This window comes from Kitasatospora sp. NPDC034023 (assembly GCF_055575795.1).
The window spans coordinates 111,681-169,079 of record NZ_JBVIRY010000020.1 but is presented as its reverse complement, the minus strand read 5'-3'; the positions used below and the strand labels follow the sequence as shown (position 1 = coordinate 169,079).

Here is a 57,399-nt window from a genome sequence, read left to right as displayed (position 1 = left end):
CGCGGGCGGGCAGTCGGGGTTCGGTGACGTACGGGTCGGGGCGGGCGTGGTCGAGGACGTGCAGCCAGTCGGGGCGGGTCGTGCCGGGGGCTTCGCCGTGGAACGGGTACAGCTGGTAGGAGGCGCGGTGGTCGGCGCGCAGCCGGTAGGTGATCGACCAGCCGCCGTCGGTCTGACGTTTCATCAGGTGCTGGGTGAGGTCGTCGGAGTGGCGGTCCTTGTCGGTGACGGTGTGCAGCAGGACGAGGACGCCGTCGCACTCCTCGTCCCGGTGGGTGAGGGTGACGAGGCGGTAGGTGGGGTCGTCGGGGTCGGGCGTGACGAGGGGAGGGGTTTTCATGGTCGCGGTCTCCTGAAGTGGCTTACGTCGTGCCGCTCTTGCGGCCGAGCAGGACCCAGAGCAGGAAGGGGCCGCCGAGGACGGTGGTGACGATGCCGACGGGGATCTCCACCCCACCGATCAGCACCCGTCCCAGGGTGTCCGCGAGGACGACGAGCAGGGCGCCGGTCAGCGCCGAGCCGAGGACCGGGACGCGGGCGGGCCCGGCGAGGCGTCCGGCGATGACGGGTGCGGCGAGGGCGACGAAGCCGACCGGCCCGCAGACGCCGACCGCCAGCCCGGCCAGGGCGACGGCCAGCAGCAGACAGGCGAGTCGGACCCGGCCGGGGTCGACGCCGAGTGCGGAGGCGACGTCGTCGTCGAAGCGCAGCACCGCCAGCCGCCGGGCCACCACCAGGGCGAGCGGCACCAGCACCGCGAGCCCGATCAGGACGGGTGCGGCGCCGGCGTAGTCGCGCCCGTTGAGGCTGCCGGAGGTCCAGATGTACAGCGAGCCAGCCGAGTTGAGCGAGCGGCGGGCGAGCGCGACCTGGATGACCGCCGAGGCGAGCGCGGACATCGCGAGCCCGACGATCAGCACCCGGTAGCCGCGCGCGCCGAGCCCGCCGGAGACCAGGGTGACGGCCAGGACGGCGGCGAGCGCGCCGAGCGGCCCGGCCCACCAGGCGCCGAAGGTGCCGGAGGCGGTGGCGGAGACCAGGACGGCCGCTGTCGCACCGTCGTTGACGCCGAGGAGTTCGGGGGTGGCGAGGCGGTTGCGGGCGAGGGTCTGGGTGAGGCACCCGGCCAGGCCGAGTGCGGCTCCCGCGGCGAGCCCGGCGACGATCCGGCCGAGCCGGAACTTCTGCACCAGCAGGACGTCGAGGCGGTCGCCGTAGCCGAACACGGCCTGGAAGGTGCGGCCGAGGCCGAGTTCGCTCTGCCCGGCGTGCGCGGAGACCACGACGGCGGCGAGCAGAGCGGCGGCGAGGCCGAGCGAGGCGGCGAGTGCCCGGCGGGGGAGCAGCAGCGACCGGCTGCCGTGCCGAAGGGCGAAGTCCGGTGTCGGGGAGGGTGGTTCGAGGTGCCGTGCGGGCGGGGCGGCGGTCTCGGCCGGGTCGGTGATGGCGAGGGCGGCGGAGTGCCGGGAGCGGACGATGGCGATCAGTACGGGGGCGCCGACGAGTGCGACGATCACCGACACCGGAGCCTCGAACGGCCGGGCGACCACCCGGGCGAGGATGTCGGCGCCGGTCAGCACGGCGGCGCCGAACAGTCCGGCGAGCAGGGTGAGCCGGCCGACCCGGGGTCCGGCGACGGCTCGGGCGAGGAATCCGGCGAGCAGGCCGAGGAAGGAGACCGGTCCGGCCAGCGCGACCGCGGAGGCGGTGAGCATGGTGACCGCGACGGCGACGGCGGCCCGGGTGGCGCCGGGCCGGTGGCCGAGGCCGCGGGCGAGGTCGTCGCCGAGTGCCAGCGCGGTGAGCGGGCGGGTGGCGAGGAGGGCGAGCAGGAAGCCGGCGCCGAGGACGGGGGCGAGCTGGCGCAGGGTGGCCCAGCCCTCCACGCCGGCGAGTGAGCCGAGCACCCAGGCTCGATAACGGTCGTACGATTCCGGCGAGTTGACGATCAGGACGCCGGTGAGTCCGCCGAAGGTCGCGCCGACGGCGGAGCCGCCCAGCACCAGCCGCATCGGCGAGCCGCCGCCCCGGCTGCCGGCGATCAGCAGCACCAGCGTGCTGGCGAGCACCGCGCCGCCGAAGGCGAGGGCGAGGTAGCCGTACGAGGTCTGGACGCCGAGGACGGCGATGCCGAGGACGACGCCGAGCGAGGCGCCGGCGTTGACACCGAGCAGGCCGGTCTCGGCGAGCGGGTTGCGGGTGACGGACTGCAGCTGCGCGCCGGCGACGCCGAGCGCGGCGCCGACCAGCAGGGCGGTGAGGGTACGGGGGAGTCGCAAGTCGCCGACGACCAGGGCGAGTCGGCCGTCGGCGCGGGCGCCGTCACGGTTCAGCAGGTAGTCCAGCACGCGCCCGGGTCCGACCTCGCCGGCGCCGACCGACAGCGAGAGCGCGGCCAGGGCGAGCAGGAGTGCCACGGTCCCGACGGCGACCGGCCAGGTGGGGCGGCCGTGCGCGGGTCGGTGGGGCTCCCGGGTCGGCGGCGGCGCGTCCGGCGCGGTGGCAGGGGGCGGTTCGTGGACGCCCGCTTGCGACAATGTCATAAGGTAAGGCTAACCTAATGAGCGAGCCGTCTGCAGGGCGCTCACGGGGTGCCTTGCAGGGTCTTCCGGGGGCACCTCGCAGGGTCCTCCCGGGGCACCTCGCGGGGCGCCGCCGTCCCGTCGAGCCGCCCGGACTCCGCTCAACTCCCTTACCGCCACTGCCCGGAGGCATCCATGCCGATCGCCCGTCGCCCGCTCAGCCCCGTCCGCCGCCGCGCGGCCCAGGCGCTGGCCGTCACCGGGGCGGCCGCCCTCCTGCTCACCGGCTGCGGCTCCTCGGGCTCCTCCGGCTTCTCCGCGCCCGCCACCTCGCCGGGAGCGGAAGCGGCGGGCGGCGGCAACGGCGGCAAGCGGACCGTCAAGGACGCCACCGGCAAGGCCGTCGAGGTCCCCGCCGAGCCCCAGCGGATCGTCACCCTCACCCAGGAGGACCTGGACGCGGTGCTCGCCCTCGGCGTCAAGCCGGCCGGCATCACCAACGGCCAGGGCCTCGACGAGCCGCCCGCGTACCTGAAGGACAAGGTCCAGGGCGTGCCGGTGGTCGGCAACCTGCTGCAGCCGGTGATGGACAAGGTGGTCGCCGCCAAGCCCGACCTCATCCTGGCCGGCGACATGCAGGACGAGCAGGTGCTCAAGCAGCTGCGCGCGATCACCCCCGCCACCCTGGTCACCATGGCACCCACCGACGACTGGAAGCTCGCCTTCCGGGGCATCGGCAACGCCGTCAACAAGCTCGACCAGGCCGACAAGGTGATCGGCGACTACGAGGCCAAGGCCGCCAAGGCGGGCAGCGGGCTCGGGAACAAGGGCGCCGCCGTCTCCATCGTCCGCTGGAACCCCACCGGCCCGAGCTGGATGGAGAGGAAGCAGTTCGCCGGTGGCGTCGCCCTCGACATGGGCCTCACCCGCCCGGCCGCGCAGGACAAGGACGGCAACGCGCACAGCCCGGCGCTCAGCCTCGAGAAGCTCTCCGAGATCGACGGCGACTGGCTGTTCCTGTCCACCCTCACCGACGACGGCAAGTCCGCGCTCAAGGAGGTCCAGTCCAAGCCCGCCTACCGGGAACTGAACGCGGTGAAGAACAACCACGCCGTCACGGTGGACGGCTCGGTCTGGTCCACCCGGGGCGGCCCGCTCGCCGCCGACGTCGTCATCGGCGACCTCACCAAGGCGCTCGGCGGCAGCTGAGCACGCGCCGGACCGGGGCCCGCCATGGAGTCGACGAGATGGATATGACGGTAGGGACATGACGGTATGGAGCTGACGATCGAGGGCCTCACCGCCGGCTACGGCCCGGGGCGCCCGGTGCTCGACGGGGTCGACCTCACCGTCCCGGCCGGGCAGGTGGTGGCGGTGGTCGGGCCGAACGGCTGCGGCAAGTCCACGCTGCTGCGGGCCGTGGCCCGGCTGCACCGGCCCGACGGCGGACGGGTCCTGGTCGGCGGCGAGGACGTCTGGCGGCTGCGCCCCCGTCAGGCCGCCCACCGGATCGCCCTGCTGCCGCAGAGCCCGCAGGCGCCGGAGGCGGTCACCGTCGCCGGACTCGTCCGCTACGGCCGCCACCCGCACCAGGGCCTGTTCCACCAGTGGTCGCCGGACGACGAGCGGCTCACCGCCGAGGCCCTGCGTGCCACCGGCGTCGAGGGCCTCGCCGACCGCCGCCTCGACCGACTCTCCGGCGGCCAGCGCCAGCGCTGCTGGCTCGCCATGGTGCTTGCCCAGGACACCCCGGTCGTCCTGCTCGACGAGCCGACCAGCGCGCTCGACCTCGGGCACGCGGTCGAGGTGCTGGAGCTCGTCCGCCAGGTCGCGGCGGGCGGGCGGACGGTGGTCATGGTGCTGCACGACCTCGCGGCGGCCGCCCGCTACGCGGACCTGCTGGTCGCCCTGCGCGACGGCGCGGTGGTGGCCTGCGGGCCGCCGCGCGAGGTGGTGGACGCGCCGCTGGTGCGGGCGCTGTACGACATCGACAGCCATGTGCTCGCGGCGCCGGGCGACGGCGCGCCGGTCATCGTGCCCCGGGCGCCGCTGGGTTGACGGCACTGCTTTTCGTCAACGGGCTCGTCCCCTTCGCCTGATCGATCACCCGTTCGAGCGGTTTCGAATCCCTGCGCCCCGGCCGTCTCCACCCCGCCCGTCCCGTTGTCAGTGGGCCTCGCTACGTTCCTCCCATCGCTGGTCAGCAGGGCGATCGAGACGTGGTTCCCGGGTGGTCCCCGGGTGGGAGGAGTACGGCCGTGGCATGGGTGGAGACGGGCGCGGGAGGGTACCGCGTCGCGCTCGACGGGGAGGGCCGGGTGGTGTGCCGCAACGCGGCGGGCCGCGATCTCAAGTCCGTTCCGTCGAAGCTCGGTGACGACCCGGTGGTCACCCAGCTCAAGCAGCTCGCCGAGTGGCTGTCCGCGCACGAGCGCAGCTGCCGGGACGACGTCGAGCGCTGGATGGTGCGCTCGCTGCCGGTGCCCGCCGCGGTGGTCACCGCCGTGTGGCCGGACGAGGCCTGGCAGGCCGTGCTGCGCGACCTGGTGGTCACCGGCGCGGACGGCACGGTCGCCGGCTTCCTGCGCGGCGCGGACGCCGAGCGCGGCCTCGGCCTGGTCGACCTGGACGGCGACACCGTCCGCCTCACCGACGGCGAGGTCCTGATACCCCACCCCGTCCTCCTCGAGGACCTCGACGAGCTGCGCGAGTTCGCCGTCGAGCTCGGCGTCTCCCAGCGCGTCCAGCAGCTCTACCGCGAGGTCTGGCACCGGCCGGCGGAGCTCCCGGGCGGCACCGAGGTCACCACCTACGCCGGCGGCCGCTACCGCGAGCTGCGCGAGCTGGCCGGCCGCTGCACCCGGCTCGGCTGCCGGATCCGTGGCGGCTCCGCCGTCCAGCCGGTCACCGAGGGCGGGCGCACCGTCGAGGCCCGGGTCTGGGTCGGCGACTACTACGAGTACGACGCCTGCGAGACCGGAGCGCTCAGCTGGGCGGGCCCCGACGGCCGGGCCCTGCCGCTCACCGAGGTCGGGCCGGTCGCCTGGTCCGAGGGCATGCGGATGGCCGCCGCCCTGTACGCCGGCCGCACGATCGAAGGGGAGGACGCCGCATGACCGCCACCGGCCCGAACACCACCACCGGCTCGGCCACGACCGCCTCGCACGAGGGACGTCCCGAAGCCCTGCTCGACGCCGGCGCCGTGCTGCCGCCCGGCACCCTGGCCGACGCCGGCCGCCCCGACAGCGCCGCCGACGTGCTCACCGCCCGCGCCTACACCCACCCCGCGCTCGACGGCCGCCGGATCGTCCGGCTGGTCCCCGGCGCGCTCGGGCAGGCCGAGGACCTCGCCCTCGACTTCCTCGGCCTGACGCCCGACGCCGAGCCCGCCGAGGTCGGCCAGGTCCGCCAGGAGGCGCTCGGCTTCCCCGCCTGGGCACTGGTCCACGACCCGGCCAACGGCCACCACGCGCTCGCCCTGGTCAAGGAGATGGAGCGGCTGGCCCGCCAGGCCACCTCCAAGCCCGGCGCCGCCAAGGACGGCTTCGACGAGCTCGCCACCCGCCTCGGCCGCGCCGTCCCGCACTTCCTGCCCACCTTCTGTGAGGAGGTCGGCCGGATCTTCCTCGGCCACGGCAACCAGACCTACGCCGCCGCCTGGTTCGGCAAGGCCCGCGACGCCGAGCGCACCCACGGCCTGACGGTGGACGAGGAGCGGCTGCGCGCCGTCTTCCTGGAGTTCGCGCTGGCCGGCGCGCTCACCGTCAAGTCCCTGCGCCAGTACGTCAAGGAGCTCGCCCGGCGGCTCGACCCGCTGACCGCCTGGCAGCGCTTCCGCCAGCTGTGTACCGAGCGCTCCGCGGCCGGCATGGCCCCGTACGCCGGGGTCGCCGAGGACGCCCGCGCGCTGATCCGGGCCGCCGGGCTCGACCGTGCCGAGCACGAACGGGCGCTGCTCGCCGAGCTGTTGGCCTCCCCGGCGGTCAACCGGGCGCCCGCCGCGTTCTGGAAGTCCTGGCACGGCGCGCTGGTCGAGCTGGGCAAGGCCGACGCGCGGATCCGGGTCCGCCTGCTGGAGCTGCTGCCCGACCCGGCCGCCGCCGACTCCGCCCCGCACGACACCGCCTGGCTGGCGGTCCTCGCCGCGACCGGCGCCGAGGAACAGCTCACCGGCCCCCGCCCCGAGGGCGCCGAGCCCGCCGCCGCCTGGCTCCAGCGCTGGTGCCACCACCTCGGCCGCGGCTGGCGCACCCGGCCCAGCTGCCCGGCCACCCTCGCCCTGGCCGGCCGGATGGTCGAGCGGCTGCGCGCCGACGCCGTCCCGGTCGACCTCTTCACCGGCGTCCAGGCGAGCCACACCCGACTCGACCTGCTGGACCTCCTGCTGGCCGCGGACGTCCCCGTGGCCGACCCGCCGGTCGACCGCGGCTTCGACCTGCGCGACTGGGTCGGGCAGGCCGGCCCCGACAGCGCCGGCCTCACCGCCCTCGCCGCCGACGCCCGCTACCGGCCGATGCTGCGCCGCGCCACCCCGGCCGCCTGGGAGACGGCCGTCAAGCTCCAGGCGGCCGTGCTGCCGCTGCTGAACGAGCTGTTCGCGGAGTGGGCCGAGGCTTGCGCCGAGGAGGTGACGGCCGCCCGCGGCCTGGCCGGCGCCGCCGACCTGGTCCGCTCGCTGAGCCAGCACCGCACCGCCATCCGCACGGTCGCCCCGGCCGCCGCCGAGAAGATCGCCGCACTCGACGTCACCGGCCTGCTCGCCCGGGCCCTCGGCGCCGGCATCCTGGACGAACTCGGCTGGCCCGCCCTGGAGGAGGCGCTCGCCAAGCTGGCCGACCCGCCCGCCGCCGACGCCCCGCCGACCACGGCCCCCGGCCTGCGCACCCGGGGCCTGAGCGGCCTGATCATCGAGGACGCCTGGCCGTACCTGATCCTTGCCCGCCTCGACCGCGCCGTCGTGGTCGGCCCGCAGGGCATCCTGCTGGACCACACCCTGCGCCTGCCCAAGCTGCCGGAGAACTGGAACCGCCCCCGGCTGCGCCTGGTCGACGGCGAACTCCTCGTCGTCTGGTACGAGGACGGAAAGCAGACGGCGTACTGGTCCGGCCGCCCGGAGCAGACCTTCGGACTCGAAGGCAGCACCATCGCCGGCTACCACTACGGCGAGCGGTTCCCGGAAGTGCCGTCCCTGCCGCTGCCCGGCGGCGGCCGCACCACCGGCGAGCGCCCGCTGCACCCCGGCGACACCCGGATGCCCAACGAACACCCCGTCCTCGGCGACGGCACCGGCTACTGGACGCTGCGCCACGGCGCCGACGGCCCCGTCCTGCGCGAACTCGACCCGGCCACCGGCACCCTGGGCCGCGCCGCCGAGCCGCCCGTGATCGCCGCCACCGCCGCGGCCGGCCGGCTCGCCGAAGGCAGTACCCGGCTGCTGCCGCTGCAGCCCGGCCTGGAGCAGACCCCGCTCGGCACCGACGGCACCGTGCTCGGCAGCTGGGTCCGCAGCGAGCCCGGCCGCGTCGTCACCACCTTCACGGCCGACGGGCAGCGCATCGTCCTGCCGCTGGACGGGCGGCGTGAGCCGGACATCGTCCCGGTCGGCCGGCTCGCCCTGCCCGGCGAGGGCCGCCCGGTGGTCAGCCGCCCGGGCGGCGAACACCTCTCCCTCAACCTGCCCGACCTCGCCGACCGCGCGGACCGCACTGCCGACCTGCGCAGCTGCCGGTCGGGCGAGCTCTCCGCCGCCGGCACCGTCCTCGTCCCGCCGTACGACCACTGGCACGCCCTGCGGCCCCGCGACGAGGCCGGATCCCGCACCCTGCGCGGCCTGACCACGGAGCAGGCCGCCCACCTGATCGACCTCGCCTGGCCCGTCGACGCCGAGCCCGTCCCGGCGGACGAACAGCGCTGGCTGACCGTCCAGGGCGTCCGGCGCCCGCTCGCCCAGCGGGGCGAGGCCCGCACCACCCTGCCGGTCGAGGCGGTCGGCGCCGCCCTGCCCGGGATCGCCCATCCGCTGCTGCTCGCCGGCGTCGCCGGATTCGCCCGCGCCGCCGCCGACCTGCTGGACCGGGTCGCCCGGTTCGTCCCGCAGCCGGAGGCCGAGCGCCCCGGCAAGGCGGAGGCCGCCGAATGGCGGCCCGAGCACGGCCGGGACGACGAACTGCGCGACGCCGTCCGCGCCGTCCTGCCCGAGATCGGCGGCTTCGGCAACGGCTGGGGCACCTCCGACCGCTGCTGGGTGCTCAACAACCTGCGCACCGTCAGCGCCGTCCTCGCCGCCCCGCCCGCCGCACCCGCCCCGCCCGCCCCGCCTGCCGCGAACGGCGCGAGTGGCGAGGGCTGGAGCACCCCGGCGAGCGTCACCCTGCACGGCGGCGACGCCAACCACGGCTGGCTGCACCTGCTCGGCCGGGTCGACGCCCTGGCCCACGCCGTGGCCGCCCCACTCACCAAGCCGGCCCACCGCTCCACGCTGGTCCTGCTGCTCGGCGAACTCACCAAGGGCCCGCTCGCCGACCGCGGCGCCACCCTGCGCGAGATCGTCCTCGCCGAGCCGGCGCAGCGCACCACGAGCGACCGGCCCACCAGCCACCGCCAGGGCGAGGTGCTACGGCACGGCGACCGCACCGTCGTCATCCTCGGCCACCGGCGCCAGTTCTCCGACGGCACGGTGCACTGGCTCGCCGTCGACCACGACCCGAGCGGGGAGTTCGGCCCCGTCGCGCACTTCACCACCGTCGAGGAGCGCGGCACCGAGGAACGGGTCTCCGCCGCCTGGACCGCCACGTTCCGGCGGGTCGCCGCCCTGGGCCGCAGCGTCCCCTGGGACGCCGCCCGCGCCACCGCCTTCTCCGAACTCACCGGCATCGGCACCACCCGCGCCACCCTGCTGCTCAGCCCGCCCCCGGGCCTGCTCCACTGGGGCAACGCCGAGGTGCCCGCCGAGTACGGCTTCAAGCCCGCCGAGGTCAGGGCCGCCCAGAGCTGGCTGCGCGGACACGACCACGCCGGCATCGCCGACGTGTGGAGCGCCCTGCTGCCCGCCGACCCGAAGACGCTGTGGACCGACGGCCCCGACCTCGCCGCCGGGGCCGAGGCCTGGATCCGCCGCTTCGGACGGCTCGTCACTCTCCCCGAGGAGGCCCAGGCCACCGTCCAGGGCGTGTCCATCGGCACCATCGAGGCGGTGCTCAACCCCGCCCACACCCCGTGGCTGACCCGCACCACCGGCTTCCGGCGCAACGACAACGACCAGGGCACCTCCCAGCTGGTCCCCGAGGACCCGTCCGCCGTGCCCGGATCCGGCGCGCTGGACTCCACCATCGACGCCGTCCGCTGGCTCGCCTACCACCTGCCCGCCGACAGCCCGCTGCGCGCGCTGCTGCCCCGGGCCGCCACCGCGCTGCGCGAGCGCCTGGCCGACCCCGAGCTGCTCCTCGACCTCGACCTCGTCCGCACCCCCAAGGGCACCTCGCTGGCCGCCGTCCTGCGCACCCATTTCGGCCTGCCCGCCGAGGGCGGCGCCGACCCGGACGGTCTGGTCCGCTGCGGCCCGGCGCTGGTCCTCACCCCGTACCACGAGGAGTACGAGCGGGTCTGGCTGCGCCCGGCCGCCCTGGCCGGCCCGGACGACCCGCTGCTCGAACTGCTCGACGGCCTCTCCAGCAGCTACTGGTTCGGCACCGAGCGGGCCGCCATCGCGGCCGTGCTGCGCGGCGAACCGGAGCGCCTGGCCGCCTCCGCCGCCGCCTGCTCCGCCGCCTGTGCTGATTCCGCCGCCTCCGCCGTGACGGCCGTCGGCGACGGCCCGGCCTGGCTGCAGAACCCGCAGCTGTCCGCCCCCGAGCTGGTCGCCGAGGTGTCCCGCACCCACGGCCTCGGCGAGGACGCAGCCGCGCTCTACCTCCAACTGCTCGCCCTGCCCGACCCGACCGACCGCAACGTCGCCCGCTGGACGGGCTGGAAGCCCGCCCGGCTGAAGCGGGCCCGCGCCGAACTCGCCGCCACCGACCTGGTGCTGGAGGCCAAGCGGTCCCGGGCCGGCCGCGGCCTCTTCCTGCCCGGCGGCTGGCAGGAGGCCAAGTCCCCGGCCCTGCCGGCCGAGACCTGGAAGGCCGCCCTGTACGAACTGCCCACCCACCGGCCCGTGCTGGCGCACCTGCCCGTCCCCGAGCTGTTCGCCCGGGCCTGGCAGCGCACCCTCGACGGCGACGCCCCCGGTTACGAAGAGCTCCAGACCAGCAAGCGCAGGAAGGCCCGCCGATGAGTACCACCACCTCCGTACCCATGCCCGCGGAGCGGCAGATCGTCCCGCCCGAGGAGAAGTACGCCGCCGAACTGGAGTTCCTCGCCGCACACGACAACGGCCCGCGCCCGCCCGGCTGGCACCTCACCCCGCGCGCCGTCGTCACCTTCGTGATGGGCAGCGACGGCGAGAAGCTCAAGGCCGGGCGCAGGAGCCTGGTCATCGAGCCCAAGTTCGTCGGCGAGCGCGCCCTGGTCGAACGCTGCGTCGTCACCCTCGCCGGGGAGCGCGGCCTGCTGCTCGTCGGCGAGCCCGGCACCGCCAAGTCGATGCTCTCCGAACTGCTCGCCGCCGCCGTCTGCGGCACCAGCGCGCTCACCGTCCAGGGCACCGCCGGCACCACCGAGGACCAGCTCAAGTACGGCTGGAACTACGCCCTGCTGCTCGCCCAGGGCCCCAGCCGCGAGGCCCTCGTCCCCTCCCCGGTGCTCACCGCGATGACCACCGGGGCGGTCGCCCGGGTCGAGGAGGTGACCCGCTGCCTGCCCGAGGTGCAGGACGCCCTGGTCTCCCTGCTCTCCGAACGGCGCGTCGCCGTACCCGAGTTGGCGGGCACCCCGGACGGGCAGCTGCACGCCGCCGCCGGCTTCACCCTGATCGCCACCGCCAACCTGCGGGACAAGGGCGTCAGCGAGATGTCCGCGGCCCTCAAACGGCGGTTCAACTTCGAGACGGTCGGCCCGATCGGCAGCCTCGCCGCCGAGGTCGACCTGGTCCGCCGCCAGTCCACCGTCGCCGTCGCCCGGGCCGGCGCCGCCTACGCGGTCGACGACGCCGTCCTGGAAGCCCTGATCACCGCCTTCCGTGACCTGCGCACCGGCCGCTCCACCGAGGGCTGGGACGTCGAACGCCCGTCCACCGTGATGAGCACCGCCGAGGCGGTCTCCGTCGCCACCGCGCTCGGCGTCACCGCCGCCTACCTGCCCGACGGCGGCGACCTGCTCGGCCGCCTCCCCGGCCAGCTCCTCGGCGTGGTCCGCAAGGACGATCCCGCCGACGCGGCCCGCCTGCTCGGCTACTGGGACGGCCCGGTCCGCCGCCGCGCCGAACAGGGTGCCGCCACCTGGCGCACCCTGTGGGACCTCCGCTCGGCGCTGGAGGCCTGAGCCGATGAGCAGCGCGGTGACCCCCGTCCCGGACGACGCGGACCGTACGGTCCGGACCGAGGCCGACCGGCTGGCCGCCTCCGGCGCCGGCCGCCCCGGGCCCTACCTGATCGGCGTGCGCCACCACGCGCCGTCCCTCAGCGCGGTCGTCCCCGCGCTGCTCGACGCCGCCCGACCGGAGGCGGTGCTGGTCGAACTGCCCGCCGAGTTCCAGCCCTGGCTCGGCCCGCTCGCGGACGAGGCGACCGAAGCCCCGGTCGCCCTCGCCGCCGCCCCGGCCGGACCCGACGAGGCGGGCGGCCCCGCCTTCTACCCGTTCGCCGACTTCTCCCCGGAGCTCGCCGCCCTGCGGTGGGCCCGGCGCAACGGCGTGGAGGCCATCGCCTGCGACCTCCCGCTCGCCCACCGCACCACCCGGGCCGGCGAAGGACGGCGCATCGGCGGGGCGCCGGACGCCCCCGGCGTCGCCGACGCGCTGCGCCACCGCCTCACCGGCCGGGACACCGACGAGGACCTGTGGGACCGGCTGGTCGAGACCGCCGCCCCCGGCTCCACCCCGGAAGCCGTCCGGCGCGCCGCCCTGCTCGTCGGCTGGGCACTGCGCCACGACGCCGAGACCGGCCCCGGCGTCGACCCGTACGACCTGCGCCGCGAGGCCTGGATGCGCGCCCGCATCCGGGCCGCCTCGGCCGGCGGGCGCCGGATCGCCGCCGTGGTCGGCGCCTTCCACGCCTCCGCCCTGCTGGACGGCCCGATCGCCACCGAGGAGCCGCCGCACCCGGACGACCCCGGCCATGTCCTCTCCCTGATCCCGTACACCTACCCGCTGCTCGACGCCCGCTCCGGCTACCCGGCGGGCATCCGCGACCCGGAGTGGCAGCACACCGTCCTCGATGCCGGCGGCGACCCCGAACGGCTCGCCGAGGCGCTCACCACCACCGCCGTCCGGATCTGCGCCGCCCTGCGCAGCCAGGACCACCCCAGCGGCCCGGCCGACGCCCGCGAGATCGTCCGCCTGGCCGGCGACCTCGCCCGGCTGCGCGGCCACGCCGTCCCCGGCCGCGGTGAACTGGTCGAAGCCGTCCAGACCGTCCTCGCCCAGGGCGAACCCCTCGGCCGCGGCCGGGCCGTCGCCCGCGCCCTCGAACAGGTCCTGATCGGCACCCGCACCGGCCGCCCCAGCTCCGCCGCCCCGCGCAGCGGACTCGCCCCGGCCGTCGAGACCCTCCTCGCCGACCTCGGCCTCCCCGGCCCCGCCGACCCCGGCCCCCGCGACCTGCGCCTCGACCCGCTGCGCAGCCCCCTCGACCGCCGCCGCGAGATCCTCCTCCACCGCCTCACCGCCTGCGACGTCCCCTACGCCGACCCCGTCCCCACCACCGGCGCCGGCGGCACCGAAACCCTCGGCACCCGCTGGCGCCTCCACTGGACACCCGCCACCGCCGCCATGCTCACGGTCGCCGGCACCCGAGGCGTCACCCCCGCCCAGGCCGCCGAGGGCGCCCTGCGCACCCGCCTCACCGCCGACCCCACCCCGCGCGAGATCATCGACGGCCTCACCGCCGCCGCCTCTTGCGCCCTCCCTGCCCTCACCGACATCCGCCTCGCCCAACTCACCACCACCCTCCCTGCCTCAGCCACCCTCCCCGACCTCCTCGACGCCCTCTCCCTTCTCGACCGCCTCGCCGCCGGCCACTTCCCGGGCTGCCCCCAGAGCGGGGAGAACACGGCGCCCAGCGAGGAGGGGGCGCCAGCCGCGCCCGGTGGTCAGGACATTGCCTCACCTGCCTCATCTGCCTCGCCTACCTCAGGCGCTCCGGCGTCCGGCTCCTCCTCCCCCTTCTCTTCTTCTCCCTCCTCCTCCGCCGGGCCGTTGGCGGCCGCCGGGGAGGTCCTGACGGTTGCCGCCGTGCGGCAGTTGGAGGGGCTGGGCGGGTCGGACGATCCGCAGGACGCCCGGGCGCTGGTGGAGTTGGCGCGGCGCGCGGATCGGCTGGGTGGGGTTCGGCCGTCATACGCGCTGGCCGAACTCGCCGAGCGGGGGAGTCCGTTGGTGCGGGGTGCGGCCGGGGCGGTGCGGGTGCTGCTCGGGCAGGAGGCGGCCGGGGTGCTGGGCGCTCGGGCGGCCTCGTGGGTGGACGGGGCGACCGGTCCGGAGGCGCGGCACGCGCTCGGGCGGGCGCTGGTCGGGTTGCTGACGGCGGCGGAGGGGCTGTTCGACTCCGCCCCGGAGGCGCTCGCGCCGGTGCTGGAGCGGGTCACCTCGCTGCCCGACGACGCCTTCCTGGACCGGCTGCCCGTGCTGCGCGGCGGCTTCGACACGCTCAGTCCGGCCGCCCGTGACCGATTGCTGGCCCTGGTCGAGGAACACCTGGGCACCCGGCTCACCGCGCTGCCCGAGGAGGCCGGCCCCGCCGTGCTCGCCGGCTGGGTGCGGGCGGACCTCGCGGCCCGCGCCGCGCTGGCCCGCCGCGGCCTGCTGCCACCGGCACCGGCACCGGCACCGGCAGCCCCCGATCCGGCCCCTGATCCGGCCCCCGATCCGGCCCCTGATCCGGCCCCTGATCCGGCCCCGGCGTCACAGCTTGCCCCCGAGCACGTCGCCGCGGCGGACCCGGCCCACCACACCCTCGCGCCCGCCGAGCGCTGGCGGCTGCTCCTCGGCCGCCCCGGCAACGGCGGCCTGAGCGGCCGCGGCGCCCGACTCGCCACCGCCCTGGACGAGTTGTACGGCAGCGGGCACGGCGAGGGCTCCGGTCCCGGCGTGGGGAGCCGGGGCAGCCGGGGCGGCCGCGAGGCCCCCTACCCCGGGGTGCGGGAGTGGGCCGAGGAGCTGGAGTCGCTGTTCGGCCCGGGCCTGCGGGAGGAGGTGCTGGCCGCCGCCGTCGCGCAGGGCCGCACCGACGTCCTGGCGGCGATCGACCCGTCCGCCGTCCGCCCGTCCGTCGACCTGCTGCGCACCGTCCTGGAGCACGCGGGCGGCCTGCCCGAGGCCCGGCTGGCGCGGCTGCGCCCGCTGGTGCGGCGCCTGGTGGACGAGCTGACCCGGGAGCTGGCGACCAGGCTGCGCCCGGCGCTGACCGGGATCGCGGTGCCGCGCCCGTCCCGCCGTCCGGGTGGCGGGCTGGACCTGGACCGGACCATCCGGGCCAACCTGGCCACCGCCCGTCCCGCGCCGGGGGGCGGCACCCTGATCGTGCCCGAGCGCCCGGTGTTCCGGACCAGGGCGCGGCAGGCCAACGACTGGCGGCTGATCCTGGTCGTGGACGTCTCCGGGTCGATGGAGGCCTCCACGGTCTGGGCGGCGCTCACAGCCTCGATCCTGGCCGGGGTGCCCTCGCTGAGCACCCACTTCGTCGCGTTCTCCACCGAGGTCGTCGACCTCACGGAGCGCGTGGAGGACCCGCTGAGCCTGCTGCTGGAAGTGCGGATCGGCGGCGGCACCAGCATCGCGAGCGGCCTGCGCTACGCGCGGGAGCTGGTGACGGTGCCGTCCCGCACGCTGGTCGCGGTGGTCAGCGACTTCGAGGAGGGCGGGCCGGTCTCCGGGCTGCTGGCCCAGACCCGGGCGTTGGTGGACTCCGGCGTGCACCTGCTGGGCTGCGCGGCGCTGGACGACACCGGGACGGCCCGCTACTCGAAGGCGGTCGCGGGCCGACTGGTCGCGGCCGGTATGCCCGTGGCGGCGTTGAGCCCGCTGGAACTGGCCCGCTGGGTGGGGGAGAAGGTGCGATGAGTGTGACGGTGCGGACGAACGAGTGGCCGGGCGTGCGGCCCGAGGTGGTCGCCGAGGTGGTGGCCGGGCTGAGCGCCCGGCTGCAGAAGCGGCTGGACGGCGCGGCTGCGAAGCTGGCGGAGCGTCCGGTGGCGCGCGCGGGTGACGAGTGGCGGGTGGAGGTGGACGAGGAGACGGTGCTCGTCCTGCACGCCCCGGGTGGGACGGTCGCCGACCAGACGGGCGTCCGCTGCGGCTGCCTCCTCGCCCCGGCCTGCGTGCACCGGGCGGCGGCCGTCAGCCTCTGCCCGCTCACCGAGGCCACGGAGCCGGAGCCGCCGGAGCCGACCGGCGCGACGGAGCCGGCCGAAACGGCATCGCGGGCGGCAGCGGCCGAGGCGCCGCCGGGGACACCCCAGGCGCCGACGGGACCGGCGGCCACCACGCCCGCCACCGGTCCCACACCCCCCACCGCCCCCACCGCTCTCACCGCCCCCGAACTCGATGCCGCCCGCCACCTCCACCGGGCCGCGGCCGCCGTCCTCGCCGCCGGGGTGAGCGGCGCGGGCGCCGTCTCCCAGGCCGAACTCCTGCGCGCCGCCCACCGGGCCCGGCTCGCGGGCCTGCACCGCCCGGCCGCGGTGGCCGTCGCCGTCGTGACCCGGGTCCGGTCGGCCCGGTCCGGTGCGCCCGACCACCGGCTGGCGGACCTGGTGGCCGGCCTGCGCGAGCTGCTCGGCCTCACCACCGCCCTGGCCGCCGGCACCGGCCCGGTCGCCGAGCTGCGCGGCACCGCGCGCCAGAGCTACCGGGAGGAGGGCGGCCTGCGGCTCTACGGGCTGTTCGCCGAACCGGTGCTGACGGCGACCCACGCGGGCGCGGTCAGCTGGGCGGTGGACGCCGACGGGCGTCTCAGCACGATCGCCGAGGTCATGCCGTACGACGACGCGGCGGCCGCCGCTCCGCAGGCGGTCGGGGCGGGCAACCGGACGGTCCGGCTGGGCGACACCGCGCTCAGCCTCCGCGAGTTCAGCCGCGCCGGGCTGGCCGTCCAGGGAGCGACCCGGTCCGCCGCCGGGCGGCTGGGGGCCGGTGCCACCGTCCGGGCAGTCCGCGCGGCGGGCGCCGCGTGGACGGCGGAGCCGGCGGCCCGGCTCTGGGCCGAACCGGTGGCCGTCCAGGTGGCGCGGGCGCTCGCGGCCCAGGACCTGCCGTACGAGAGCCGACCCGCCGGGAGCGACCTGCTCTTCCTGGACGTCACACTGCTGGGCACGGCCCCCACCGGCCCGGGCGGGGCGCCGCAGCTGCTGGCGCGGTGCACGGCGGGCGGCCCGGTGATCGCCCTGCGCGCGCCGCACGAGCACCCCGACCTGCCCTTCCGGGCGAACCTCGCGCTGCTCGCCACCGTGCCCGGCCTGCGGCTGCGCATGGTCGGCCGACTGGAGCGCGCGGACCGCCCGGAGCTGCGCCTGCTCGCGATCGGCACGCCCCCGCAGGCGCCGGACTCGCAGGCCACCGGCCCGCTGGCCCCGGACCCGCTGGTTCAAGCCGACCGGGCGGGCCGGGTCAACCTCGGCCTCGAACGCCTCCAGACCGCCGACCTCACGCCCCCGGAAGCGGCGCCCGAAGAACCGGCCGAAAGCTCGGAGCTCCGCACGCCGTACGGTCCGCCGGTGCACGTGCTCGGCCGCCGGGTGGAGCAGACGGTCACCACCGGCCGGCACGCCCTCGCGCCGAGCGGGGCCACGGCGGCGGCCGACCGGGGCCTGCTGCGCGCCGCCGGGCTGGCCACCGCCGCCGGGCTGCTGGACGGCCTGCGGGCCGCCGCGACGGCCCAGCGGCGCGACGTGTTCGGCCGGATCGTGGCGGACGACCACGACGCCTTCGCCGGGGCCTGGCTGGCGGCCGCCTGGTACACCGAGGAGCTGGCCACGGCGTTCTGCTCGGCGGCCTGGACCGGGGAGGGGTGAGCCATAAGTCGAACTATTTGCAAGGACCGGTAATCCGCGCCGACTGGCATACTTGTCGTGAGGAGGCACCGAACACGCGGTGCAGCGGAAAGGACGGCGCGCCATGGGGATCCGCGACGACGCGGCCGAGGTCCGGGCCCGTGGCTGGCGCACGCTCGCCGCGCTGCACGGAATGATCGACGCCGCACTGGAGAAGGCACTCCAGGCCGAGTGCAAGCTCTCGGTGGTCGAGTACACGGTGCTGGACGCGCTCTCGCGCCAGGACGGCTGGCACATGCGGATGCAGCAGCTGGCCCGGGCGGCGGCACTGAGCAGCAGCGCGACCACCCGGCTGGTGAGCCGCCTGGAGGACCGGGGCCTGCTGAGCCGCTACCTCTGCGCGGACGACCGGCGCGGCATCTACACGGAGCTGACGCAGGACGGCCGCGACCTACTGGCGACCGCCCGGCCGGTGCACGACGCCGCCCTGGAGGCGACGCTGGCCCAGGCCACCGAGATCCCCGAGCTGGCCCCGCTGGTCGACTCGCTTGCCGAGCTCGACCCGGCGCACGCCTGACCGCGTAGCTTGGCCCGGCCGGCTCGACGGTCAGCCGCGCCTGCCGGCCGAGCTACAGCCGTCCGCACAGCCGCGACTGCCGACCGAGCTACGGCTGCCCGCCGAGCCGCGTCTGCCAGTCGAGCCGGGGCCTGCCCTCACCGCCGCCCGGTGGCCAGGGCGTTCCGGTGCACCCGGTCGAGCAGGGCGAGCAGCAGCTCCTTGCTGGACGCCCGCTCCCGGACGTCGCACAGCAGGACCGGGACCTCCGGGCCGAGGTCGAGGGCGCGGCGGACCTCCTCGGGGGTGGCCTCCCGGCGACCGTGGAAGCAGTTGACGCCGATCGCGAACGGGATGCCGCGCTGCTCGAAGAAGTCCACGGCGGCGAAGCTGGATTCGAGCCGCCGGGTGTCGGCGAGGATGATCGCCCCGAGGGCGCCGAGCGCGAGGTCGTCCCACATGAACCAGAATCGGAACTGCCCCGGCGTGCCGAAGAGGTAGAGCACCAGGTCCTCGCGGACGGTGATCCGCCCGAAGTCCATGGCCACCGTGGTGGTGGACTTGTCCTGGACGCCTTCGAGGCTGTCGACCCCGATGCTGGCGCGGGTCATCCGTTCCTCGGTCTGCAGCGGTTCGATCTCGCTGACCGAGCCGACCATGGTGGTCTTCCCGACGCCGAATCCGCCGGCGACGAGGATCTTGACCGCGCCCGGCACCAGGCTCTGGGTCGTCAATTCGGGTCTCCTGAAAGGGAACTGGGAGCACGAGGCAACCGGGGTGGCGGGGGTGCCCTCCGGTCAGAGGCGGCGGACGCCCTCGATCACGGCCTGGATCAGCGAGATGTCCGGTGCCTCGGCGAGCTGGACCGGGGCGCGGGTGAGGATCAGCCGGGCCTCGGCCAGGTCGTCCAGCAGCACCTTGACCACGCTGACCGGCAGGTCGAGAGTGGCCGCGATCTCGGCCACGGCCAGCGGACGTTCGCGGCACAGGTCGATGATCGCGGCCGGTTCGGGCGAGAGCCGGGTGGTGTCGGTGCGCGGGTCGGCGGTGACCACCAGGGTGATCAGCGCGAAGCCGTCACGGACCGGTCCGGTGCGCCCGTTGGTGATCGCGTAAGGGCGGACCAGATGGCCGGCGTCCTTGTCGTAGAACCAGCCCTCGTCGGCGTCGGCGGTGGTCACGCACCGCCACCCACGCCGACCTGGCCGGCGTCGCTGCGCGGCGCCGCGGTGAGGTACTGGCCGACCTGCTTGACCAGCATGTTGATCTCGTACGCCATCAGTCCGGCGTCCACCTGCTCGCTGGTCAGGACGGCGAGCCGGGCGCCCTGCCCGGCGGTGGTGACGAACAGGAACAGCTGGTCCATCTCGACCACGGTCTGCCGGACCCGCCCGCCGTTGAAGCGGTGCCCGGCGCCGCGGGCCAGGCTCTGCAGGCCGGAGGCGACGGCGGACAGGTGCTCGGCGTCGGCCCGGTCGAGGCCCTGGTCCATGCCGACCAGCAGGCCGTCCTCCGAGAGGACGATGGCGTGCTGGGTCTCGGGTACCCGCGCCACCAGCTGGTCCAGCAGCCAGTTGAGGTCGCGCTGGGGTTCGGTGTGCTGCGTCATCACTGCTGTTCCTTGGCTTCCTGGGCGGCGGAGGCTTCCTGGGTGGCGGAAGGTGCGGCCGGGGTGTGGGGTGCGGCGGGCGCGGGGGAGGCGGGGGCGCCCGGTTCGGTGCCGGCCGCTCGGGCGGTCCGGGTGCCGCGCTGGATGGCGGCCATGGTGGCGCGGGAGCGCTGCGGCGTCGGGTCCTCGGCTTCGGCGTCGCCATCGGCACCGCCGTACCGGGGCGCGAGCGGGGAGGCCGGCATGGTCGGCATGGTCGGGTGGGGCGGCGCGGCGGCGCCGACAGGGCCGACGGGGCCGGAGCGGCGGACGGACGGCGGCGGCAGGGTGCTGGGCGCGTTGGCCTCGCGGAGCTGCTCGGCGAGGCTGGCGTTGCGGACCCGCTGCGGGAGGACCCGCGGGGTGCGCAGTTCGCCGTCCGGGCCGTGCGCCACGTGGTCCTCCTGCGGGCGTTCGTGGGTGGGCGCGACGCGGTCGGCGGGGACCCCGTCGAAGAGCACCGCGGCCGGCTCGGCCGGGAGGTCCGCGTCGTGGCGGCCCGTCGGCGGACCGTCCACGAGCGCGCCCGCCGGGACGTCACCCGAGAGGTCGGCCGGGACGTCACCCGGGAGGTCACCAGCGATGTCGCCCGGAAGTTCGTACCGGCGAGGCATGGCGGGCCGGGGAACGACCACGGCACCGGGCAGCCCGGGGATCTGGGCACCGACGGGCAGACCGCCGTTGGCGGGCCCCGCGGGAGCGACCTGTCCGGAAACCGGCCCCGGAGCTCCGTCGGCCGGAGCGGCCCCCGCGTTCCCGGCATCGCCCGGCCCCGCCGGGCCGTTGCCCAGCAGCCCGCTGAGCACTCCGGCGAGCGCGCCCGACAACCCCTCGTCGGCGTCCCCGAGGTCGCCGTCCGCCGAGGGCTGGGCCTCCGGCACCGGGGTGCGGGTGACCCGCGCGCCGGACGGCAGTCCGGGCACCGAGGCCGGCTGCTCCGCCTGCTCCAGCAGTGCCGAGGGCACCAGCACCACGGCCCGGGTGCCGCCGTACGGCGAGGGCCGCAGGGTGACCTGGATGTCGTGCCGGGCGGCGAGCCGCGCGACCACGAACAGGCCGAGCCGCAGGTCGTCGCCGAGCGCGGAGACGTCCAGCTCGGGCGGGTTGGCCAGGTATTCGTTGAGCCGCTCGTACTCCTCCTCGCTCATGCCGAGGCCGCGGTCCTCGACCTCGACCGCCAGGCCCTTGGGCACCTCCTGCGCGGAGACCTGCACCTGGGTGTACGGCGGGGAGAAGGTGGTGCCGTTCTCGATCAGTTCGGCGATCAGGTGGATGAGGTCGGCGACGGCCTGCCCGCTGAGCGAGGCGCGCGGCACGCCCTGGACGACGACGCGGGCGTAGTTCTCGGTCTCGGAGACGGCGCTGCGCAGCACGTTGACCATGGGCACGGCGTTGCGCCACCGGCGGGCGGGCAGCGCGCCGCCGAGGATGACCAGGTTCTCGGCGTTGCGCCGCATCCGGGTGGCCAGGTGGTCGACCGCGAACAGTTCGCGCAGCAGCTCGGGTTCCTCGTGCTCGCGCTCCAGCGCGTCCAGCATGCTGATCTGGCGGTGGATCAGGATCTGGGTGCGGCGGGCGATGTTGAGGAAGACCTTCTTCGTCCCCTCGCGGCCCTGGGCCTGGTGGACGATGGCGGCGACGGCGGCCTGGCGGACGGCGGCGAGGCCGTCGGCGGTCTGCTGGACCTCGTCGCCGATCCGGCGGGAGGGCGCCCAGGCGGGCGGGGTGGGCACCGGCTCCCCGGCGCGCAGCCGCCCGACCACGTCGGGGATCTCCTGCTGGGCGAGCGAGAGGGTGTCGGCGCGCAGTCCGGACAGGCGGCCGGACAGGGCCCGGGCGGCGCGGATGCCGCGGACCAGGCTGAACAGCAGGACCACGGCGACGACGATGGTGCCGATCAGCACCGCGGTGCGGTGCTCGGCGTCGCGCAGCTGGTAGGCGGCGTACCCCCAGGCGGCGGCGAGGCCCAGGCTGGGGACCAGTACGAGGGCGAGGAGCGAGCTTCGGAGGGAGCCGGACCGGCCGGCGCGGTGGCCCGTGCGGGGGGCCGATATGCCTGGCATCTGATTCCTTGTTGCAGGGCCGAGTTGCAGGCCGGGTCGCGGGTCCGAACGGCGGGTCGGCCCGTGTGGCCCGGGCGGGCTTCAGGGCGCCGAGGCCGGGGTCGCCGGACGAGGTGACGCGGTGTCATCGTCCGGGCGGAGTACGGCCACGGCCGCCGACGGCAGGAAACCTATCAGTCCCAGGTGCCCTCATCGCAACATCAACTGACGATATGTGAAGGGCTGATGGGCTCGACCGGCCCTGTGGACGGAAGTGTTCGCTGACGTATCGCAGCAGCTCAGGGCTGTGGCTGCGGCGTGCGGACGGCTCTCCGGGAGGCGGGGTGCGCCTCCCGGATTGTCGTCAGGAACAGGTCAAACGGTCGTATGCTGAAGGGTCGCCACCGTTCGGCCCGCCCGGCCCGCCCGGTCCGCCCGGTCCGTCCGGTCCGAGGTTTGCCAGGTCCGACGTCCGCCGGGTCCGTCAGGTCCGACGTCGGCCGGTCCGTTCGGGTCCCGACCGGACGTCGGGTGCCGACGATCAGCTCGCCAGCGGGATCTGTACCACCTGTCCGGCCCGCTCGTTCCGGCCCTCGGCCTCCAGCTGGTTCAGCTCGGTCCACGCCCAGCTGGCCAGGTCGGACAGCTCGGCCGACCACTGCCTGCCGTAGGTGCCCGAGGCGACCTGGCCGAGTCGTAGCCGCTGGACGTCGGAGGTGCCGGCCGGGGCGTAGATGTGGGTGGCGTCCCGCAGGTAGCGGATGATGTTGAACTCCTCCTGGGTGCCGCGGGCGGCGAGGATCTCCATCGCGCTGCGGGCCGAGTCCATCGCGTACTCGGTGTTGATGAGCTTGGCGTTCATCAGCTCGGCGTCGCAGGGCTTGCCGTGGTCGAGCAGGTGCGAGGCGTGGTAGGCGGCCAGCTTGGCGGTCATCAGCTTGGACTGCAGCTCACCGAGCTTCAGTGCGACGCTGTTCAGCTCGTTGAGCGGCTTGCCGTACAGCACACGCTCCTCGGCGTAGCGCACCACGTCCTCGACGATCGCGACGTGGATGCCGAGCGCGACGGCGCCCAGGTTGAGGCGGCCGTACAGGGTGGAGGAGGAGTAGGCGACGTCCAGCCCCTGGCCCTCCTTGCCGAGCCGGTTGCCGGCCGGTATGCGGCAGTTCTCGAAGACCAACTCGCCGAAGCTGAAGCCGTGCAGGCCGCCCTGGGTGCCGACGGCGCCGGTGCGGAAGCCGGGGCGGTCGCTCTCGACCAGGAAGGCGGAGAGGCCCCCGCTGCCCTTGCCGGTGCGGAACACCACGCCGTGCACGTCGCCGATGTGGGAGTTGCCGACGAACCACTTGCGGCCGTTCAGCACGTACTCGTTGCCCTCGCGGCGGGCGGTGCCGGCCATGCCGAGCACGTGGCCGCCGGACTCCGGCTCGGTGACCGCGATGGTCGGCAGGCACTGGCCGGAGGCGAACTTGGGCAGCCACTTGCGCCGCTGGACGTTCGAGCCGAAGTGGATGACCTTGGCGACGCCGAGCTGCGAGGCCTGAGCCATCGCGCCCATCGCGCCGCTGACCCGGGCCAGCTCCTCCACGATGATGGTCTTGGCGAGGTGCCCCAGGCCCAGGCCGCCGAACTCCTGGGGAATGGTGACGCCGATCCAGCCGCGACGGGCTATCTCACGGGCGAGGTCGAACTCGATCTCCCGGTCGCTCTCCATCCGGGCCACCTGAGGACGCACCTCCTTCTCCGCGAACTCACGGACCTCTGCCCGGAGGTTCTCGTGCCGCTCATCGGTGAAGTAGTCCATCGTCATGCTCTAGTCCTCTCGTCCCGGTGGGTGTCGTGCCTCCGTTCATGCCGTCGATGCCGCTCCGGTCGCTCCCCCGAGGGGACCGGTGGGGGTGCGGAGGGGGTGGGGGCCGATCGCTCCTTCGCAACCGGTGCATGCGGACCCTGGGGCGGGTGTCCCCGAGGAGCGGGGATTACCGTCCGTGTCTTCGGCAGGGCTCATTGTCATATGTCTGTGCGGGCTTACACAGATCTGATCTTGGATTGGCGGGATTCGGCGCGTCCTTCTTCGGACGAGTTTCGACGCGATACCGACTGGGAAGTGATCTTGGCCCACGCCACAGCCTGCGGTCCGCCGCTCACGTGCGGTTTTGACTGTTCATCAGCAGCGGGTGGCGGCCGGTCCCGGTTCCACCGAAGCGCCCGGATGTCTGATTACATGTTCGCCATGACTGATGTGATGAGCACTCAAGGCCAGTTCCCGGGTGCCGCCGGGGAGTCCGAGCGAACCCGCAGACTGCGTAGCCTGGGTCTCAACGACCCTTCAGCGGACGAGGCCTTCGACCGCTTCGCCCACCTGGCAGCCAGCATCACCCGCGCTCCCATCGCGATGGTCAACTTCATCAACGACGAGCGCCAGATGTTCCGAGGGCTCTACATTCCGCCAACTTCGACCGAAATCGCGCACGAGGACGGCGCTTCCTGGGCGGACCGGGGCATCGCCTTCGACCTCCCCACCCGCCAGATGCCGCTCAGCCACGGCTTCTGCCCGCACGTGGTCGCCCAGCGCTCGCCCCTCGCGCTGGACGACATCCTCGCCTACCCCCGGTTCGCCGGTAACCCGGTCGTGGACGAACTCGGCGTCCGGGCCTACCTCGGCGCCCCGCTCGTCGACGACACCAGCACCGTCATCGGCACCGTCTGCGTCCTCGACCGGGAACCCCGGCAGTGGGGACGCGAGCGCCTGCGCGACATCCAGCACCTCGCCGAGGCCCTGCTCTCCGAGATCCGCCTGCGCGACAACCTGCTCGCCCAGCAGCACGAGATGTTCGCCGCCTTCGACGGCTCCCCGTTCCCCATCATGCTCACCGACGGCCCCGGCCAGGAGATCCGCTACGCCAACGCCCAGCACGCCGACACCTTCGGTGCCCCGGTGGCGTACGGCGCGATCGGGCAGGCCTACCCGCAACTCGGCGTGGCCGGCCTCCAGCAGGCCGTCTCCGAGGCCTACCGCACCGGCCGCACCACCGTCCTCAACGAGGTCCGGGTGCAGTCGACCCGCCCCGAGGCCCAGCGCATCCAGCAGGTCTTCAGCTTCACCTGCACCCCGCTGCGGACCGCGCGCACCGGCCAGGTCAACGGCGTCCTCACCGTCGGCATGGACGTCACCGCGCAGTCCCGCACGGAGGAGGAACTCGGCACGCTGGCCGCGCTGCTGGTCGACCGGCTGCAGCAGAGCGGCGCCGCGACCCCCACCGGCCGCCCGGGCATCGCCGGCGGGACCGGACTCGTCCTGCCGAGCTGAACCGCAGACCGGCCGCCCACCCGCGGCACCGCGGCCCGCGTCCGTACCGTCCGTTCCACCCGGCTCGCACTGCCCGAACCGCTCGCACTGCCCGCTCCACCGGTATGGCCCGTATTACCCGCATTGCTCGCCCGACTTGCACCACCTGTACGACCCGCACCACCTGTACAACCTCGCACCATCCGTACGACCCGCACCACCTGTACAACCTCGCACCATCCGTACGACCCGCACCACCTGTACAACCTCGCACCATCCGTACGACCCGCACCATCCGTCCGACCGGCACCACGTGCACCACTCGCACTGCTTGTACGACCCGTACCGCCCACCGCCGTGGCGGGGCGCCTCTCACCCCCGAGGAGAGGCTCCCCGCCACGGTGCCGTCCGGGGCCCTACGGTGCTCCGGCTCGAGGTTCGGCTCGGGTTCGGCTCAGGGCCCCCGGCTCGGGGCCGGCCGTGCGGCGCGGCGCAGTTCGGCCGGGCCGAGCGGGTGAACCGTCCGCCGTCCGCGTCCCGGCCGGGCCCACCCGCCGGGCGGCGATGGTAGGCATGGGCCGCATGGACTGGTTCGCCGCCCCCGACTACTGGCTGAGCCGGCTGCTCGTCCAACGCCTGCTCGCTGCCCTGTACCTGATCGGATTCCTCAACGCCGCCGCGCAGTTCCGCGCGCTCATCGGCACGGACGGCATGCTGCCGGTGCCCCGCTTCACCGCCCGCGTCCCGTTCCGCCAGGCACCCGGCCTCTTCCACCTCCACTACAGCGACCGGTTCTTCGCCGCCGTCGCCTGGGGCGGGGCCGCCCTCGCCGCCGCCGTCACGGCCGGGCTCGGCGACGCTGTCCCGCTCTGGGTCTCGATCCTGCTCTGGGCGGTGCTCTGGGCCCTCTACCTCTCCATCGTCAACGTCGGGCAGACCTGGTACTCCTTCGGCTGGGAGTCCCTGCTCCTCGAGGCCGGCTTCCTCGGCGCGTTCCTGGGCAACGCCGACACCGCCCCGCCCACCCTGGTGCTGTGGTTGATGCGCTGGCTGGTCCTCCGGGTCGAGTTCGGCGCCGGACTGATCAAACTGCGCGGCGACAGCTGCTGGCGCGACCTGACCTGCCTCCGCTACCACCACGAGACCCAGCCGATGCCCGGGCCGCTCAGCTGGTTCTTCCACCACCTGCCCGACCCGCTGCACCGGGTCGAGGTCGCGGCCAATCATGTCGTCCAACTCGTCGTACCGGTCTGCCTGCTGCTCCCACAACCGGTCGCGAGCTACGCGGCCTGCGCCGTCGTCGCCACCCAGCTGTGGCTGATCGCCTCCGGCAACTTCGCCTGGCTCAACTGGCTCACCGTGACCCTGGCCCTCGCCGCCGTCGACCCGGCCCGCATCGGCCTGCCCGTCCACGCCCGTGCCTACCCCGGCACCCCGCTCTGGTACGAGGCGTTGGTGATCGCGCTGACCGCGGCCGTCGTCGTCCTCAGCTACTGGCCGGTGCGGAACATGGTCTCCCGCGGCCAGGTCATGAACCGCTCCTTCAACCGCCTCCACCTCGTCAACACCTACGGCGCCTTCGGCAGCGTCAACCGCCTCCGTCAGGAGGTCGTGGTCGAGGGCACCGACGAGGCGGTCCTCACCCCGCGCACCGTCTGGCGCGAGTACGGCTTCAAGGGCAAACCCGGCGACGTGCGCCGCCTGCCGCGCCAGTACGCCCCCTACCACCTGCGGCTCGACTGGCTGATGTGGTTCGCCGGCATCTCGCCCGGCTACGCCCGCCCCTGGTTCCTGCCCCTCGTCGCCCGCCTGCTGGCCGGCGACCCGCCCACCCTGCGGCTGCTGCGCCACAACCCCTTCCCGGACACCCCGCCGACCCACGTCCGGGCGACCCTCCACCTTTACCGGTTCACCGATTGGCGCGAACTGCGGGAAACCGGCGCGTGGTGGCACCGCACCGCGCTGCACGAGTACCTCGCGCCGGTCGACCTGCCCACCCTCGGTCGGGCCGGGTACCGACCACCGCTCGGCCGACCACGCCCCAGCGTCCGCGAGGTCCCGCTGGAGCGGCCGCGGCGGCCCCGCCGCACCCCCGGTCCGTCCACCGTTCGGCGGCCCGGACACCCGTCCGGACCAGGGCCGGACCACCCGGGCGGATCCCCCGAGTAGCGGCCAGGTGGGGGGTATGGCATACGACACCGGCCCGTCGGGGCGGTGGGTGCGTGCAAGGCTCGAACGGGCACCCGTATTCTGGGCCTCCACAAGCGGCAGCCCGACCGCGCGCCCCTCGCCCCGCCCCAGGGGCAGCCCCCGCGCAACCGGTCCGCCGCCCCTCGTCGCCAGCCCCGCCGCCGTCGCCCAGAACCGGACCTCACATGACAGTGCTTCACTCGCGCAACGCCGACGCAGCCGACCCGGTGGACGTCGCCGACGCCGCAGACGTCAAGGACCCCCAGGACGCCGTCGCGGAGCCCGACCTCCGCGAAGACCTCGGCCGCTACGCCGAACTCGGGGCCTTCACCCTCACCGCCGACACCCACGCCTGGTACGCGGCCGTCGACACCGTCGCCACCCCGGAGGATGCCCGCGCCGCCTCCACCGCGCTCGCCGAACTGCGCGGCCGCGACCTGCAGCAGACCTGGGAGGCCGTCACCGCCCTGGCCGCCGAGGTCAAGCTGGACGAGCCGGACACCGTCGCCAAGACCGCGCTCCTGGTCGAGATGCTCCAGCGGGTCCACCGCACCGCCGCCACCCTCACCACCGCCGCGTACGACGCCGACCTCGGCGCCCTCGCCGCCGCCACCGCCGACAGCGCCTGGCGCCGCGAGAACGGCGTCAAGCTCTCCTGGCTGCGCGGCCGCTCACTGCGCAAGCAGGCCACCGCCCTCGCCAACGACCGCCGCGTCCGCCGCGAGGACCTGCACGAGGCCCTCACCTCCGCCGAGATCGAGCGCCGCGCCTGGGCCGCCCTCGCCCCGGCCGGCACCCTCCCGGCGGCGCCCGCCGACGGCGCCCTGGTCGAGCGCACCGCCCAGGCCTTCGAGGCGATCAACGCCGGCCTGCGCGACCTCGACCGCCTGCTGCCCGACCACGACCTGGACGGACTGCCCTTCGCGGACCTCATCGACCTGGTCGAACGGCTCGCAGCCGACGAGGGCACCCTCTACCGTCTCCCCACCATCCGCGGCCTGCGCGCCGCTCTGGAGGAGGCCGGCCTCGGGGACCTGCTCACCGAACTCGCCGCCGCCAAGGCCGACCGCCGCGCCGCCGAGGCCGCGTACTCGGCCCGCCAGGCGCTGGCGGGCGGGCAGCGGGACGGGCTGGCGGAGGAGGCTGCTGCCGAGGAGACGGCGGTCGAGGAGCCGGTCTCGGAGCCGGTCGCGGAGGTCGAGACCGAGGTCGAGGCCGAGGTCGAGGCCGAGGTGGAGGCCGAGCTGGAGGTCGACGTCGAGGTCGACGCTGAAGCGGTAGCGCGTCAGGCGCTGGCCGGTGGGCAGCGGGACGGGCTCGTGGAGGAGGTCCCGGCCCAGGCTCCTGCTGAGGAGGCCGCCGAGGCTGTTGCCGAGCTTGAGGCCGACGCCGAAGTCGAGGACGCGGTCGAGACGGAGACCGAGACCGTGACCGAGACCGAGGACGCGGTCGACGCCGAGGCGGTGTCGGGTTCGGATGTCGACACGGACGCCGCCGACGTCGAGCCGACCGTGGCGGAGGAGCTGACGGAGGAGGAGGCCCCGGCTGCCGTGGTCTCCCTGCCGGCGCCCTCCCCGGCCGCCGACGACCTGGTCGCCGCCGCGACCGCCGCCCTGGCCGAGGCCGCAGCGGTGGAGAAGGCTGCGGCGGAGGAGGCCGAGTCGGCCGCCGAGGTCGAGGAGCCCGCTGCTGAGACTGCGGTCGAGGCTGAAGCCGAGGTGACGGAGACCGAGGTCGTCGCGGAGGAGCCGGTCGTCGAATCGGACGAGCCTGCTGCCGAGGTGGAGACGACCGACCAGGAGACCGAGGTCGTCAACGAGGAGCCCACCGCCGAGGTTGACGAGGCTGCCGACGACGTGGCGGTGGCCGAGGTTGTCGCTGAGGAGCCCGTTGCCGAGGTGACGGTGGCTGCTGAGGAAGCTGCCGATGTCGAGCCGGTGGCCGAGGTCGTGGCCGAGGAGCCCGTCGCCGAGGCCGAGGCCCCAGTGGCCGAGCCCGAGACCGAGGCTGTTGCCGTAGAGGTGGAGGAGCCGGCCGCCGAGGTGGAGGAGCCTGCTGCCGAGGCCGAGCCTGAGGCCGCCGTCGAGGAGCCCGCCGTCGAGGAGCCCGCCGTCGTGGAGCCCGCCGTCGTGGAGCCCGCCGAGGAGCCCGTCGCCGAGGAGGCAGCCGCCGAGGCGGATGCCCCCGTCGCCGACGAGGACGCTGCCCGTGCTGCGAAGCCGGACTTCACGCCCGGTCGCCCCGTGACCGCCTACTCGGCCGACGAGTTGCTTGCCGTCGTGCGGTGGGTGGACGGCGACGGTGTGGAGCGGAGCGACGAGGAGCTGCTGCGGGCGGCCATGAAGGAGCTGGGCTTCGGCCGGCTCGGCCCCAGGATCAAGGAGGCGCTGGGCGCCGCCGTCACCGCCGCGCGCGGCTGACGAGGGGAAACCGCCGGACGGACAGGGCCCGGGACGCGATCGTGCGTCCCGGGCCCTGCCATGTCCCGGGGGACTGCGTCAGCCCGCCTTGTTCCACGGCTGGCTGGACATCAGTGCCTTCACGCTGGCGACGTACCCGGGGTTGGGGATGACCAGGCTGCCGACGACCTCGCCCGTGGTCGGGTCGGTGACGGCGTTGTAGTGCACGTTGCCCGCGCCCGCGTTGTACGCGGAGACGACCAGGTCGAGCAGCGGTGTCTTGCCGGTGGCCGGGTCGGGGGAGAGGTCGTACGTGCCGCCGAAGGAGGAGTCACCGTAGTAGGCGGCGAGCCAGCCGAGCAGTTGGGTGCCGAGCTGGACGTTCCCGGTGAGCGTGTTGGCGTCCGAGGTGGTGCCGAACTTGCCGTTCATCCAGCTGATGGTGTTCGGCATGACCTGCATGGTGCCGATCCCGCCGTCGCAGGCGAGGATGCCGGACTGCCAGCCGCTCTCCTGCCAGGCGATCGCCTTTACCAGGTTGACGGGCAGCGGTGGGAGCTGGTCGGTGCCGCCGGTGCTCAGCTTGAGCGTCCGGGACTGGCCGGCGGCGGCGGTGAGGGCGGCCGAGACGGCTTCCTTGGGGTCGTCCGGCCGGGGCTTGCTGGGCTTGCAGCTGCTCTGCAGCGGCGGCACGTGCGGGGTCGGCGGCGCGGGTGGCGGCGGGGGCGCGACCGGGCCGGGCTTGGCGGTCGGTACCGGGGCCGCGACGACGGGCTTGGCGACCGGTGGCTGGGTGGTCACCCCGGCGGGCAGGTTGCCGCCGCCGGCCTTGGCGGCGGTGCCCGGCGGCGTGCTCGGCGCGGACTTCCCGGCCTTGCCGGCGGGGGCGCTCGGGCTCGGGCTCGGCGAGGCACCGGCGCCCGCGCCTGCGGTCGGCGTCGCGGTCGCCGGGGCGGTCGGGCTTGGGGCCTCGCTCGCGGACGGGCTCGTGCTGGAGGGCCCGCTGGGCCCGTCGCTCGCGGTCACCACGGTGCTGCCGCCCGCCGCGTCCTGGTGCTTGTCGGCGTGCTCGGTGCCGCAGCCCGCCAGGACGGCGGTCGCCACGGCGACTGCCGACACCAGGACCAGGGTCCGCCGTGTGGTGCTCACTCTCATCTGTGGTCCCCCCACTGGTCACCGGTGGTCCCGGCGCGTGGCGGTCATCCTATGAGGTGCCGCTCCGGCCTTGTGTGAACGGGTGGCCGAGCGCCTGCCGCAGGACGGCCGGTGCCGTGACGAGGGACGGTCCGTACCAGGTCAGGTGCCGTCCGCTGACCAGTGCGACCGGTGTTCCGGGGAACGCCTCCGGGCCGTCCTCGGCGGTGAAGCGGTACGGCTCGTCCGGCAGCACCACCAACTCCGGTCGGCAGGCCAGCAGTTCGGGCAGCGGGATGGCCGGGTAGCGCTCGGGGTGGTCGGCGTGGACGAGTCGGAGGCCCAGACGGCGCAGCAGGTCCCCGGCGAAGGTGTCGCGGCCGAGGACCATCCACGGGCGGCGCCAGATCGGCACGATCGCCCTCGGGCCGTCGGGCTCCTGGACCGCTCGGCTCGGCCCGACCGGCCCGACCGGCCCGACCGGCCCGACCGGCCCGACCGGCCGGACTGACCCGACTGGTCCGACAGGCCTGACCGGTCCGACCGGCGCCCAGGCCGCTTCCGCCTCGTCCAGCCAGGCGGGGCGCGTCAGTCGGCAGGCGGTGGTCAGCAGCCGGTCCAGTGAGCGGAAGGCGTCGTCCAGGGTGCGGATGTCGGTGACCCAGACCGGGGCGCCGGCCGCCCGCAGCGCGTCCAGGTCGGGGCGCCGGTTCTCCTCGTCGTTGGCGATGACGAGGTCGGGTTCGAGCGCGAGGATGCCCGGGACGTCCGGGTTCTTGGTGCCGCCGATCCGGGTGACGGCCAGGTCGGCGGGGTGGCTGCACCAGTCGGTGGCGCCGACCAGCAGCCCGGGCGCGGTGGCAGCGACCGCCTCGGTCAGCGAGGGCACCAGCGAGACCACCCGGCGGGGCGGGCGCGGCCCGAGCCGGACGGGGAGGTCGAGGTCGTCGCGCAGCGCGGTGGGGTCGGCCATCGGGCCAGCCTAGGCCAGGCCTGCGTCACGGATCCTGCGTCCCGGATCCTGCAGGCCGGGTCCAGGCCGCATCCAGGCCGGATCCAGGCCGGATCCAGGCCGGATCCAGGCCGGGTCCTGCGGGCCGGTCGGGATGGCGTCGGCCTGTGCGAGCGGTCCGTGAATCCTGCGGGAACCCGCCGCCCGGGTCGTCCGACTACCTGGTCCGGGTCCGCAGCACGGGCCCGAGCACGGACCACCGACCAGGAGAGTTGTCATGCGCCCACGCGTTGTCTGCGGAATCGCGGCCGCCGTCGCCCTGTTCGCCACGGCCTGCGGGAGCGGTGGCGGGGGTGGACGGGGCGACTCCGTCACCGCCCAGGCCGCCCCGAGCGGCGCCTACCCGGTGAAGGTCGCCGACTGCGCGGGCAAGGAGACCACCATCGCCAAGGCACCGACGAAGATCGTCACCAGCAACGCGTCGAGCCTGGAGATGCTGCTCCGGCTCGGCGCCGGCGACCGGGTGGTCGGCACCGGCTTCCCGCCCGGCAAGGGCACCCTGCCGGCCGACCTCGCCGAACAGGGCGGCAAGGTCCCGGTGTTGGGGGACAAGGCCATTCCCAAGGAGAAGCTGCTCGGCTCCGGCGCCGACCTGTACGTCGACACCTTCAGTGCGATGCCGATGATGGGCGGCGGCGCCATCGGACCGAGCGAGGAGGAGTTCGCGGCGGCCGGCATCCAGCACGTCTACCTGCTCTCCACCGCCTGCGCCGGGACCCCGAAGGCCGCCAAGGCGCCGCGCACCGACCTCGGGGGCGTCGAGGACGACATCCGCCGGCTCGGCGCCGTCACCGGCACCGCCGCCCGCGCGGAGGAGCTGGTGGCCGGGATGGAGAAGCAGGTCGGCGAGGTGCGCACCGCGCTCGCCGCCGTGCCGGAGGGGCAGCGGCCGAGCTACTTCGTCTTCGACTTCGACGCCGGTACCAAGCAGCCGGTGGCGGTCTGCGGCCGGCAGGTCGCCAACGCGGTGATCACCCAGGCTGGGGCGCGCAACGTGTTCGCCGACTGCGACGCCGACTTCAAGCCCGGCTCCTGGGAGGACGTCGTCGCCAAGAACCCGGACTGGATCCAGCTCGCCGTCCGCAACCGGGGTAGCGAGGAGGCCACCCGCAAGGCCTTCGACGACGCCGAGGCGTTCCTGAAGAGCTTCCCGGCGACCCAGGGCCTGAAGGCCGTCCAGGAGGGGCACTTCGTCCGGCTCGGCTCCGAGGCGACCACCATCGCGGGTGTGCGCAACGCCGACGCCGTCCGGCAGATCGCGGCGACCGTCCACCCCGACCTCGTCAAGAACGGGCAGTAGAAGGTGACGTCGGCCGTTCACGCCGAGGCCGAGGCCGAGGCCGAGACCGCGAACGAGGCAGCCGGCACCGGCCGCCCGGCCCGCACGCTGCGGGCCGGGCCGCTGGCCGCCGTCCTCACCGTCGCCCTGGTGCTCGCGCTGACCGCAGCCGTCTCGCTCGGCGCGGTGGACATCCCGCCCGGCGAGGTGTGGTCGGTGGTCGCCCGCCGGCTCACCGGGCGGGCCGCCGAACCCGGCACTCGCGACCTCATCGTCTGGCAACTTCGCGTCCCGCGCGCCCTGTTGGCGGCCGTGGTGGGCGCCGGTCTCGGCCTGGTCGGCACCGCCGTCCAGGCGCTGGTCCGCAACCCGCTCGCCGACCCGTACCTCCTCGGCATCTCCTCCGGCGCCTCCCTCGGGGCGGTCGCCGCCATCGTCCTCGGCACCACCTTCGGGCTCCAGCTCTCCTTCGGCAGCGCGCTCGGCCTCACCGTCTCCCTGGCGGCGTTCGCCGGCGCGCTCGCCGCCTTCTCCCTGGTCTGGCTGATGGCCCGGCGCGGCGGCGGCTTCTCCCCGCTGCGCCTGGTCCTCGCGGGCATCGGCATCGCCCAGTTCCTCGGCGGCGTCACCAGCTACCTCGTCCTGCAGACCCGCGACGAGCAGCAGACCCGGGGCGTGCTGTTCTGGCTCATGGGCAGCCTCGGCGGCACCGTCTGGGCCCAACTCACCGTCCCCGCCGTAGCCGTGGCGCTCGGCCTGGCCCTGCTGCAGGCCCGTGCCCGGGGGCTCAACGCGATGCTGATGGGTGACGAGACGGCCGCCGGGCTCGGCGTGGACGTCGCCCGACTGCGCCGCGAGGTCTTCGTCGTCACCAGCGTGCTCACCGGGGTGCTGGTCGCCGTCTCCGGCGCGATCGGCTTCGTCGGCCTGATGGTGCCGCACGTCTGCCGCCTGCTCCTCGGCGGCGACCACCGGCGCCTGCTGCCGCTGTCCGCGCTCACCGGGGCGCTGCTGCTGGTCGTCGTCGACACCGTGGCCCGCACCGCCCTGGACGGCCAGGAACTGCCGATCGGCGTGGTCACCGCCGTCCTCGGTGCCCCCACCCTGCTCTACCTGCTGGACCGACGACTGGAGCGCAATTGAGGATCGCTGTCGAGGACTTGAGTGTCGCCCTGGCCGGGCGGACGGTGGTGGCCGGGGTCCACCTGGTCGCCGAGGAGGGGGAGATCGCCGGACTGGTCGGGCCCAACGGGAGCGGCAAGTCCAGCCTGCTGCGCACCGTCTACCGGCACCTGCGGCCGAGCACCGGGCGGGTGCTGCTGGCCGGGCGGGACCTGGCGGAGCTGCGGCCGGCCCAGTCCGCCCGGCACATCGGCGCGCTGCCCCAGGAGCGCGGCGGGGACTTCGAGTTGAGCGTCCGCGAGGTGGTCGCGATGGGCCGCACCCCGTACAAGCGGGCCTTCGCCGCCGACGACGCCGAGGACCACCGGATCACCGCCGAGGCCCTGGCCCGGGTCGGCATGGCGACCGCCGGCGACCGCCGCTTCACCCAACTGTCCGGCGGGGAACGGCAACGAGTGCTGCTGGCCCGCGCGCTCGCGCAGCAGCCGGACGTCCTGGTGCTGGACGAGCCGACCAACCACCTGGACGTCCGGCACCAGGTCGAACTCCTCGCCCTGCTGCGCGAGCAGCGCCGCACCACGCTGGTCGCCCTGCACGACCTCAACGCCGCCGCCTCGGTCTGCGACCGGCTGCACGTCCTGCACCGCGGCGCCCTGGTGGCCTCGGGGGCGCCGCGCGAGGTACTGACCCCCGAGCTGCTGGCGGAGGTCTTCGGGGTACGGGCGGCGGTGATCGAGCACCCGCTCACCGGCGACCCGCTGATCGCCTTCGACCACCGCACCCCGGCCGGTGCGGTGGCCTCCGTGATCGGGACGTAGTCCGCCTTTCAGCGGCTCGCGTCGTGGCTCTGGCCGTGGCCCGGGTCGTGGCCCGGGTCGTGGCCCCGGTCGTCGCTCTGGCCATGGCCCTCGACATGGCCTTCGACGTGGCCCTCGTAGTGGCTCGGTCGGCCGTCGCGCAGCACCAGCCGGCCGAGCCGTGCGGCCTCCTCGCTGCGTAGCAACTCCCATCCACCGTCCGCTCGGTGGAGTGCCGAGGAATGCCAGGGCGTGGTCCAGACGTCGGCCGCTGCCAGCAGCCGGATGCCGAACTTGGAGACGCCGGCCGGCTGCGGGTGGATGGAGAGCCGGACGGCCCGGGGGTGCTGCTCGGCGATCAACTCGCCCCAGGCACGGCTGCGCTGGATCACCCCGTAGGCGCGGCGGCGGCACTCCCGCTGCAGGGCCGAGCGGGTGCCGGTGAAGCCGATGGAGTCCTCGGTGAGGAAGCGGGTGATGCCGCGGTAGAGCCGAAGGGTCTCCTCCTCGGCCAGCACCTGCTCGCGCAACTCCTCGACGGTGGGGGCGTAGCGCTCGTGCACCCGGGCTCTCTTCTCGTCGTACGGGAGGTCGCCGAGGACGGCCCGCAGGTCGAAGGTGGCGAGGTGGCCGAGACCCTCGCGGGCGATCATGGCGGTCAACTCGTCGGAATAGGCGTCGATGTGGTCGTCCGGGACGTTGATCAGGTCGCCGAATATGTGCCCGTCGGAGCAGATCAGCATCCGGGCGCCGGGCTCGTGGAGGCGGCCGATCTCGGCGCAGAGCCGGTCGAGGAAGGTCAGCGACAGTCGTTCGCCCTCGTCGGGCAGGTGGCCGAGCACCTTCGCCGGGTTCGGCGACTTGCAGGGGAACCCGGGCAGGGTGAACACGATCGGTTCGCCGGCGGCGATGAAGTCCGCCAACTGCGCGAGCTGCAGCGGGAAGTGCCCCGGTCGGGCGTCGAACTCCGGGTCGGCGGCGCGGCGGTGCGGCAGCAGGAGATCGAGGATGCGGGCGGCGAGGCGCTCGGCCTCGGCCGTGGGTCCTGATCCGGTGCCGGTGCCGGTGCCGGTGACGGTGTTGGTGCTGGTGTCGGTGACGGGCATCGGAGTGGTGGCGGTGCCGGCGGGCGGCATGGTGGGTCCTCCACGGATGGTGGTGTGGGGCGGGCTCGGGCAGGCGGAGCCGGGTATCGGATGCGGGGGCCCCGGGTCAGCGGCGGTCAGCGGCGCCGGTCGTAGGCGACGGGGAGGCGGTTGACCCCGCGGGCCAGGACGGCGGGGATCCAGGTGAGGTCGGCCAGGTCGTCCCCGGGGGCCTTCGCCGGGCGCAGCCCGGGCAGGCGGGTGAGCAGGGTGCCGATGGCGATCCGGAGTTCGGCCCGGGCCAGGGCGGCGCCGGGGCAGTAGTGGATGCCGTGGCCGAAGGCGAGGTGGGCGTTGGGGGAGCGGTCGAGGTCGAGGCGGTCGGCCTCGGGGAACCGGGATTCGTCGCGGTTGGCGGCGCAGAGCGAGACGATCACCGAGTCGCCGGCCGGCACGGTGGTGCCGAACAGGTCGCTGTCCTCGGCGAAGAACCGCCAGGTGGTGAGCTCGAACGCGGCGTCGTGGCGGAGCAGTTCCTCCACCGCACGGTCGAGCAGGCCGGGCTCGTCGATGCCGTCGCGCAACCGGTCGAGCTGCTCGGGGTGGCGCAGCAGGGTGATCAGCATGGTGGTGATCTGGTTGGTGACCGGCTCCTGCCCGGCGACCAGCAGTTGGAACACCATGGAGTCCAGCTCCTCGCGGCTCAACTCGCCCGCGTCGTGGGCGGCGACGAGCCGGCCGAGCAGGTCCTCGGACTCCGTCCAGCCGGGCTCCCGGCAGTCGGCGCGCTTGCGGGCGACCACGTCGGCGATGTACCGCTGCAGGCCGCGCAGCCGCGCCTCGTACGCCGGGCGGCCGGGGTCCTGCGGGCCGACGGGCTGGACCACCTTGCCCCAGTCACGGTCGAAGCGGTCCGCCAACTCGGCTGGGAGGCCGATGACTTCGGCGAGCACCCGGAAGGGGTAGTGGGCCGCGAAACCGGCCACCAGGTCGGCGCCGCCGGCCTCGGGCAGCTCGTCCACCAGGGCGTCGGCCAGCTCCTGCAGCCGGGGGCGCAGGGACTCCACCCGGCGCGGCGCGAAGGCGTCCAGGACGAGCCGGCGCATCGAGGTGTGCTTGGGCGGGTCCTGGTGGAGCAGGTGGACCTGGAGCTGCGAGTGCTGCGGCTCGGGCATGATCGACGCGAGTCGGCGCCAATCGTCGTTGCCCAGCGCGTGGTTCTTGCCGAGGCGCGGGTCGTTGAGGGCCGCGTGGGCGGCCTGGTAGCCGGTGACCAGCCAGGCGTGGATGCCGCTCGGGAACTCCACCCGGTGCACCGGCCCGGCCTCGCGCATCCGCCGGTACAGCGGGTACGGGTCGCTCTTGTACGCCGGACCGTACAGCGGGACGGGGGAGGGAAGCCGGTCGTGCCCGTACGGGCAACGCGGGGTGTCGTCGGTCGCGGCCGAGCCGGGGACAGGGTCGGCGATCGGGTCGGGGGCGGGGCCGGGTATCGGGTCGGGGGCGGTGTCGGGGATCGTGTCGGTCATCTGGGGTGGTCCTTCGGTACGGTGCGCGGACTGTCAGGTCGTGGGGCGGCGGCGGTGCAGGGCGAGCAGGGCGACGGCGGTCGCCGCGACCGCGGCGGCCAGGGCGATCCCGGCGCGGGTCCCGGTGGTGTCGCGGCTCCCGGCCGACGCGGCGGCGGTGGCGAGGGCCGGTCCGAGGGCGAAGCCGAGGCTGCGGGCGAGTTGGACGGCGGACCCGGCGGTGGCGAGCCTTCCGGGCGGGGAGGCGGTCATCACCAGGGCCTGGGTGGGGCCGCCGTTGAGGCCCATCCCGGCACCGGCGAGGGCGAGCCGGGCGGCGATGTCGAGGGCGGACCAGCCGGCGTCCAGCGGGACGAGCAGGGCCAGGCCGAGAGTGGTGACGGCGGCGCCGGTGAGCGCGGTCGGTCGGGCGCCCCAACGGTCGGCCAGTCGGCCGCCGACCCGCCCGGCCAGCACCATGCCGAGCGGGAACGCCAGCATGGTCAGCGCGGTGGCCGTGGCGCTCTCGCCCCGAGGGCCGCGCAGGTGCTGGGCGAGCAGGTAGTGGCAGGCCGCGAAGCCGGCGGCGAGCGCCAGCACCGAGGCGTTGACCCCGGCGGTCCCGGCGGCCCGCAGTACCTCGGCCACCGGCCGGCCGCCGGGGCGGCGCAGCCACAGCAGCACCAGCGGCGCGGCGGGCAGCGCCAGCAGGAGCCACTGCGGCGCCTCCGGGGCCAGGGTGAGCCCGAGCAGGACGGCGGCCATGGCACCACCGATCAGGGCGGCGTCGCCGAGTGAGCCCCGGTCGGGCAGGCGCAGCCCGCCGCGCCGCGGGGCGTGCCGCCGCACGATCAGCACGGCGGCCAGGCAGACCGGCAGCTTGACCAGGAAGATCGCCCGCCAGCCGAGGTGGTCCAGCAGCAGGCCGCCGACGACCGGACCGGTCACGGCGCCGAGCGGTCCGAGGGTCGCGGGCACGCTCATCGCCCGCCCGCGCAACTCGGATCGGACGGACGTCGCGGCGAGCACCGGCATCAGGACGAAGAGGACGGCCCCGAAGGCGCCCTGCAGCAGCCGGGCCGCGATCAGCCAGCCCGCCCACGGGGCCGCGGCCGCCAGCACGCTGCAACCGGCGAAGCAGCCGACCGCGAGCAGCAGCGCGGACCGGGTGCCGACCTGGTCCAGCCACCGTCCGGCGGGCAGGAGGAGTGCGACGAGCGGGAGTTGGTAGCCGAGAACGGCCCACTGGGCGACCCCGGGGGAGACGTGCAGGCCGGCCGAGATGTCGGTGAGCGCGAGGTTGACCACGTTCATGTCGAGCATCGCGACGAACGAGAGCAGGCCCGCGGCCACGACCAGGCTCCAGCGGTCGACAGGTTGTGGCTGACTGCCCGTCAGTGAGTCGGCGGCCGTCGGCTGTTGCGCTGCCATGGAGTCCCTCCGTTCCCGTTCTGCCGTACCGGACACCGCCCCGGCGGCGGGGTCCGGTACAGCAGTCGGGGGCGCGACGGCTCCGGTTCCGAACGCTTGGGGGAATTTTTCGGTGGCGGTGTTCAGCGAACGAGTGACAGATTTCAGCCGACAGCCGACAGCCGACAGCCGACAGCCGACAGATTTCGAAATCTGTCATCTGTCATCTGTCATCTGTCATCTGTCATCTGTCATCTGTCGGCTGTTTCGCCGTCGCCGCTCAGCAGGCGGCCACGAGCTCCACGGCCTCGGCCGCCCGCAGGCGCGCGATCAGTTCCTCCCGTGCCCGGGCGACCCGGGAGCGGACGGTGCCGACGGGGCAGCCGGCGACCTCGGCCGCCTCGGCGTAGCTCAGCCCGACGACCTGGGTCAGGACGAAGGCCTCCCGCCGCTGGGCGGGCACCCGGTCGAGCAGGTCGTCGAGTGCGATGCCGTCCTCGAATCCGGCCCCCGGCACGCCGCTCTGTCGCTCCGCCGCCTCCTGCCAGTCCGGCAGTGCCGCGAGGCGTGGCCGGGCGGCGGCCATCCGGTAGCGGTCGATCACCGTGCGCCGGGCGATCGAGAGCAGCCAGGTGCGGGCCGAGGAGCGCCCCGCGAACGCGGGCAGGCTGCGTAGTGCGCGCAAGAAGGTCTCCTGTGCGAGGTCGTCGGCGGACTGCACGTCGGTCAGGTGGGCGACGAAGCGCCAGACGTCGCGCTGGGTCGCGCGGACGAAGGCCTCGACGTCTGCCGCCCGGCCGGAGCGGGCGGTCAGTGCGAGTGCGGTGAGCTGCTCGTCATCCACGGCGGCCTCCGACCCGGCCGGTCCCGCCTCGGTGGTCGTGCGGGACGATGGGCATATGAGATGCGCGCAGTTCCGTACCGCTCTGTCCGCCCGGCTCGACGGCGAACCGAGCGGTCTGGCGCAGGCACGGCTCGACAAGCACGTTGCGCGCTGCACCGGCTGCCGGGAGTGGCTGGACCGGGCGGAGCTGCTGCGCGGCCACGTCCGGGCGGGCGCCGCCGACGGGCCGCCGCCGGAGTGGTCGGCCCGCCTGCTCGCCGGGCTGAAGGACGCCGGACTGAAGGAGATCGGGCTGACGGAGATCGGGCCGGCCGAGGGGCCGGGCGGTCGCGCTCCGGAAGGCCCACAGGCCACGGAGCGGTAGGACGGTGGCGCCGGCCGGGGCCGGTGCGCCGTCGTAGTCAGGCATGGAAAGGTCCCGAGGGGAAGGCTGGGAACGGTGCCGCTCAGGGCGGCACCGTCGGCGTCCGTGGGCGGCCGCGCGGCATGCCGTGCCTCCCGGAGAGCCGGGATGCGCGGCGGTGGACGCGGGCCCGCGCCCTGGCGGTACGGCGGTGGAAGGCACGGCCGTGCGGCAGGGCGACCTGCCCGTCGCGGGGTTCCGGGGGCCGGAGGCGGCCGGGGGACTGCGGCGGCGGGCGCGTCAGCAGGCGAGGGCGAACGCCGGCGGCCCGCGCCGGACCACGGCATGCGTGAGCAGCACCGACCGGGGCGGCCGGGCTCGGTCGTCGGCGGGCCTGGGCGGCGCCGGGGCCCGGTAGTCGAAGGGGCGCGCGAAGAGCGCCAGCAGTGGGAGCAGCAAGGCGCCCGCGACGACGGCGCCGAACGCGCCGAGCAGGTCGAAGAGCCGCACCAGTGCCGCGTCACCACGCCAGAGCAGTAGCGCGCAGGCCAGCGCGGCCAGCACGTGGGCGGCGGCCATCCCCAGCGACATGCCGTGGGACATGCCGTGGGACATGCCGCCCGCCATGTCGTGCGTCAGGCCGCCCGTCGTCGGGTCGGACATGCCTCCGGGCATCGGGTGGGACATGCCGGGCATCCCCGCCATCCCGGGCAGGCCCATGCCCATGGCCGTCCCGTCGGCGGAGGCCCCTGCCCCCGCGGCACCGTGGTGCATTCCGGCCATCGGGCGCAGGCTGCCGGCGGTCGGCGGCACGTCCGGGTCGATGCCCGCCATCCGGGCCAGCTCGACCGGCGAGAGACCGCCGGGCGCGCGGTCCGGGTTGCAGAGCAGCAGGGCGGCCCAGTCCGTGGTGGCGAGGCGGCCGAGGCCGCCGCCCCCTCGGCCGAGCGCCCCGGCCTGTTCGAACAGCTGGTGCAGTGCGGTCTGCGCGGCGATCATCCAGACGCTGATCGCACCGAGCCCGCGCCGCTTGCCGGCGAGCAGCCAGGTCAGCCCCAGGACCGCCCCGAACGCGCCGGCCAGCACCGTCGGGGAGACCCCGGATCCGGCCATGGCGACGTGCGCGGTGGCGGCCATCGCCACGCACAGCGCGGCGAAGACCGCGGCGCGCAGCAGGCGGATCCGGTCGGTCATCACGATGGCACTCATCGTCGCACCCACCCCGCCCGGTCCGTACCGCACCCTCCGGTCATGGCCGGTTCCGGCCCGTGAGACCATGCGCGGCCGCCCGCCCGGCGGCCCGCTCGGCCGCCGTCCTCCCCGGCGCGCCGACCCGAACAGCCGCTCGTACGACCATCGGTGCGGTTTGACAAGAACTCACCGCTTGCTCACTAGATGTGCACGAGCCGGTGCGTTCCGTAGGTGTCGGAGCGACGACGTCCAGAGCAGGGAGGTCCGGCCTTGGAGACCCCGACGACCCCGACGGAAGCCCCAGCCGAAGCCCCGACGGGAGCCGCGAGGGAACCCGCGGAGTCCTTTGCCGACTTTGCCAAGCCCGCCGACTCGGGCGCGCCCACCGAGGAAGCCAGGACCCCCGACGCGAGCGGTACGCCCGACGCAGCCGGGACCCCCGAAGCAGCCGGAACCGCCGACCTCGCCGACCTCGCGGACCCCCGCTTCTGGCGGCTGCCCGCCCCCGCCCGCGCCGCCGCCTTCGCCGAGCTGCGCCGCCGCCCCGGCCCGGTGTTCTTCGGCGACCGCGCCACCGGCAAGGGCTTCCACGCCCTGGTCCGCCACGCCGACGTGGTCGAGGCCAGCCGCACCCCCGCCGTCTTCCTCAGTGGCCCCGGCGTCACCACCCCCGCCCCCGCCCGCTGGGTGCGGCTGCTGTTCGGCGACTCGATGGTCAACCTGGACGACCCCCGCCACGCCCAGCTGCGCCGGATCGTCTCGCGGGCGTTCACGCCGCGGCTGCTCGGCCGGGTCGAGGAGGACGTCCGGCGCATCAGTGCTGCCCTGGTCGACCGGGTCGAGCGGGACCGGCCGGAGGACTTCGTGACCGCGGTCGCCGCCGAACTCCCGTTCCGGGTGATCTGCACCATGATGGGCATCCCCGAGCAGCCGCGCCGCGCCATCCTCGACCTGGTCAACCGCACCTCCGCGGACATCGGCGTGGCCCGTTCGCTGCGCCACCGGCTGCGGGCGCCCGGGCGCGGGCTGCGGGCGCTCGCCCGCATGCAGGGCATCGTGGCCGGGATCGGCCGGGAGCGGCGGCGCCGACCGGCCGAGGACCTGATCTCCGCGCTGGTCACCGCCGACGTGGACGGCCGCCGGCTCACCGGCCGCGAGCTCGGCGCCTTCTTCACCCTGCTGCTGGTCGCCGGGGTCGAGACCACCCGCAACGCGCTCGCCCACGGCCTGCACCTGCTGACCGTCCACCCCGAGCAGCGGGCCCTGCTCCTCTCCGACCTGGACGGGCGGCTCGGCGGCGCGGTGGACGAGATGGTCCGCCACGCCACACCGATCATCCAGTTCAACCGGACCGTCGCCGTCGACCACGAGCTCGGCGGCCCCGGCGGTCCCCTGCTGCGCGCGGGCGAGAAGGTCGCCCTGTTCTACGGTTCGGCCAACCGCGACGACGCGGTCTTCCCCGACCCGGACGCCTTCGACATCACCCGCACGCCCAACCCCCACCTCGGCTACGGCGGCGGCGGCCCGCACTACTGCCTTGGCGCGCACCTGGCCCGGCAGGAGATGACGGCACTGTTCCGGGAGCTGTTCACCCGCCTGCCCGAGGCGCGCTCGGTCGGCGAGCCGGAGCTCGTCCCGTCCAGTTTCGACCACCGGGTCCGCTCGCTGGGCTTCGCCTTCTGAACCGACTTCTGACCGTCTTCTGACCGTCTTCTGATCACCTTCTGAGCGGTCCGCGGGGTTCGACATCCCGGGTGCCGAGGCATCGGGTACGGCTACTCGCCCGGCTCCCACACCGCGTGGTCGTGCGCGAACAGCACCCGGCGCGGCCCGTACTCCGCCACGCGGTCGAGCCAGGCGCGGTAGCCGGGCAGCGGCGCCGCCACGCCCTCGCGCGCCGCCCGCCGGGCGAGCAGCGCCTGACCGTACTCGGTGGCGAAGTCGTACGCCTGCCCGGCGAGCAGGACCGGGCCGCCGCCCGGGCGCTCGACCAGCAGCGACTGGTGGCCCTCGGTGTGGCCGGGGGTGGGCAGCACCCGGACGCCGGGCCAGACCTCCGCCTCGCCGTCGAGCTCGCGGTACTCGACGCCGGGGAAGTCGACCAGCGCGTCGATGGTGTAGTCGCCGCGCCGGGCGGTGGCCAGCTCACTCGCCTGGACCAGGACGGTCGTGCCGGCGAGCAGCGGGTTGCCGCCGCAGTGGTCGAAGTGCAGGTGGCAGTTGACCACCAGGTCGATGTCGGCGACGGAGACCCCGGCCGTGGCGAGCGCCTCCGGCAGCGGACGGCGGACCGGGCGGTAGTGCGCCTCGGTCTCCGGCGCGCCGCCGCCGATCCCGGTGTCGAACAGCAGCAGCCCCTCCGGGCGCCGGACCAGGTACGCGAGCACCGGCTCCACCCGTGGCTCCGGGCCGCCCACCTCGGAGGCCGGCCGGACGAAATACCCCAGTTCGAGGCGGCGGATCACATTCACTTCATCCCCCCGTGTCGTGGTGCGTCGCTCTGCCCCCGTACGGGTGGCCGCCGCGGCCCCCGGTTCGCACCCTACCCGGCCTCCGCGGCGCTGCCGGGTGCTGGTGGCGGGCGTCACGGCGGGCACCCGGGAAAGGGAGCACAATGCCGGGCATGACTGATCGTCCGCTGCCCGCAGGACCTGTCCGTTCCGTGAACGCCGTGAAGGGCGTGAAGGCCGTGAACGCGGTGAACGCCGGGGGTGAGCCCGCCGACCGTCCCACCGTCGACGCCTGGACGGCCCTCGGCGGACCGGCCGACCTGCCGGCGCGGGTGCGCTTCCACGGCCCGGACGACGTCCTGCCCTCCGGCCTGCCGGTGCGGCGCCTGGCCCGGGCCACCGTGGCCGTCTGCTCGCTCGCCGCCGCCGAGCTCGCCGCCCTCCGCAGCGGCGGTCCGGTCCCCGCCGTCCGGGTGGACCAGGGCGCGGTCGCCACCGCCTTCGTCAGCGAGCGGCACCTGACGATCGACGGCCGGACGCCCGTCAGCTTCGCCCCGCACTCCGGCTTCTGGCGCACCGCCGACGGCTGGGTGCGCACCCACGCCAACTACCCGCACCACCGCACCCGGCTGCTGGCCGCCCTCGGCCTCGCCGTGGACGCCGGGCCCGAGCAGCTCGCGGAGGTGCTCGGCAAACTGCCGGCCGAGCAGGTCCAGGAGCGCGCGTACGCGGCGGGGGCGCTCGCGGTGGCCGTCGCGCCGGTGAGTTCGGCCGTGCACCCCCTGGTGGAGTACCGGGAAGTCGGTGCCACCGCCACCGCCGGTGCCGGCGGTGCGCCCGCCCGCGCGCTCGGCGACGCCCCGGTCGACCGGCCCGCCGCCGGGGTCCGGGTCCTCGACCTCACCCGGGTGATCGCCGGACCGGTCGCCACCCGCACCCTCGCCCTGCTCGGCGCCGACGTCCTGCGCATCGACTCGCCCCGGCTGCCCGAGGCCGAGGACGCCCACGCCGACACCGGCTTCGGCAAGCGCTCGGCCCGCCTCGATCTCGCCGAGCCCACCGACCGGGCCGTCTTCGAGGAACTGCTCGCCACCGCCGACGTCGTCGTCACCGGCTACCGCCCCGGCGCCCTGGACGCCCACGGTCTTGCCCCCGACGCGCTGTTCGCCCGCCGCCCCGACCTGATCGTCGCCCAGCTCTGCGCCTGGGGCTGGACCGGCCCGTGGGCCGGGCGGCGCGGCTTCGACAGCCTGGTCCAGGCCGGCGTCGGCATCGCCGCCCACGAGGCCGCCCCCGACGGCCACCCCGGCGTCCTGCCCGCCCAAGCCCTCGACCACGGCACCGGCTACCTCGTCGCCGCCGCCGTCCTGCGCGCCCTCACCGAGCAGCGCACCCGCCGCCCCGGCGGCCGCCACCTGCGCTTCTCCCTGGCCGGCACCGCCGCCTGGCTGCTGCACGGCATCGAACGGGAGGCCGCCGTACCGGGTGGGACCGCCGAGCCGTACGACCCGTCCCGGTGGCTCGCCGAGACGGACTCCGCGTACGGGCGGCTGCGCCACGCCCTGCCGCCGATCGGCTACGAGGGTGCGCCCGCCGACTGGTCGCGCCCGCCCGGGCGTTGGGGGACGGACGCACCGGCCTGGCTCTGAGCCGGGGCGGCACTGCCCAGGGCCGGCTCTCAGCCGGGGTGGCGGGGTCGCTGTCAGAGCCGTCTGACAGCATCTGCGCATGACCGCCGCACACGCCACCGACTACACCTGGTTCGACCAGCGCTACCCCGTCCTGGGCAAGGCCTACTGCCTCACTCACGTCCAGGGGATCGCCGCCGACGAACTGCTGCGCCGCTTCGACGCCGTGCCCGGCCGCGAGGTCACCGGGCTGGACACGGTGGTCGAGGCCTGGGAGACCTTCGACGACGGCGAGGACGAGGAGGCCAAGGCCCTCCTCGGCGAGGACGACGACCGGCTGCTCGTCGCCGTCACCGAACTGGACGGCTGGGCCCTAGCGGTGGAGCCGTACGGCTACCTCGGCAGCCTGCACGAGGTCATCCCCGCCCTCACCGACGGCACCCGGCTGGTCTCGCACTACCGGGGCGCCATGGCGGAGGACCACTTCAACTGGTGGGAGCAGAGCGGCTGCCGGCTCCGGTTCGAGCCGCTCTTCGCCGACCAGCGGGACGGCTCGGACGCCGACGCCCCGGGCACCGTCGAGCTGATGGCCGCCTGCGGCTTCCAGCTCGACGGCGAGCGGTACGAGCTGCACACCGAGGCCGCGTTCGCGCTGGCCGAGCGGCTGACCGATGTCCGGCTCACCCCGGAACGGCTGGAGGCCGCCACCTTCCGGCTCGGCTACGCCCCTCGCCCGTAACGGGGGCGGGGGGACGGCTCCGGCCGGAGGCGGCGGCCTCCGGGGCCGCTTGCTGGAGAGCGGCTGGTCAGGGACCAGCTGCTCAAGGGCTTCGCCGGCCGGGGACAAGCCGGTCAGGGACCAGCTGCGCAAGGGTTCGCCGGTCGGAGCTGCGTTGCTCAGACCCCGGACGGGAGCTGCTTGGCGCGGCTGCGCACCTGGATCGCCGTCACGATCTCGACCACGCCCAGGATCACCAGCCAGCAGCCGGCCAGCACGGCCAGCGCGGTGATCGACCCGACCGGCCAGACCATCAGCAGCACGCCGGCCAGCGTGTTGGCCACGCCCGCGAAGGCCTGCCAGCTGCGGGCCGGCATCAGCGGGTCGGAGATCGCGGCGGCCAGCTGGGTGATGCCGCGGAAGAGCCAGCCGATTCCGATCCAGAGCGCGAGCAGCAGCAGCGACTGCACCGCGCTGCGGAAGCAGAGCAGTCCCAGCAGCACGCAGATCGCGCCGCTGATGAAGGCCAGCACCCGCAGCGCGGTGGTGGCGTGGGTGCCGAACGCGGCGACCAGCTGCACGACGCCGATCACCAGCAGGTAGAGACCGAACAGCACGCCCACCACCAGCAGTGTCTCCTGGGGCCAGGCGAAGACCACGATCCCGAGGGCGAGCGAGACGAGTCCGGCGGCCAGCAGGATCTGCCAGGCGGCCTTGGCGAGCATGCCGAGCGGACCCTGGACCGGGGAACCGTCGGGGGTGATGATCGGAGAGACCACGGTGGCGTACTCCTCGGGCTGAATGGTCTGCGGGCTGAGTGGGTCGGGCAGACTGGGCGGGCTTGCGGGCTTGCGGGCTTGCGGACTGGGCGGGTTGACGGGCAGAAGACGAACCCCAGCCTTTCCGCGCCGCCACCGGTCCGCGCGCCGGATACGGCCGTTCGGAGGATCCGCCCCGATCACCGGAACGACATCCTCCGGACACTCGCTGTCGATACCATCTGGCGGTATGACTTCTGAAGGGTGGGGGACCCCTCCGGTCGAGCCGATCAGCCAGCACTACATCGTCTGCGGGGGCAACGCGCTGGCACACCGACTGATCCTGGAACTCGTCGAGCACTACGAGGTCCCGGTCGTCGTCCTGGTCGCCGACCGGACCCGTGACCACGCGCCGCAGATCGAGCAACTCGACGGTGTCGCCGCGGTCGTGGAGTACGCCGGCATCACCGACGAGGCCCTGCGCGCGGTGTCCATCGGCACCGCCCGTGGGCTCGCCCTGGTCGAGGGAAGCGACCAGGAGAACATCCACGCCGCGCTCAGCGCCCAGAACCACAACCCGGACATCCGCATCGTGTTCCGGATGTTCAACCAACGGCTCGGCGAGAACATCGAACGGCTGCTCAAGAACGGCACCGCGCTCTCCGGATCGGCCACCGCCGCCCCGGCCTTCGCCGCCGCCGCGCTCGGGCGGCCCAACTCGGTCGAGATCGACGGACGTTACCTGCACATCGCCTTCGACGATGCCATCACCTCCGACCGGGTCTGCGTGGTCGCCGACCAGATCGACCGGCAGGACCTCGGCAAGATCCGGCTGCTGCCCGAGCAGCAGGGCGATTCGGCCGAATTCGTCCGGCTCGCCCGCGAGTTCGGCGACGACGGGCCGATCCGCCCCGGCGGCGTACGGCGCGAACCGGCACCCGCAGCCGATCCCGGACCTGCGGCTGGTCCCGGACAGGAGGAGGAGCCGGGCGGCAGCGCCGCACTGCAGGTACTGCCGATCGAGCCCCGGGAGCCGATCGGCTGGCGGCGGCGGTTGCGCTGGCGGCTGCTCGACACCATGCGCTTCTTCACCAGCGCCCGGATGCGGCTGGTGCTGCTCACCGCCCTCGCCGCGGTGCTGATGTCCTTCGGCGTGCTCTGGTACCTCAACCGGGACTTCGGCTGGACCGTCTACATCTCGCTGCTCGACCTGGCCGGCGCCGCTCAGCCCGACCAGCTCGCCGACATCGCCGCCGGGACGGGCACCGGCGGGTTCTGGCAGCGGTCCGCGCAGGTGGTGATCACCATCTGCGGGATCACCTTCGCGCCGGTCGCCACCGCCATCGCGGTCGAGGTGCTGGGATCCGGACGGCGCGGCCAGCCACGCAACCCGGGGGCGGGCACCCGGGACCACGTGATCGTCGTCGGGCTCGGCAACGTCGGCACCCGGGTCGCGACCCAGCTGCACGACCTGGGCGTGCCGGTGGTCTGCATGGAACGGGACCCGCAGGCGCGCGGCGTCGCCGCCGTCCGGGCCCTCGGGATCCCGGTCGTGATGGGCGACGGCCCGTTCGAGGAGCAACTGCGCCGGGCCCGGCTGAAACACAGCCGGGCGCTGGTCGCGGTCAGCGGCGACGACGCCACCAACCTGGAGGCGGCCCTGGAGGCCCGGCACGGCAATCCCGAAGTCCGGGTGGTGGTGCGGCTGTTCGACGACAACTTCGCCGGGCACTTCTACAAGACGCTGGACAACGCGGCCTCGCGGTCGGTCTCCTACCTGGCCGCGCCCGCCTTCGCGGCGGCGCTGATGGGGCGCGAGGTGCGCGGGACGCTGTCCGTGTTCCGGCACGTGCTGCTGATCGCCGAGCTGACGGTGGAGGACGGCAGCGGGCTGATCGGCCTGAACCGGCACGACCTGGAGGACGAGGGCGGGGTCCGGGTGATCGCCGTCCGCTTCGCCCGCGGCTCGCAGCTGCAGTGGGGCCTACCCGACCGCACCCGGCGGCTCTCCCCGGGCGACCGGATCGTGGTCGCCGCCACCCGCAGCGGGCTCGCCCGGCTGAACACGGTGGCGCTGGAGGAGGAACTGGAGGCAGAAGCGGAGGCAGGGGCGGAGGAGTGAGCACGGCCAACAGGTGACAGCCGACAGCCGACAGATTTCAGCTGACAGATTTCATCATCTGAAATCTGTCAGCTGTCAGCTGCCAAACGTCGTCCGTCGTCCGCCGTCCGTCAGGCGTCGCCCGTCAGCGGTTGATGAAGGACGGCGGGCGCTTCTCGGCGAAGGCCGCCATGCCCTCCTTCTGGTCCGCCGTGGCGAAGACCGCGTGGAAGAGGCGGCGTTCGAAGCGGACGCCCTCGGCGAGGGTGGTCTCGAAGGAGCGGTTGACGCTCTCCTTGAGCATGATGGCCGCCGGGGTGGACATCGCCGCGACGGTCTCGGCGGTGGCCAGGGCCTCGGCCATCAGCTGGTCGGCGGGGACGATGCGGGAGACCAGGCCGGCTCGCTCGGCCTCCTCGGCGCCCATCATCCGGCCGGTCAGGCACAGCTCCATCGCCTTCGCCTTGCCGACCGCCCGGGTCAGCCGCTGCGAGCCGCCGATGCCGGGCAGGACGCCGAGCTTGATCTCCGGCTGCCCGAACTTCGCGGTGTCTGCCGCCAGCAGGATGTCGCACATCATCGCCAGCTCGCAGCCGCCGCCCAGCGCGAACCCGGCCACCGCCGCCACCACCGGCTTGCGCAGCGCGCCGAGCCGGTCCCACGGGCCCAGCCAGTCGTCCAGGTAGACGTCCGGGAAGGCGTTGCCCTGCATCTCCTTGATGTCGGCGCCGGCCGCGAAGGCCTTCTCCGAACCGGTGATCACCAGGCAGCCGATCTCCGGGTCCCGGTCGAAGGCGGTGGCAGCCGCGACCACCTCGTTCATCAGCTGGGTGTTCAGCGCGTTGAGCGCCTTGGGCCGGTTGAGCGTGATCAGCCCCACCCGGCCCTTGCGCTCGACCAGGATCGTCTCGTAGGTCTCGGTCTCGGTCTCGGTCATCGCCGTCGACTCCCATGTCCGCTGCTCGGCGCCGCGCGGGCGCGCCCTGACCACCCAACGATCTACGACGCGCCCTGTTTCGCGCCAGTCTTGACATGCGAGACGCCGGTCACGGGCGGTGCGGACGCGGAGATCAGGCCAGGCCCAGCTCGTCGCCCTCGCGCGGGGCGAGGAAGCGGGCGACGTCCACCTCCGTCACCCCGGCCAGGGTGGCGGGCTCCCAGCGGGGGTTGCGGTCCTTGTCGATCACCTGGGCGCGGATGCCTTCGACCAGGTCGTGGCCGTCCAGCGCGGCGCAGGAGGCGCGGTACTCCTGGTCGAGCACGGCTTCCAGGGACGGGAGCGTACGGGCGCTGCGCAGCGCGGCCAGGGTGGCCTTGACGGCGGTGGGGGAGTTCGCCACAACCAGCTCGGCGGCCTCCTTCGCCTGCGGCTCGCCGGAGTTCAGCAGGAGTTCGACGATCTCCTCGGCGGTGTCGGCCGCGTAGCAGGCGTCGATCCAGGCGCGCTGCCCGGCCAGGGCGGCGGGCGGCGCGGGCTCGGCGTGCGCGGCGACGACGGCGTTGACGTCGGCGGTCGTGGGGTCGGGCACGGTGGCCGGGTCGGTGCCGCGGGTGAGGGCGTCGAGCAGTTCCGGGATCCGCGCCGAGGGCACGTAGTGGTCCGCGAACCCGCACAGCAGCGCGTCGCCCGGGCCCATCGAGGCCGAGGTGAGCCCGAGGTGGATGCCCAACTCGCCCGGGGCGTGGGCGAGCAGGCGGCTGCCGCCGACGTCCGGCACGAGTCCGATCCGAGTCTCGGGCATCGCGACCGTGGAGCGCTCGGTGACGATCCGGATCGCGCCGTGGGCGGACAGGCCGACGCCACCGCCCATCGTGATGCCGTCCATCACCGCGACGAACGGCTTCGGGTACCGGGCGATGAGCGCGTTCAGCCGGTACTCGTCGCGGAAGAACGCCCGGGTGCCGGCGCCGCCCGTCTTCGCGTCGTCGTGCATGGCGCGGATGTCGGCGCCCGCGCAGAGGCCGCGTTCGCCCGCGCCGGTCAGCACGACGGTGCGCACCCGGTCGTCCGCGGCCCACTCGTCGAGCGTTGCCCGAAGGGCGGTGATCATGTCGTGGGTCAGCGAGTTGAGCGCCCGCGGCCGGTTCAGCACGATCCGTCCGACCCTGCTGTCCAGGAACGTCTGGACCTCCGCCACCGCTGTGCTCATCGGGCTCGCTCCCGTCCCTTCGGTGATGTCGACGTCCGCCGTCCCGCGACGGGTGCCGCCTTCCGCTGTTCGCTTCGCCGCCCACCGTACCGGGGGCGGTGCGGAGTTGTGATCACCGGGCCGGGCCGAGTTGGTCTGAGCCGGACTGGGCCGGACTGGGCCGGACTGGACCGGGAGTGCGGGGCCGGTCCCCTCACGGCCAGGCGCGCAGGGCGAGTTCGGCGGTGCGGGCCAGCTCGGCGGCGGTGGCGCCGTCCCGGGCCTGCTGCGACATGCCCTGGATGACGGTGGCGAGGTAGCCGGCCAGTTCCTTCGGGTCGGCCTCGGGCGGCAGTTCGCCGTCCTCCCGGGCCCGGCACAGCCGTGCCTCGAAGACCCGCGTGTTCTCGTTGGGCAGGTCGCGCAGGCGGTCCTGGATCCCGGCGTCCTGCGCGGAGACGTTGGTGGCGGCGGAGATCACCAGACAGCCTGCCGGGTGGGACGGGTCGGGGTAGATGGCGGCGGCCTCGCGCAGGATGCGGGCGAAGGCGCCGTAGGCGGTGGGTTCCTCCTCCAGTGCGACGGCCGCGAACTCGCCGACGGGGGAGTGGCCGTACTGCTGGACCACCTCCTCGAACAGCGAGCGCTTGTCGCCGAATGCGGCGTACAGGCTGCCGGGGCGCATGCCCATGGCCGTGGTCAGGTCGGCGACGGCGGCGCCGCCCGGCTGGCGATGCCGGAGATCATCGCCTACGGCGCGACCAAGGGGGCCCTGGACACCTTCACCCTCAACCTCGCCAAGCAGCTCGGCCCGCGCGGGGTCACCGTGAACTCGGTCGCGCCCGGCATCGTGGACACCGACCTCAACGCCGGCTGGCTGCGCGGCAACGCGGAGGCGGAGGCCCATGCGGCCTCGGTGGCCGCGCTCGGCAGGGTCGGGCAGCCGGAGGACATCGCGGACATCGTCGCCTTCCTCGCTTCCGACGGCGCGCGCCGGGTGACCGGCCGGGTCATCGACGCCACCGGCGGCGCGGGACTGTAGGCGGAAGCGGGCGCGAGGACGGAAGCGGGCGCGGGGACGGAAGCGGGTCCGGAAACGGATGACAGCTGACAGATGATGAAATCTGTCAGCTGTCATCCGTTGTCTGTCATCCGTTACGTGTCATCTGTCGCCCGATCCCTGCCGGGGAGGGCGCCCGCCGCTACCCCCGCACCCGCCCGGTCACCTCGCCGAACCCGACCGCGATCCCGTGCGGGCCGGGCGCGGTGGCGGTGATGGTGACCTCGTCGCCGTCCTCCAGGAACGTCCGGGTCGTGCCGTCCGGGAGCTTCAGCGGCTCCTCGCCGTTCCAGGTCAGCTCGATCAGCGCGCCCCGGGTGTCCGCCTCCGGCCCGCTGACCGTCCCTGAGGCGAACAGGTCGCCGGTGCGCAGCGAGGCGCCGTTGACGGTCATGTGGGTGAGCTGCTGCTGCGCCGTCCAGTACATGGTGGCGAACGGCGGGCGGGAGACCAGGTGCCCGTTCAGCCGGACCTCCATCGCCAGGTCCAGGCCCCACGGCTCGCCGCCCCGGTCGTCCAGGTACGCCAGCGGCTCGACGTCGCGCTCCGGCGGCGTGACCCGGGCGTGCTGCAGTGCGTCCAGCGGGACGATCCACGGCGAGATCGAGGTGGCGAAGGACTTGCCGAGGAACGGGCCGAGCGGCACGTACTCCCAGGCCTGGATGTCGCGCGCCGACCAGTCGTTGAGCAGGCAGACGCCGAACACGTGCTCGCGGAAGTCGTCCAGCACGACCGGCTTGCCGAGCTCTGACGGCGTGCCGACGACAAAGCCGACCTCGGCCTCGATGTCCAGCCGGCGCGTCGGCCCGAAGCTCGGCGCGGGGTCGGCGGGCGCCTTGCGCTGCCCGTGCGGCCGCACTACCGGCGTGCCGGAGACGACGACCGTGCCCGCCCGCCCGTGGTAACCGATCGGCAGGTGCTTCCAGTTCGGCGTGAGCGGCTCCGAACCCGGGCGGAAGATCCGGCCCAGGTTGGTGGCGTGGTGTTCGGAGGCGTAGAAGTCGACGTAGTCGGCGACCTCGAACGGCAGGTGCAGCTCGACCTCGTCGACCGGCAGCAGCGACGGCGACAGCGCCTCGCGGAAGGACTCGTCCGTGAGCCACGTGGTGAGGTCCGCCCGCACCCGGGTCCAGACCGGACGCCCGGCCGCCATCAGCGGGTTGAGCGAGTCGGCGTCCAGCAGCACGGACGGCGCACCGGCGGCGCGGGCGGCCGCCCCGGCGTCCAGCACGAAGTCCCCGACGCGCACGCCGATCCGGCGCCGGCCGGGCTGGTCGGCGGCGGTGAAGACGCCGTACGGCAGGTTGTGCAGGCCGAACGGCGAGTCCTGGGCGCCGGCGAGCCAGCTGCGGGGGGTGGTCAACGGTCCTCCTGGTGCGGTGGAATGGGCGACGACAGCAGGCCGAGCGCGGCCAGGTCGCCCAGGGGTTCGGCGATGCTGCAGGTGCCGAACGCGGTGAACGAGTTGCGGATCACCGTAACCTGACGATCCGTCAGTGCACGTACCGCCTTGGCCAGGACCTCGCCGTCGCGCTCCGCCAGCACCGCCGCGGCCGCGGCCCGGTCGGTCTCCTGCGCGGCCAGCAGGACGTTCAGAAAGCCGTGGTGCTCGAAGCCGGTCTCCGGGTCGGTGTGCCGGACGGCGTTGTGCAGCCCGGCGGTGCACTTGTACGGCAGTCCGCGCCGCGCGCAGCCGGTGAGGAAGGCGGCCAGCTCCGCCTCGTCCGGGAACGCTTCGGCGACCAGTCCGCCGGTGCGGAACTTCGCCCGGTACGGGCTGTCGACCAGCACGTCCAGGACGGCGTCCAGCTCGTCCCCGTGCAGGAGTTCGCGCGGAAGCTCGACGGCGGCCGGGACGTGCGGCGGTAGCAGCCGGTCCAACTCGGCGACCGCCTCGGCGGCGTCCCGGGTGGCCAGTTCGACGCCGGCCAGTTCGAACGGCGCGGCGGCGGCGAGCGCCTGGGCGAGCTCCGCGCTGCCCCCCGGCAGCACCAGCCCGACCCTGAGCGGCGCGCCGCCCGCCCTTGCCGAGCCGCCCGCCCTCGCCGTGTCGGAAGCCCCGGCCGAGTCGGACGCCACCGCTGCGTCTGACGCCCCCGCCGGGTCGGACGCCACCGCCTCGGCCAACTCGCCCAGCCGGCCCGCCCCGCAGAGGAGCGGGCCGACCGCCTCGGCGTACCAGGCCGCGCGGTGGGCGCGGTGCGCGGGCACCGCCTCGACGAGCGGCAGGTTCCCCGGAGGGAACACCGCCGCGTCGTCGAAGAGTCCGTGGAACAGCTCGGGGATGACGCCCCCCGAAGGCAGCGCGCTCATCGACCGGGCCCCCGACCGGACCAGGTCCAGGCGTAGTTGGGGTCCTCGCCGGCCCGGCCGCCCTCGCCGAGCTCCAGCGGGCGGAAGGTGTCCACCATGACCGCGAGCTCGTCGAAGAACTCCGCGCCGATGCTGCGCTCGTAGGCGCCCGGCTGCGGCCCGTGGGTGTGCCCGCCGGGGTGCAGCGAGATCGAGCCCTGGCCGATGCCCGAGCCCTTGCGGGCCGCGTAGTCGCCGCCGCAGTAGAACATGACCTCGTCGCTGTCCACGTTGGCGTGGTAGTAGGGCACCGGGATCGACAGCGGGTGGTAGTCCACCTTGCGCGGGACGAAGTTGCAGATCACGAAGTTGTTGCCCTCGAACACCTGGTGAGCCGGCGGCGGCTGGTGGATCCGCCCGGTGATCGGCTCGAAGTCGCTGATGTTGAAGGCGTACGGGTACAGGCAGCCGTCCCAGCCGACCACGTCGAAGGGGTGGTGCGGCACGGTGTAGCGGGTGCCCGAAATCCCGTTCGGCCCACGGTGCTTGACCAGTACGTCGACGTCCCCGGGGGCGTCCGCCAGCAGCGGGCCGACCGGCCCGCGGAAGTCCCGCTCGCAGTACGGCGCGTGCTCGAGCAGCTGCCCGTACTTGGACAGGTACCGCTTGACCGGGGTGATGTGGCTGTTCGCCTCGATGCAGTACGCGCGCAGCGGCTCGTCGCCGGCCGGCACCCAGCGGTGGGTGGTGGCGCGCGGGATGATCACGTAGTCGCCCTGGCCGACCTCGATCGAGCCGAACACCGTCTCGACCGTGCCGGAGCCGGACTCCACGTACACGCACTCGTCGCCGAGCCCGTTGCGGTACAGCTCGCTGGGGGCCCCGGCGGCGACGTACGAGATCCGCACGTCGCCGTTGCCGAGGACCAGCCGACGGCTGCCGACGACGTCCGCGGACTTCCACTCCTGGCCCGCGAACAGCTCGTGCAGCTTGAGGTGGCGGGGGAGCAGCGGGTGGTTGGGCACCGTGGACTGGTCCGGCAGCTCCCAGGGCACCGCGTTGACCACCGCCGAGGGGATGCCCCGGTGGTAGAGCAGCGAGGAGTCCGAGGAGAACCCCTCCTCGCCCATCAACTCCTCGTAGTAGAGCCCCCCTTCGGGGGTGCGGTGCTGGGTGTGCCGCTTGGGAGGGATGCTGCCAAGCTGCCGGTAGTACGCCATCTCCGTGGTCCTCCTCGACCGGTCGTCAGAGCTCTCCGACGCTCACAGGTTGCCGCGGCGGTCCTGCTCGCGCTCGATGGACTCGAAGAGCGCCTTGAAGTTGCCCTTGCCGAAGCCCAGCGAACCGTGCCGCTCGATGAACTCGTAGAAGACGGTCGGGCGGTCGCCGATCGGCTTGGTGAAGATCTGCAGCAGGTAGCCGTCCTCGTCGCGGTCGACCAGGATGCCGCGCTTCTTCAGCTCCTCGATCGGCACGCGGACCTTGCCGATCCGCTCGCGCAGCTCCGGGTCGTCGTAGTAGGCGTCCGGCGTGTTGAGGAACTCCACGCCGCGCGCCCGCAGCACGTCCACGGTGGTGAGGATGTCGTTGGTGGCGAGCGCCATGTGCTGGCAGCCGGGGCCGGTGTAGAACTCGAGGTACTCGTCGATCTGGGACTTCTTCTTGGCGATGGCCGGCTCGTTCAGCGGGAACTTCACCCGGTGGTTGCCGCTGGCGACGACCTTGGACATCAGCGCGGAGTACTCGGTGGCGATGTCGTCGCCGACGAACTCGGCCATGTTCACGAAGCCCATGACGCGGTTGTAGAACGACACCCACTCGTCCATCCGGCCCAGCTCGACGTTGCCGACGGCGTGGTCGAGGGCCTGGAAGAGGCGCTTGGGCGAGCCCTCCGGGTGCTTCACCTTGCTCTCCGCGACGACGTAGCCCGGCAGGTACGGGCCGTGGTAGCGGGAGCGGTCGATCAGGGTGTGGCGGGTCTCGCCGTAGGTGGCGATGGCCGCGCGGCGCACGGTGCCGTTCTCGTCCGAGACGTCGTTCGGCTCCTCGAGGACGGTGGCACCGGACGCGCGGGCGTGCTCGATGCACTTGTCGACGTCCGGGACCTCCAGGGCGAGGTCGACGACGCCGTCGCCGTGGCGGCGGTGGTGGTCCAGCAGCGGGCTGCCCGGCTGGACACCGCCCTTGATCACGAAGCGGCACGAGCCGGAGCGCAGTACGTACGCCTTGCGGTCGCGGCGGCCGGTCTCCGGGCCGGAGTAGGCGACCAGCTCCATGCCGAACACGACCTGGTAGAACTGGGCCGTCTGGGTGGCGTTGCCGACCACGAAGACGACCGCGTCCTGGGCCGTGACGGGGAACGGATCGGCGGCCTGGTCGTGCTCGACGAGGCCGACGAGGCGGCGCAGCTGGTCGGCGTCAAGACCGGCCTCGCGCTCCTCGGGGGTCAGCTCAAGGGCGTGGGACTGCGTGGTCATCGCTCGTTCCTCCACTTCGGGCCTCGGCTTTGAGGCTCCCGCTGGATCGCGGCCGCACCGCGGATGGGTGGGCGGTGCGGTTGCGGAGAGCTTGCTCCTGTCGGGGTGGTTGGGCAACAGGTCGGTTTTTCACTGCTCAATGTGTACAAGCTGGCCAGGATTTCCCGTCTCGCACTGCGCAAAATGTGCTGCCGATCCGGGGTGATGCGCGAAGTCTGCGCAATCGGTGTTCACGGGTTCTCGGCCCCGGCCCCGGGCTCGGCCCCGGGCTCGGACCCGCGGAGGTGGCGCAGGAACCAGTCCCGGGCCAGCTCAGCGACCTCGTCGAGGGTCC

At 74.5% G+C, this 57,399-nt stretch carries 43 protein-coding genes and 1 pseudogene (2 of these 44 running past the window's edge); 20 read left to right on the top strand and 24 right to left on the bottom strand.

Going from position 1 to position 57,399, the window contains the following annotated elements:
• Positions 1 to 340 carry the 5' portion of an enterochelin esterase gene (fes, locus tag ACZ52R_RS25800; RefSeq protein WP_465754233.1) on the bottom strand. 851 nt of this gene lie to the left of the window's left edge, so only the first 340 of its 1,191 coding nucleotides appear in the window; its start codon is at positions 338 to 340; its stop codon lies off the left edge, out of view.
• 22 nt (positions 341 to 362) lie between these two features.
• Complete coding sequence (fhuB, locus tag ACZ52R_RS25795) at positions 363 to 2,543, bottom strand: Fe(3+)-hydroxamate ABC transporter permease FhuB (protein ID WP_465754232.1); 2,181 nt, start codon at positions 2,541 to 2,543, stop codon at positions 363 to 365.
• Between the two features lie 174 nt (positions 2,544 to 2,717).
• On the opposite strand from fhuB, the gene ACZ52R_RS25790 reads away from it, so the two are divergent.
• The 8 genes from ACZ52R_RS25790 (at position 2,718) to ACZ52R_RS25755 (ending at position 18,180) form a co-directional block, all read left to right on the top strand.
• Positions 2,718 to 3,731, top strand: coding sequence for an ABC transporter substrate-binding protein (locus ACZ52R_RS25790; protein WP_465754231.1), 1,014 nt, complete (start codon positions 2,718 to 2,720; stop codon positions 3,729 to 3,731).
• A 66-nt stretch (positions 3,732 to 3,797) separates the two neighbouring features.
• Complete coding sequence (locus ACZ52R_RS25785) at positions 3,798 to 4,580, top strand: ABC transporter ATP-binding protein (protein WP_465620805.1); 783 nt, start codon at positions 3,798 to 3,800, stop codon at positions 4,578 to 4,580.
• 200 nt (positions 4,581 to 4,780) lie between these two features.
• Positions 4,781 to 5,638, top strand: coding sequence for a DUF4132 domain-containing protein (locus ACZ52R_RS25780; RefSeq protein ID WP_465754230.1), 858 nt, complete (start codon positions 4,781 to 4,783; stop codon positions 5,636 to 5,638).
• Positions 5,635 to 10,794 (top strand): hypothetical protein, encoded by a 5,160-nt coding sequence (locus ACZ52R_RS25775; RefSeq protein ID WP_465754229.1) that lies wholly within the window; start codon positions 5,635 to 5,637, stop codon positions 10,792 to 10,794. Before ACZ52R_RS25780 ends, ACZ52R_RS25775 begins: the two co-directional genes overlap by 4 nt.
• A complete protein-coding gene (locus ACZ52R_RS25770; protein ID WP_465754228.1) occupies positions 10,791 to 11,939 on the top strand; it encodes an ATP-binding protein in 1,149 nt (382 codons plus the stop codon). The genes ACZ52R_RS25775 and ACZ52R_RS25770 overlap by 4 nt, the downstream gene beginning before the upstream one ends.
• 4 nt (positions 11,940 to 11,943) lie before the next feature.
• A complete protein-coding gene (locus ACZ52R_RS25765) occupies positions 11,944 to 15,675 on the top strand; it encodes a vWA domain-containing protein (protein ID WP_465754227.1) in 3,732 nt (1,243 codons plus the stop codon).
• Complete coding sequence (locus ACZ52R_RS25760) at positions 15,672 to 17,624, top strand: hypothetical protein (protein ID WP_465620798.1); 1,953 nt, start codon at positions 15,672 to 15,674, stop codon at positions 17,622 to 17,624. The genes ACZ52R_RS25765 and ACZ52R_RS25760 overlap by 4 nt, the downstream gene beginning before the upstream one ends.
• A 103-nt stretch (positions 17,625 to 17,727) precedes the next feature.
• Entirely contained in the window at positions 17,728 to 18,180 is a 453-nt protein-coding gene (locus tag ACZ52R_RS25755; protein ID WP_360490339.1) for a MarR family winged helix-turn-helix transcriptional regulator, read from the top strand.
• Between the two features lie 137 nt (positions 18,181 to 18,317).
• Here ACZ52R_RS25755 and ACZ52R_RS25750 read toward each other — a convergent pair whose 3' ends face one another.
• From ACZ52R_RS25750 to ACZ52R_RS25730, 5 genes are all read right to left on the bottom strand, one after another.
• Positions 18,318 to 18,893: a GTP-binding protein gene (locus tag ACZ52R_RS25750; RefSeq protein ID WP_360490337.1), complete on the bottom strand. Its 576-nt coding sequence runs from the start codon at positions 18,891 to 18,893 to the stop codon at positions 18,318 to 18,320.
• A gap of 63 nt (positions 18,894 to 18,956) precedes the next feature.
• The gene (locus ACZ52R_RS25745; protein WP_350629240.1) at positions 18,957 to 19,340 is read right to left on the bottom strand and encodes a DUF742 domain-containing protein; all 384 of its coding nucleotides are present in this window, start codon (positions 19,338 to 19,340) and stop codon (positions 18,957 to 18,959) included.
• The gene (locus ACZ52R_RS25740) at positions 19,337 to 19,768 is read right to left on the bottom strand and encodes a roadblock/LC7 domain-containing protein (protein ID WP_360490335.1); all 432 of its coding nucleotides are present in this window, start codon (positions 19,766 to 19,768) and stop codon (positions 19,337 to 19,339) included. Before ACZ52R_RS25740 ends, ACZ52R_RS25745 begins: the two co-directional genes overlap by 4 nt.
• Complete coding sequence (locus ACZ52R_RS25735; RefSeq protein ID WP_465754226.1) at positions 19,768 to 21,870, bottom strand: sensor histidine kinase; 2,103 nt, start codon at positions 21,868 to 21,870, stop codon at positions 19,768 to 19,770. The genes ACZ52R_RS25740 and ACZ52R_RS25735 overlap by 1 nt, the downstream gene beginning before the upstream one ends.
• Before the next feature lie 520 nt (positions 21,871 to 22,390).
• The gene (locus ACZ52R_RS25730) at positions 22,391 to 23,659 is read right to left on the bottom strand and encodes an acyl-CoA dehydrogenase family protein (RefSeq protein WP_465754225.1); all 1,269 of its coding nucleotides are present in this window, start codon (positions 23,657 to 23,659) and stop codon (positions 22,391 to 22,393) included.
• 423 nt (positions 23,660 to 24,082) lie between these two features.
• On the opposite strand from ACZ52R_RS25730, the gene ACZ52R_RS25725 reads away from it, so the two are divergent.
• The 3 genes from ACZ52R_RS25725 (at position 24,083) to ACZ52R_RS25715 (ending at position 29,748) form a co-directional block, all read left to right on the top strand.
• Positions 24,083 to 25,159 (top strand): GAF domain-containing protein, encoded by a 1,077-nt coding sequence (locus tag ACZ52R_RS25725; RefSeq protein ID WP_360490331.1) that lies wholly within the window; start codon positions 24,083 to 24,085, stop codon positions 25,157 to 25,159.
• A 561-nt stretch (positions 25,160 to 25,720) separates the two neighbouring features.
• On the top strand, positions 25,721 to 27,307 hold the full coding sequence (locus ACZ52R_RS25720) for a lipase maturation factor family protein (protein ID WP_465754224.1): 1,587 nt from the start codon (positions 25,721 to 25,723) through the stop codon (positions 27,305 to 27,307).
• Positions 27,308 to 27,513: 206 nt separating this feature from the next.
• Positions 27,514 to 29,748: a hypothetical protein gene (locus ACZ52R_RS25715; RefSeq protein ID WP_465754223.1), complete on the top strand. Its 2,235-nt coding sequence runs from the start codon at positions 27,514 to 27,516 to the stop codon at positions 29,746 to 29,748.
• Positions 29,749 to 29,826: 78 nt separating this feature from the next.
• Here the strand turns inward: ACZ52R_RS25715 and ACZ52R_RS25710 are convergent, their stop codons facing one another.
• Together ACZ52R_RS25710 and ACZ52R_RS25705 are read right to left on the bottom strand one after the other, a co-directional pair.
• On the bottom strand, positions 29,827 to 30,876 hold the full coding sequence (locus ACZ52R_RS25710; protein WP_465754222.1) for a transglycosylase SLT domain-containing protein: 1,050 nt from the start codon (positions 30,874 to 30,876) through the stop codon (positions 29,827 to 29,829).
• A gap of 55 nt (positions 30,877 to 30,931) precedes the next feature.
• Positions 30,932 to 31,834: a helical backbone metal receptor gene (locus ACZ52R_RS25705; RefSeq protein WP_465754221.1), complete on the bottom strand. Its 903-nt coding sequence runs from the start codon at positions 31,832 to 31,834 to the stop codon at positions 30,932 to 30,934.
• 256 nt (positions 31,835 to 32,090) lie between these two features.
• On the opposite strand from ACZ52R_RS25705, the gene ACZ52R_RS25700 reads away from it, so the two are divergent.
• From ACZ52R_RS25700 to ACZ52R_RS25690, 3 genes are all read left to right on the top strand, one after another.
• Positions 32,091 to 33,173 (top strand): ABC transporter substrate-binding protein, encoded by a 1,083-nt coding sequence (locus ACZ52R_RS25700; protein WP_465662175.1) that lies wholly within the window; start codon positions 32,091 to 32,093, stop codon positions 33,171 to 33,173.
• A gap of 102 nt (positions 33,174 to 33,275) precedes the next feature.
• The gene (locus tag ACZ52R_RS25695; protein ID WP_465754239.1) at positions 33,276 to 34,295 is read left to right on the top strand and encodes a FecCD family ABC transporter permease; all 1,020 of its coding nucleotides are present in this window, start codon (positions 33,276 to 33,278) and stop codon (positions 34,293 to 34,295) included.
• The gene (locus tag ACZ52R_RS25690) at positions 34,292 to 35,092 is read left to right on the top strand and encodes an ABC transporter ATP-binding protein (RefSeq protein WP_465620785.1); all 801 of its coding nucleotides are present in this window, start codon (positions 34,292 to 34,294) and stop codon (positions 35,090 to 35,092) included. The genes ACZ52R_RS25695 and ACZ52R_RS25690 overlap by 4 nt, the downstream gene beginning before the upstream one ends.
• 8 nt (positions 35,093 to 35,100) lie before the next feature.
• Here ACZ52R_RS25690 and ACZ52R_RS25685 read toward each other — a convergent pair whose 3' ends face one another.
• From ACZ52R_RS25685 to ACZ52R_RS25670, 4 genes are all read right to left on the bottom strand, one after another.
• Entirely contained in the window at positions 35,101 to 36,207 is a 1,107-nt protein-coding gene (locus ACZ52R_RS25685) for an L-tyrosine/L-tryptophan isonitrile synthase family protein (protein WP_465754220.1), read from the bottom strand.
• An 86-nt stretch (positions 36,208 to 36,293) separates the two neighbouring features.
• Positions 36,294 to 37,685 carry a cytochrome P450 family protein gene (locus ACZ52R_RS25680; RefSeq protein WP_465662176.1) on the bottom strand — a complete coding sequence of 464 codons (1,392 nt, stop codon included), beginning with the start codon at positions 37,683 to 37,685 and terminating at the stop codon, positions 36,294 to 36,296.
• Positions 37,686 to 37,718: 33 nt separating this feature from the next.
• On the bottom strand, positions 37,719 to 39,095 hold the full coding sequence (locus tag ACZ52R_RS25675) for an MFS transporter (protein WP_465662178.1): 1,377 nt from the start codon (positions 39,093 to 39,095) through the stop codon (positions 37,719 to 37,721).
• Positions 39,096 to 39,354: 259 nt separating this feature from the next.
• A complete protein-coding gene (locus tag ACZ52R_RS25670) occupies positions 39,355 to 39,918 on the bottom strand; it encodes a sigma-70 family RNA polymerase sigma factor (RefSeq protein ID WP_465620779.1) in 564 nt (187 codons plus the stop codon).
• A 55-nt stretch (positions 39,919 to 39,973) separates the two neighbouring features.
• On the opposite strand from ACZ52R_RS25670, the gene ACZ52R_RS25665 reads away from it, so the two are divergent.
• Entirely contained in the window at positions 39,974 to 40,282 is a 309-nt protein-coding gene (locus tag ACZ52R_RS25665) for a zf-HC2 domain-containing protein (RefSeq protein ID WP_465620778.1), read from the top strand.
• Positions 40,283 to 40,561: 279 nt separating this feature from the next.
• On the opposite strand, the gene ACZ52R_RS25660 is transcribed toward ACZ52R_RS25665, so the two are convergent.
• Complete coding sequence (locus tag ACZ52R_RS25660; protein WP_465662179.1) at positions 40,562 to 41,470, bottom strand: hypothetical protein; 909 nt, start codon at positions 41,468 to 41,470, stop codon at positions 40,562 to 40,564.
• 477 nt (positions 41,471 to 41,947) lie between these two features.
• Here ACZ52R_RS25660 and ACZ52R_RS25655 point away from each other — a divergent pair, with 477 nt between their 5' ends.
• Positions 41,948 to 43,135 (top strand): cytochrome P450, encoded by a 1,188-nt coding sequence (locus tag ACZ52R_RS25655; RefSeq protein WP_465620895.1) that lies wholly within the window; start codon positions 41,948 to 41,950, stop codon positions 43,133 to 43,135.
• Positions 43,136 to 43,227: 92 nt separating this feature from the next.
• On the opposite strand, the gene ACZ52R_RS25650 is transcribed toward ACZ52R_RS25655, so the two are convergent.
• Positions 43,228 to 43,914, bottom strand: a complete 687-nt coding sequence (locus ACZ52R_RS25650; protein ID WP_360490727.1) for an N-acyl homoserine lactonase family protein — start codon at positions 43,912 to 43,914, stop codon at positions 43,228 to 43,230.
• Positions 43,915 to 44,075: 161 nt separating this feature from the next.
• Here ACZ52R_RS25650 and ACZ52R_RS25645 point away from each other — a divergent pair, with 161 nt between their 5' ends.
• Both ACZ52R_RS25645 and ACZ52R_RS25640 read left to right on the top strand, forming a co-directional pair.
• Entirely contained in the window at positions 44,076 to 45,551 is a 1,476-nt protein-coding gene (locus ACZ52R_RS25645; protein WP_465620774.1) for a CoA transferase, read from the top strand.
• 79 nt (positions 45,552 to 45,630) lie between these two features.
• A complete protein-coding gene (locus tag ACZ52R_RS25640) occupies positions 45,631 to 46,269 on the top strand; it encodes a DUF6461 domain-containing protein (protein ID WP_465620772.1) in 639 nt (212 codons plus the stop codon).
• A 158-nt stretch (positions 46,270 to 46,427) separates the two neighbouring features.
• Here ACZ52R_RS25640 and ACZ52R_RS25635 read toward each other — a convergent pair whose 3' ends face one another.
• Positions 46,428 to 47,027: an HdeD family acid-resistance protein gene (locus tag ACZ52R_RS25635; protein WP_360490301.1), complete on the bottom strand. Its 600-nt coding sequence runs from the start codon at positions 47,025 to 47,027 to the stop codon at positions 46,428 to 46,430.
• A 229-nt stretch (positions 47,028 to 47,256) separates the two neighbouring features.
• Here ACZ52R_RS25635 and ACZ52R_RS25630 point away from each other — a divergent pair, with 229 nt between their 5' ends.
• The gene (locus ACZ52R_RS25630; RefSeq protein WP_465662181.1) at positions 47,257 to 49,128 is read left to right on the top strand and encodes an NAD-binding protein; all 1,872 of its coding nucleotides are present in this window, start codon (positions 47,257 to 47,259) and stop codon (positions 49,126 to 49,128) included.
• 124 nt (positions 49,129 to 49,252) lie between these two features.
• On the opposite strand, the gene ACZ52R_RS25625 is transcribed toward ACZ52R_RS25630, so the two are convergent.
• The 3 genes from ACZ52R_RS25625 to ACZ52R_RS25615 form a co-directional block, all read right to left on the bottom strand.
• Positions 49,253 to 50,044: an enoyl-CoA hydratase gene (locus tag ACZ52R_RS25625; RefSeq protein ID WP_465662183.1), complete on the bottom strand. Its 792-nt coding sequence runs from the start codon at positions 50,042 to 50,044 to the stop codon at positions 49,253 to 49,255.
• Between the two features lie 133 nt (positions 50,045 to 50,177).
• Positions 50,178 to 51,257, bottom strand: coding sequence for an enoyl-CoA hydratase/isomerase family protein (locus tag ACZ52R_RS25620; RefSeq protein ID WP_465620767.1), 1,080 nt, complete (start codon positions 51,255 to 51,257; stop codon positions 50,178 to 50,180).
• A 193-nt stretch (positions 51,258 to 51,450) separates the two neighbouring features.
• Positions 51,451 to 51,921: a TetR/AcrR family transcriptional regulator gene (locus ACZ52R_RS25615; protein ID WP_465620765.1), complete on the bottom strand. Its 471-nt coding sequence runs from the start codon at positions 51,919 to 51,921 to the stop codon at positions 51,451 to 51,453.
• A 30-nt stretch (positions 51,922 to 51,951) separates the two neighbouring features.
• Here ACZ52R_RS25615 and ACZ52R_RS25610 point away from each other — a divergent pair.
• A pseudogene (locus tag ACZ52R_RS25610) lies at positions 51,952 to 52,278 on the top strand (SDR family NAD(P)-dependent oxidoreductase); the annotation flags it as partial.
• Between the two features lie 160 nt (positions 52,279 to 52,438).
• On the opposite strand, the gene fahA reads toward ACZ52R_RS25610, so the two are convergent.
• From fahA to ACZ52R_RS25585, 5 genes are all read right to left on the bottom strand, one after another.
• Positions 52,439 to 53,659, bottom strand: a complete 1,221-nt coding sequence (fahA, locus tag ACZ52R_RS25605) for a fumarylacetoacetase (protein WP_465620763.1) — start codon at positions 53,657 to 53,659, stop codon at positions 52,439 to 52,441.
• Complete coding sequence (locus tag ACZ52R_RS25600) at positions 53,656 to 54,609, bottom strand: hypothetical protein (RefSeq protein WP_465620761.1); 954 nt, start codon at positions 54,607 to 54,609, stop codon at positions 53,656 to 53,658. Before ACZ52R_RS25600 ends, fahA begins: the two co-directional genes overlap by 4 nt.
• Positions 54,606 to 55,808 carry a homogentisate 1,2-dioxygenase gene (locus ACZ52R_RS25595; protein ID WP_360490289.1) on the bottom strand — a complete coding sequence of 401 codons (1,203 nt, stop codon included), beginning with the start codon at positions 55,806 to 55,808 and terminating at the stop codon, positions 54,606 to 54,608. The genes ACZ52R_RS25600 and ACZ52R_RS25595 overlap by 4 nt, the downstream gene beginning before the upstream one ends.
• 42 nt (positions 55,809 to 55,850) lie before the next feature.
• Positions 55,851 to 57,065 (bottom strand): 4-hydroxyphenylpyruvate dioxygenase, encoded by a 1,215-nt coding sequence (gene hppD, locus ACZ52R_RS25590; protein ID WP_360490287.1) that lies wholly within the window; start codon positions 57,063 to 57,065, stop codon positions 55,851 to 55,853.
• 230 nt (positions 57,066 to 57,295) lie between these two features.
• A protein-coding gene (locus ACZ52R_RS25585; protein WP_465754219.1) for a phosphoribosyltransferase family protein crosses the window boundary here: on the bottom strand, positions 57,296 to 57,399 show its 3' portion. Its footprint extends 1,363 nt past the window's final position; the window shows 104 of its 1,467 coding nt (coding positions 1,364-1,467); its start codon lies beyond the right edge, outside the window — the gene reads right to left on this strand; the stop codon is at positions 57,296 to 57,298.

What these genes read in the sequence shown, in the direction of transcription:
- fhuB (WP_465754232.1), bottom strand. Translation starts at nt 2,543, where the DNA reads ATGACATTGTCGCAAGCGGGCGTCCACGAACCGCCCCCTGCCACCGCG.
- ACZ52R_RS25790 (WP_465754231.1), top strand. Translation starts at nt 2,718, where the DNA reads ATGCCGATCGCCCGTCGCCCGCTCAGCCCCGTCCGCCGCCGCGCGGCC.
- ACZ52R_RS25785 (WP_465620805.1), top strand. Translation starts at nt 3,798, where the DNA reads ATGGAGCTGACGATCGAGGGCCTCACCGCCGGCTACGGCCCGGGGCGC.
- ACZ52R_RS25775 (WP_465754229.1), top strand. Translation starts at nt 5,635, where the DNA reads ATGACCGCCACCGGCCCGAACACCACCACCGGCTCGGCCACGACCGCC.
- ACZ52R_RS25770 (WP_465754228.1), top strand. Translation starts at nt 10,791, where the DNA reads ATGAGTACCACCACCTCCGTACCCATGCCCGCGGAGCGGCAGATCGTC.
- ACZ52R_RS25765 (WP_465754227.1), top strand. Translation starts at nt 11,944, where the DNA reads ATGAGCAGCGCGGTGACCCCCGTCCCGGACGACGCGGACCGTACGGTC.
- ACZ52R_RS25760 (WP_465620798.1), top strand. Translation starts at nt 15,672, where the DNA reads ATGAGTGTGACGGTGCGGACGAACGAGTGGCCGGGCGTGCGGCCCGAG.
- ACZ52R_RS25755 (WP_360490339.1), top strand. Translation starts at nt 17,728, where the DNA reads ATGGGGATCCGCGACGACGCGGCCGAGGTCCGGGCCCGTGGCTGGCGC.
- ACZ52R_RS25740 (WP_360490335.1), bottom strand. Translation starts at nt 19,768, where the DNA reads ATGACGCAGCACACCGAACCCCAGCGCGACCTCAACTGGCTGCTGGAC.
- ACZ52R_RS25735 (WP_465754226.1), bottom strand. Translation starts at nt 21,870, where the DNA reads ATGCCAGGCATATCGGCCCCCCGCACGGGCCACCGCGCCGGCCGGTCC.
- ACZ52R_RS25730 (WP_465754225.1), bottom strand. Translation starts at nt 23,659, where the DNA reads ATGACGATGGACTACTTCACCGATGAGCGGCACGAGAACCTCCGGGCA.
- ACZ52R_RS25725 (WP_360490331.1), top strand. Translation starts at nt 24,083, where the DNA reads ATGACTGATGTGATGAGCACTCAAGGCCAGTTCCCGGGTGCCGCCGGG.
- ACZ52R_RS25720 (WP_465754224.1), top strand. Translation starts at nt 25,721, where the DNA reads ATGGACTGGTTCGCCGCCCCCGACTACTGGCTGAGCCGGCTGCTCGTC.
- ACZ52R_RS25715 (WP_465754223.1), top strand. Translation starts at nt 27,514, where the DNA reads ATGACAGTGCTTCACTCGCGCAACGCCGACGCAGCCGACCCGGTGGAC.
- ACZ52R_RS25705 (WP_465754221.1), bottom strand. Translation starts at nt 31,834, where the DNA reads ATGGCCGACCCCACCGCGCTGCGCGACGACCTCGACCTCCCCGTCCGG.
- ACZ52R_RS25700 (WP_465662175.1), top strand. Translation starts at nt 32,091, where the DNA reads ATGCGCCCACGCGTTGTCTGCGGAATCGCGGCCGCCGTCGCCCTGTTC.
- ACZ52R_RS25685 (WP_465754220.1), bottom strand. Translation starts at nt 36,207, where the DNA reads ATGCCGCCCGCCGGCACCGCCACCACTCCGATGCCCGTCACCGACACC.
- ACZ52R_RS25680 (WP_465662176.1), bottom strand. Translation starts at nt 37,685, where the DNA reads ATGACCGACACGATCCCCGACACCGCCCCCGACCCGATACCCGGCCCC.
- ACZ52R_RS25675 (WP_465662178.1), bottom strand. Translation starts at nt 39,095, where the DNA reads ATGGCAGCGCAACAGCCGACGGCCGCCGACTCACTGACGGGCAGTCAG.
- ACZ52R_RS25665 (WP_465620778.1), top strand. Translation starts at nt 39,974, where the DNA reads ATGAGATGCGCGCAGTTCCGTACCGCTCTGTCCGCCCGGCTCGACGGC.
- ACZ52R_RS25660 (WP_465662179.1), bottom strand. Translation starts at nt 41,470, where the DNA reads ATGAGTGCCATCGTGATGACCGACCGGATCCGCCTGCTGCGCGCCGCG.
- ACZ52R_RS25645 (WP_465620774.1), top strand. Translation starts at nt 44,076, where the DNA reads ATGACTGATCGTCCGCTGCCCGCAGGACCTGTCCGTTCCGTGAACGCC.
- ACZ52R_RS25640 (WP_465620772.1), top strand. Translation starts at nt 45,631, where the DNA reads ATGACCGCCGCACACGCCACCGACTACACCTGGTTCGACCAGCGCTAC.
- ACZ52R_RS25630 (WP_465662181.1), top strand. Translation starts at nt 47,257, where the DNA reads ATGACTTCTGAAGGGTGGGGGACCCCTCCGGTCGAGCCGATCAGCCAG.
- ACZ52R_RS25625 (WP_465662183.1), bottom strand. Translation starts at nt 50,044, where the DNA reads ATGACCGAGACCGAGACCGAGACCTACGAGACGATCCTGGTCGAGCGC.
- ACZ52R_RS25620 (WP_465620767.1), bottom strand. Translation starts at nt 51,257, where the DNA reads ATGAGCACAGCGGTGGCGGAGGTCCAGACGTTCCTGGACAGCAGGGTC.
- ACZ52R_RS25615 (WP_465620765.1), bottom strand. Translation starts at nt 51,921, where the DNA reads ATGCGCCCCGGCAGCCTGTACGCCGCATTCGGCGACAAGCGCTCGCTG.
- ACZ52R_RS25600 (WP_465620761.1), bottom strand. Translation starts at nt 54,609, where the DNA reads ATGAGCGCGCTGCCTTCGGGGGGCGTCATCCCCGAGCTGTTCCACGGA.
- ACZ52R_RS25595 (WP_360490289.1), bottom strand. Translation starts at nt 55,808, where the DNA reads ATGGCGTACTACCGGCAGCTTGGCAGCATCCCTCCCAAGCGGCACACC.
- hppD (WP_360490287.1), bottom strand. Translation starts at nt 57,065, where the DNA reads ATGACCACGCAGTCCCACGCCCTTGAGCTGACCCCCGAGGAGCGCGAG.